General features: G+C 69.6%; 51 protein-coding genes (2 of these 51 only partly in view). 27 read left to right on the top strand and 24 right to left on the bottom strand.

Translation table 11 applies throughout. The annotated features are described in order from the left end of the window. Window positions 1-1,245 carry the 3' portion of a sugar porter family MFS transporter gene (locus AMYBE_RS0125375; protein WP_020662203.1) on the top strand. The gene continues 147 nt to the left of window position 1, outside the view, so 1,245 of the gene's 1,392 nt are visible here — the last part of the coding sequence; the start codon falls outside the window, past its left edge; its stop codon occupies window positions 1,243-1,245. Window positions 1,246-1,495: 250 nt separating this feature from the next. Here AMYBE_RS0125375 and AMYBE_RS0125380 read toward each other — a convergent pair whose 3' ends face one another. The 3 genes from AMYBE_RS0125380 to dinB form a co-directional block, all read right to left on the bottom strand. Next, window positions 1,496-2,038, bottom strand: a complete 543-nt coding sequence (locus tag AMYBE_RS0125380; protein ID WP_020662204.1) for a dihydrofolate reductase family protein — start codon at window positions 2,036-2,038, stop codon at window positions 1,496-1,498. Between the two features lie 68 nt (window positions 2,039-2,106). Then, window positions 2,107-2,967 (bottom strand): RNA polymerase subunit sigma-70, encoded by an 861-nt coding sequence (locus AMYBE_RS0125385; RefSeq protein WP_020662205.1) that lies wholly within the window; start codon window positions 2,965-2,967, stop codon window positions 2,107-2,109. A 166-nt stretch (window positions 2,968-3,133) separates the two neighbouring features. After that, entirely contained in the window at window positions 3,134-4,351 is a 1,218-nt protein-coding gene (gene dinB, locus AMYBE_RS0125390) for a DNA polymerase IV (RefSeq protein ID WP_020662206.1), read from the bottom strand. A gap of 97 nt (window positions 4,352-4,448) precedes the next feature. Between dinB and AMYBE_RS0125395 the strand changes: the two genes are divergently transcribed. After that, window positions 4,449-5,162, top strand: coding sequence for an HAD family hydrolase (locus AMYBE_RS0125395; RefSeq protein WP_020662207.1), 714 nt, complete (start codon window positions 4,449-4,451; stop codon window positions 5,160-5,162). Window positions 5,163-5,168: 6 nt separating this feature from the next. Here AMYBE_RS0125395 and AMYBE_RS0125400 read toward each other — a convergent pair whose 3' ends face one another. Further along, a complete protein-coding gene (locus AMYBE_RS0125400; RefSeq protein WP_027927996.1) occupies window positions 5,169-6,647 on the bottom strand; it encodes a serine/threonine-protein kinase in 1,479 nt (492 codons plus the stop codon). A 136-nt stretch (window positions 6,648-6,783) separates the two neighbouring features. On the opposite strand from AMYBE_RS0125400, the gene AMYBE_RS0125405 reads away from it, so the two are divergent. Together AMYBE_RS0125405 and AMYBE_RS0125410 are read left to right on the top strand one after the other, a co-directional pair. After that, window positions 6,784-8,034: an MFS transporter gene (locus AMYBE_RS0125405; protein ID WP_020662209.1), complete on the top strand. Its 1,251-nt coding sequence runs from the start codon at window positions 6,784-6,786 to the stop codon at window positions 8,032-8,034. Window positions 8,035-9,106: 1,072 nt separating this feature from the next. Beyond that, entirely contained in the window at window positions 9,107-10,396 is a 1,290-nt protein-coding gene (locus tag AMYBE_RS0125410; protein WP_020662210.1) for a GGDEF domain-containing protein, read from the top strand. Window positions 10,397-10,418: 22 nt separating this feature from the next. Here AMYBE_RS0125410 and AMYBE_RS0125415 read toward each other — a convergent pair whose 3' ends face one another. The 5 genes from AMYBE_RS0125415 to AMYBE_RS0125435 all read right to left on the bottom strand — a co-directional run bounded on the left by AMYBE_RS0125415 (window position 10,419) and on the right by AMYBE_RS0125435 (window position 14,762). Further along, window positions 10,419-11,174, bottom strand: a complete 756-nt coding sequence (locus AMYBE_RS0125415) for an SDR family NAD(P)-dependent oxidoreductase (RefSeq protein ID WP_027927998.1) — start codon at window positions 11,172-11,174, stop codon at window positions 10,419-10,421. Between the two features lie 89 nt (window positions 11,175-11,263). Continuing rightward, window positions 11,264-12,100 carry an SCO6745 family protein gene (locus AMYBE_RS0125420; protein ID WP_020662212.1) on the bottom strand — a complete coding sequence of 279 codons (837 nt, stop codon included), beginning with the start codon at window positions 12,098-12,100 and terminating at the stop codon, window positions 11,264-11,266. Between the two features lie 85 nt (window positions 12,101-12,185). Further along, on the bottom strand, window positions 12,186-13,202 hold the full coding sequence (locus AMYBE_RS0125425) for a S1 family peptidase (RefSeq protein WP_020662213.1): 1,017 nt from the start codon (window positions 13,200-13,202) through the stop codon (window positions 12,186-12,188). 175 nt (window positions 13,203-13,377) lie between these two features. Continuing rightward, on the bottom strand, window positions 13,378-13,680 hold the full coding sequence (locus tag AMYBE_RS0125430; protein WP_020662214.1) for a GNAT family N-acetyltransferase: 303 nt from the start codon (window positions 13,678-13,680) through the stop codon (window positions 13,378-13,380). 32 nt (window positions 13,681-13,712) lie between these two features. Continuing rightward, entirely contained in the window at window positions 13,713-14,762 is a 1,050-nt protein-coding gene (locus tag AMYBE_RS0125435; RefSeq protein WP_245573250.1) for a LacI family DNA-binding transcriptional regulator, read from the bottom strand. Window positions 14,763-14,874: 112 nt separating this feature from the next. Between AMYBE_RS0125435 and AMYBE_RS0125440 the strand changes: the two genes are divergently transcribed. The 4 genes from AMYBE_RS0125440 to AMYBE_RS0125455 are packed head-to-tail and all read left to right on the top strand — an operon-like array spanning window position 14,875 to window position 20,151. Beyond that, a complete protein-coding gene (locus AMYBE_RS0125440; protein ID WP_020662216.1) occupies window positions 14,875-16,260 on the top strand; it encodes an ABC transporter substrate-binding protein in 1,386 nt (461 codons plus the stop codon). Further along, complete coding sequence (locus tag AMYBE_RS0125445) at window positions 16,257-17,213, top strand: carbohydrate ABC transporter permease (RefSeq protein ID WP_020662217.1); 957 nt, start codon at window positions 16,257-16,259, stop codon at window positions 17,211-17,213. Before AMYBE_RS0125440 ends, AMYBE_RS0125445 begins: the two co-directional genes overlap by 4 nt. A 1-nt stretch (window position 17,214) precedes the next feature. Then, complete coding sequence (locus tag AMYBE_RS0125450) at window positions 17,215-18,090, top strand: carbohydrate ABC transporter permease (RefSeq protein ID WP_020662218.1); 876 nt, start codon at window positions 17,215-17,217, stop codon at window positions 18,088-18,090. Between the two features lie 6 nt (window positions 18,091-18,096). Continuing rightward, window positions 18,097-20,151 carry a glycoside hydrolase family 2 protein gene (locus tag AMYBE_RS0125455; RefSeq protein WP_020662219.1) on the top strand — a complete coding sequence of 685 codons (2,055 nt, stop codon included), beginning with the start codon at window positions 18,097-18,099 and terminating at the stop codon, window positions 20,149-20,151. A 45-nt stretch (window positions 20,152-20,196) separates the two neighbouring features. On the opposite strand, the gene AMYBE_RS0125460 is transcribed toward AMYBE_RS0125455, so the two are convergent. Further along, window positions 20,197-21,780, bottom strand: coding sequence for a sialidase family protein (locus AMYBE_RS0125460; RefSeq protein WP_154676299.1), 1,584 nt, complete (start codon window positions 21,778-21,780; stop codon window positions 20,197-20,199). Window positions 21,781-22,371: 591 nt separating this feature from the next. Here AMYBE_RS0125460 and AMYBE_RS0125465 point away from each other — a divergent pair. The 6 genes from AMYBE_RS0125465 to AMYBE_RS0125490 all read left to right on the top strand — a co-directional run bounded on the left by AMYBE_RS0125465 (window position 22,372) and on the right by AMYBE_RS0125490 (window position 27,146). Beyond that, on the top strand, window positions 22,372-23,163 hold the full coding sequence (locus AMYBE_RS0125465) for an MBL fold metallo-hydrolase (protein ID WP_020662221.1): 792 nt from the start codon (window positions 22,372-22,374) through the stop codon (window positions 23,161-23,163). Beyond that, window positions 23,160-23,747 (top strand): DedA family protein, encoded by a 588-nt coding sequence (locus AMYBE_RS0125470; protein WP_020662222.1) that lies wholly within the window; start codon window positions 23,160-23,162, stop codon window positions 23,745-23,747. The genes AMYBE_RS0125465 and AMYBE_RS0125470 overlap by 4 nt, the downstream gene beginning before the upstream one ends. Next, window positions 23,744-25,864, top strand: coding sequence for a phage holin family protein (locus AMYBE_RS0125475; RefSeq protein ID WP_020662223.1), 2,121 nt, complete (start codon window positions 23,744-23,746; stop codon window positions 25,862-25,864). Before AMYBE_RS0125470 ends, AMYBE_RS0125475 begins: the two co-directional genes overlap by 4 nt. After that, entirely contained in the window at window positions 25,861-26,100 is a 240-nt protein-coding gene (locus AMYBE_RS0125480; protein WP_020662224.1) for a glutaredoxin family protein, read from the top strand. The genes AMYBE_RS0125475 and AMYBE_RS0125480 overlap by 4 nt, the downstream gene beginning before the upstream one ends. Beyond that, the gene (locus tag AMYBE_RS0125485; RefSeq protein ID WP_020662225.1) at window positions 26,097-26,312 is read left to right on the top strand and encodes a putative acetyltransferase; all 216 of its coding nucleotides are present in this window, start codon (window positions 26,097-26,099) and stop codon (window positions 26,310-26,312) included. The genes AMYBE_RS0125480 and AMYBE_RS0125485 overlap by 4 nt, the downstream gene beginning before the upstream one ends. A gap of 78 nt (window positions 26,313-26,390) precedes the next feature. Continuing rightward, entirely contained in the window at window positions 26,391-27,146 is a 756-nt protein-coding gene (locus AMYBE_RS0125490; RefSeq protein ID WP_020662226.1) for a methyltransferase domain-containing protein, read from the top strand. Window positions 27,147-27,179: 33 nt separating this feature from the next. On the opposite strand, the gene AMYBE_RS0125495 is transcribed toward AMYBE_RS0125490, so the two are convergent. The 4 genes from AMYBE_RS0125495 to AMYBE_RS0125515 form a co-directional block, all read right to left on the bottom strand. After that, window positions 27,180-27,965, bottom strand: a complete 786-nt coding sequence (locus AMYBE_RS0125495) for a TetR/AcrR family transcriptional regulator (protein WP_020662227.1) — start codon at window positions 27,963-27,965, stop codon at window positions 27,180-27,182. A 49-nt stretch (window positions 27,966-28,014) separates the two neighbouring features. Next, on the bottom strand, window positions 28,015-28,209 hold the full coding sequence (locus tag AMYBE_RS0125500) for a ferredoxin (protein ID WP_020662228.1): 195 nt from the start codon (window positions 28,207-28,209) through the stop codon (window positions 28,015-28,017). A 13-nt stretch (window positions 28,210-28,222) separates the two neighbouring features. Then, a complete protein-coding gene (locus tag AMYBE_RS0125505) occupies window positions 28,223-29,425 on the bottom strand; it encodes a cytochrome P450 (RefSeq protein WP_020662229.1) in 1,203 nt (400 codons plus the stop codon). Between the two features lie 461 nt (window positions 29,426-29,886). Continuing rightward, entirely contained in the window at window positions 29,887-30,504 is a 618-nt protein-coding gene (locus tag AMYBE_RS0125515) for a TetR/AcrR family transcriptional regulator (protein WP_020662231.1), read from the bottom strand. A 125-nt stretch (window positions 30,505-30,629) separates the two neighbouring features. On the opposite strand from AMYBE_RS0125515, the gene AMYBE_RS0125520 reads away from it, so the two are divergent. From AMYBE_RS0125520 to AMYBE_RS0125530, 3 genes are all read left to right on the top strand, one after another. After that, window positions 30,630-31,247 (top strand): YbaB/EbfC family nucleoid-associated protein, encoded by a 618-nt coding sequence (locus AMYBE_RS0125520; protein WP_027927999.1) that lies wholly within the window; start codon window positions 30,630-30,632, stop codon window positions 31,245-31,247. Between the two features lie 146 nt (window positions 31,248-31,393). Next, window positions 31,394-31,966 carry a snapalysin family zinc-dependent metalloprotease gene (locus AMYBE_RS0125525; protein WP_020662233.1) on the top strand — a complete coding sequence of 191 codons (573 nt, stop codon included), beginning with the start codon at window positions 31,394-31,396 and terminating at the stop codon, window positions 31,964-31,966. Window positions 31,967-32,166: 200 nt separating this feature from the next. Then, the gene (locus AMYBE_RS0125530) at window positions 32,167-32,760 is read left to right on the top strand and encodes a LysE family transporter (RefSeq protein ID WP_020662234.1); all 594 of its coding nucleotides are present in this window, start codon (window positions 32,167-32,169) and stop codon (window positions 32,758-32,760) included. Here the strand turns inward: AMYBE_RS0125530 and AMYBE_RS0125535 are convergent. Next, on the bottom strand, window positions 32,729-33,754 hold the full coding sequence (locus AMYBE_RS0125535; RefSeq protein WP_020662235.1) for a LacI family DNA-binding transcriptional regulator: 1,026 nt from the start codon (window positions 33,752-33,754) through the stop codon (window positions 32,729-32,731). The two genes, AMYBE_RS0125530 and AMYBE_RS0125535, sit on opposite strands and share 32 nt — an antisense overlap. Window positions 33,755-33,956: 202 nt before the next feature. Here AMYBE_RS0125535 and AMYBE_RS0125540 point away from each other — a divergent pair, with 202 nt between their 5' ends. From AMYBE_RS0125540 to AMYBE_RS0125560, 5 genes are read left to right on the top strand one after another with little or no spacing between them, the layout of a single operon-like run. After that, window positions 33,957-35,033, top strand: coding sequence for an ABC transporter substrate-binding protein (locus tag AMYBE_RS0125540; RefSeq protein ID WP_020662236.1), 1,077 nt, complete (start codon window positions 33,957-33,959; stop codon window positions 35,031-35,033). Beyond that, entirely contained in the window at window positions 35,033-36,610 is a 1,578-nt protein-coding gene (locus AMYBE_RS0125545; protein WP_020662237.1) for a sugar ABC transporter ATP-binding protein, read from the top strand. The genes AMYBE_RS0125540 and AMYBE_RS0125545 overlap by 1 nt, the downstream gene beginning before the upstream one ends. Next, window positions 36,582-37,541 (top strand): ABC transporter permease, encoded by a 960-nt coding sequence (locus AMYBE_RS0125550; protein ID WP_020662238.1) that lies wholly within the window; start codon window positions 36,582-36,584, stop codon window positions 37,539-37,541. The genes AMYBE_RS0125545 and AMYBE_RS0125550 overlap by 29 nt, the downstream gene beginning before the upstream one ends. Next, window positions 37,538-38,521: an ABC transporter permease gene (locus AMYBE_RS0125555; protein WP_020662239.1), complete on the top strand. Its 984-nt coding sequence runs from the start codon at window positions 37,538-37,540 to the stop codon at window positions 38,519-38,521. Before AMYBE_RS0125550 ends, AMYBE_RS0125555 begins: the two co-directional genes overlap by 4 nt. A gap of 41 nt (window positions 38,522-38,562) precedes the next feature. Next, entirely contained in the window at window positions 38,563-41,058 is a 2,496-nt protein-coding gene (locus AMYBE_RS0125560) for a glycoside hydrolase family 2 (protein ID WP_020662240.1), read from the top strand. A gap of 50 nt (window positions 41,059-41,108) precedes the next feature. On the opposite strand, the gene AMYBE_RS0125565 is transcribed toward AMYBE_RS0125560, so the two are convergent. From AMYBE_RS0125565 to AMYBE_RS0125575, 3 genes are all read right to left on the bottom strand, one after another. Further along, window positions 41,109-41,507 (bottom strand): PGPGW domain-containing protein, encoded by a 399-nt coding sequence (locus tag AMYBE_RS0125565; protein WP_027928001.1) that lies wholly within the window; start codon window positions 41,505-41,507, stop codon window positions 41,109-41,111. Between the two features lie 188 nt (window positions 41,508-41,695). Continuing rightward, window positions 41,696-42,301: an FMN reductase gene (locus tag AMYBE_RS0125570; RefSeq protein ID WP_027928002.1), complete on the bottom strand. Its 606-nt coding sequence runs from the start codon at window positions 42,299-42,301 to the stop codon at window positions 41,696-41,698. A 15-nt stretch (window positions 42,302-42,316) separates the two neighbouring features. After that, entirely contained in the window at window positions 42,317-43,417 is a 1,101-nt protein-coding gene (locus AMYBE_RS0125575) for an LLM class flavin-dependent oxidoreductase (RefSeq protein ID WP_020662243.1), read from the bottom strand. A 242-nt stretch (window positions 43,418-43,659) separates the two neighbouring features. Between AMYBE_RS0125575 and AMYBE_RS0125580 the strand changes: the two genes are divergently transcribed. Next, window positions 43,660-45,711 carry a DNA gyrase/topoisomerase IV subunit B gene (locus AMYBE_RS0125580; protein WP_027928003.1) on the top strand — a complete coding sequence of 684 codons (2,052 nt, stop codon included), beginning with the start codon at window positions 43,660-43,662 and terminating at the stop codon, window positions 45,709-45,711. 32 nt (window positions 45,712-45,743) lie between these two features. Then, window positions 45,744-49,538 carry a DNA topoisomerase (ATP-hydrolyzing) gene (locus tag AMYBE_RS42340; protein ID WP_027928004.1) on the top strand — a complete coding sequence of 1,265 codons (3,795 nt, stop codon included), beginning with the start codon at window positions 45,744-45,746 and terminating at the stop codon, window positions 49,536-49,538. An 86-nt stretch (window positions 49,539-49,624) separates the two neighbouring features. Here AMYBE_RS42340 and AMYBE_RS0125590 read toward each other — a convergent pair whose 3' ends face one another. The 6 genes from AMYBE_RS0125590 to AMYBE_RS0125615 form a co-directional block, all read right to left on the bottom strand. Beyond that, the gene (locus AMYBE_RS0125590; protein ID WP_020662246.1) at window positions 49,625-50,131 is read right to left on the bottom strand and encodes a YbaB/EbfC family nucleoid-associated protein; all 507 of its coding nucleotides are present in this window, start codon (window positions 50,129-50,131) and stop codon (window positions 49,625-49,627) included. Then, a complete protein-coding gene (locus AMYBE_RS0125595) occupies window positions 50,128-50,505 on the bottom strand; it encodes a hypothetical protein (protein ID WP_027928005.1) in 378 nt (125 codons plus the stop codon). Before AMYBE_RS0125595 ends, AMYBE_RS0125590 begins: the two co-directional genes overlap by 4 nt. Window positions 50,506-50,508: 3 nt before the next feature. Next, window positions 50,509-51,627 carry a C40 family peptidase gene (locus tag AMYBE_RS0125600; protein WP_020662248.1) on the bottom strand — a complete coding sequence of 373 codons (1,119 nt, stop codon included), beginning with the start codon at window positions 51,625-51,627 and terminating at the stop codon, window positions 50,509-50,511. Next, window positions 51,624-51,938 carry a hypothetical protein gene (locus AMYBE_RS0125605; protein WP_020662249.1) on the bottom strand — a complete coding sequence of 105 codons (315 nt, stop codon included), beginning with the start codon at window positions 51,936-51,938 and terminating at the stop codon, window positions 51,624-51,626. Before AMYBE_RS0125605 ends, AMYBE_RS0125600 begins: the two co-directional genes overlap by 4 nt. 73 nt (window positions 51,939-52,011) lie before the next feature. Continuing rightward, entirely contained in the window at window positions 52,012-52,815 is an 804-nt protein-coding gene (locus AMYBE_RS0125610) for a DsbA family protein (protein WP_020662250.1), read from the bottom strand. A 5-nt stretch (window positions 52,816-52,820) separates the two neighbouring features. Then, window positions 52,821-53,363 carry a MauE/DoxX family redox-associated membrane protein gene (locus AMYBE_RS0125615; protein ID WP_020662251.1) on the bottom strand — a complete coding sequence of 181 codons (543 nt, stop codon included), beginning with the start codon at window positions 53,361-53,363 and terminating at the stop codon, window positions 52,821-52,823. A gap of 66 nt (window positions 53,364-53,429) precedes the next feature. Here AMYBE_RS0125615 and AMYBE_RS0125620 point away from each other — a divergent pair, with 66 nt between their 5' ends. From AMYBE_RS0125620 to AMYBE_RS0125630, 3 genes are all read left to right on the top strand, one after another. Then, window positions 53,430-54,260 (top strand): glutamate ABC transporter substrate-binding protein, encoded by an 831-nt coding sequence (locus AMYBE_RS0125620; protein ID WP_020662252.1) that lies wholly within the window; start codon window positions 53,430-53,432, stop codon window positions 54,258-54,260. Beyond that, on the top strand, window positions 54,257-56,680 hold the full coding sequence (hrpB, locus tag AMYBE_RS0125625; protein WP_020662253.1) for an ATP-dependent helicase HrpB: 2,424 nt from the start codon (window positions 54,257-54,259) through the stop codon (window positions 56,678-56,680). The genes AMYBE_RS0125620 and hrpB overlap by 4 nt, the downstream gene beginning before the upstream one ends. A gap of 116 nt (window positions 56,681-56,796) precedes the next feature. Beyond that, a protein-coding gene (locus tag AMYBE_RS0125630; RefSeq protein WP_020662254.1) for an ATP-binding cassette domain-containing protein crosses the window boundary here: on the top strand, window positions 56,797-57,155 show its 5' portion. 556 nt of this gene lie beyond the right edge of the window; only the first 359 of its 915 coding nucleotides appear in the window; it begins with the start codon at window positions 56,797-56,799; its stop codon lies beyond the right edge, outside the window.

A 57,155-nucleotide genomic window follows, 5' to 3' on the forward strand; every position in this document is an offset into this window, starting at 1 on the left:
TGGGACAAGGGCGTCATCACCGCGAGCATCTCGGTCGGCGCGATCGTCGGCGCGCTGTTCTCCTCGCGACTCAACGAAAAGCTCGGCCGCCGCCGCACGATCATGGTGGCCGCGGTCATCGTCATCGTCGGCACGATCGCGGCGACCGCGTCGCCGAACTTCGCCCTGCTGATCGTGTCCCGGCTGGTGATCGGCGTGGGCATCGGCCTGTCGTCCTCGACCGTCCCGACCTACCTGTCCGAACTCGCCCCGGCGCGGCTGCGCGGCGCGATGGGCGCGCTCAACCAGATCTTCATCGTGCTCGGCATCCTGATCGCCTTCCTGGTCAGCTACGGCCTCGGCACGTCGGGCAACTGGCGGCTGATGTTCGCCGGCGCGATCGTGCCCGCGGTGATCCTGCTGGCCGGGCTGGTGTTCCTGCCGGAGACCCCGCGCTGGCTGATCGCGAACGGCCACGAGGAGCAGGCCCGCTCGGTGCTGCAGAGCTCGCACGGCTCGGGCGTCGACGTGGACAAGGAAATCGGCACTATCCGCGAGGTCATCCAGCTCGACTCGGAATCGGCGAAGACCCGCTTCCGCGACCTGCTGGCCCCGACCGTGCGGCCGATGCTGGTGGTCGCCCTGCTGCTCGCGATCGGCCAGCAGTTCAGCGGCGTGAACGCGGTCAACGCGTACTTCCCGACCATGCTGATCGGCCTCGGCTTCGCCACCCAGGCGGCGCTGCTGTCCGGCGTGCTGCTGGGCGTCACGAAGTTCCTGTTCACCGCGTGGGTGGTGTTCGTGGTGGACCGCTGGGGCCGCAAGCCGCTGCTGCTGATCGGCAACGTGCTGATGGTGATCACCCTGGTCGCGGCCGGGTTCATCGTGCTGGAAGTGCACGACACGACCACCAAGGGCATTCTGATGCTCATCGCGATGGTGCTGTATCTGGTCGGCTACGAACTCGGCTGGGGCGCGGTGGTCTGGGTGATGATGGCCGAGGTGTTCCCGCTGAAGACCCGCGCCGCGGGCATGGGCGTGAGCAGCGTCGTGCTGTGGGCCGCGACCGGCATCGTCAGCGCCGTGTTCCCGATCATTTCCGACCCGGGAGCGCTCGGCCTCGGCGGTTCGATGTTCCTGTTCGCCGGCGTCAACGTGGTCCTGTTCGCTCTCACCAAGTGGCTGGTGCCGGAGACGAAGGGCCGCACGCTGGAAGAGATCGAGCTCGACCTGCGCGGCCGGACGCACTCGAAGGCGCGCGTCTGACGGTCTCCCCGAGCGGCTGGGCGGTGAGGGATTTCCCTTGCCGCCCAGCCGCTCTGCGGCGTTTCGCAGGCGGCTGGATTCCGTTTCAAAGCATGTCTCACGTGGTGCTGTCGTGATGCCTGGGCAGCCCGGAGCCAGTGTGATGGCCCGTCCGTGAAGGGCCCCTTGCGGGACTTGGGTTCCCGCAAGGAGCCCTTCACGGAAGTCCGGCGCCGCTTGGCGCGCACCACGTCAGACCAGGTTTTGGCGGTCAGCGCCGGTAGACGGCCGAGACCACCGCACCGCTCTGCTCCGCGGACACGCATTCCAGATGCAGCGGCCCGTCGCGGAACAATCGCTCGCCTTCCCCGAGGACAGTGGGGAAGGTCAGCAGCCGGTACTCGTCGACCAGGTCGGCGGCCTGCAGCGCACGGACGACGCTCAGACTGCCGATGACCACGACGTCTCGTTCCGCGCGTTTGACGGTGTCGGCCAGGTCTCCGCGCAGCAGATGCGAATTGCCCCACGCGGAAAGGTCGGTCCGGGTCCGCGACGCGACGAGCTTCTCGGCAGCGTTCATCCGGGTCGAGAACGGGTCGTCGCGATGCGGCCACAGCCCCGAGAACTGCTCCCAGGTGCGGCGGCCCAGCAGCAGGATCCCGTCGTCCAGTGCTGCGCCGAGGCGGAACTTGTCGCCCGCTACGGTCTCCGGGCCGTGGCGGAACGCCCAGCCGCCGTGCGGGGTGCCGGCGGATCCGTCCGGATCGGACACGATGCCGTCGAGGGTGGTGAATCCGGTGACGATGACACTCACGGGGAGTCTCCTTTCGGTCGGTGTTCGCCAGTACGTACCGGCGAGCACCGCCCGACTCATCGCGCCGCTCAGGAAAATTTCTGCGGCAGCCCGAACAGCTCGAACACGACCGGGTCGGCGAACACGACGTTGCGCGCGATCCGCCCGCCGACCACGGTGAAGACCTGCACCGTGTGCAGCCTCCGCACCCCCGCGTCGTCCGGCGCGTAAGCGGCGAGCGCGGGCTGGCCGTTGGCGGTCAGCGGAGTCATCCGCCAGCCCGGTCCGCGCAGCGCGAACACCCGGTCCAGGAAGCGGCCGTAGTTCTCGCGGCCTTGGTACCAGAGCGGAACCGGCGGCATCTCGAGAATCGCGTCGTCGGTGAGGAGCGTGACGAGCGCCGGAACGTCCGCCGCCTCGAAGGCTTCGACATACCGGCTTATCGCCGCGTGCGTCGCCGCATCGTCCGGCTCGGCGACGGTGTCCGCACCGTCGATCCGCCCCACCGCGGTGCGCGCCCGCTGCAACGCGCTGTTCACCGCCGCGACGCTGGTGTCGAGCTGCTCAGCGACCTCGGCCGCGCTGAACTCGAGCACTTCGCGCAGGACGAGCACGGCCCGCTGCCGCGCCGGCAAGACCTGCAACGCGGCGACGAGCGCGAGCCGGAGGTCGGTCCGCACTTCGACGCGGCTGTCCGGGAACGGCTGCAGCCACGGAATGTCCGCCGAAGGCTGGAGCGGTGCGCCCGGATCGTCGCTGGCCGCGCCCAGCCCGGACGGCAGCGGCCGTCGCGCCCGCCCTTCGAGAGCCGTCAGGGAGACGTTGGCGGCGATGCGGTAGAGCCAGGTCCGGACAGAGGCGCGGCCCGGGTCGTAGCGGTCGCGGGCTCGCCAGGCACGCAGCATCGTCTCCTGGACGAGGTCCTCGGCGTCGTGGAATGACCCCGCCATGCGGTAACAAAAAGCGACGAGTTCGCCCCGATAGGGCTCAAGGTCGAGGACCGGCACAGGTTCATCATGACGGAGAGACCCGTGCCGCGGAGGTCATTTCACCGGACAGCTGGTTCGTCCGTCGCCTCGTCCCTTCCGGCTCGCCCAGTCGATCCGGCTTGCCCGGTCAATCCGGCAGCATAGGCATCTCCGCTCCCGCGTCATGCCGCAACAACGCCGCCCGGGTGAGTGCCGACGAGCCGAACCGGTCGCGCAACGCGTCGACGGCCGAGTCCAGCGCGGTCGCTTCCGGAGTCATCGCCGGACTCGCCGGCTGGCCGAACGGCAGCGCGAGCTGCACCGAACCCTGCTGGTCGAGGTTCATGAACGACAGGCCCAGCAACGTCAAGCCCCGGTCGTACACCAGCGGATGCGCCGCGGCCAGCAGTCTCCGGGCCGCGGACAACAGAGCGTCCGTGTGGTCGGTGCTCTCGCCGAGGGTGTGCGAACGCGTCGCGCGGGTGAAGTCCGCGAAGCGCAGCCGCAGCACCACCGTTCTGCACACGCGCGACGCCGAGCGCAGCCGGCGCGCCAACCGGTCCACAATGGACACCAGGATCTCGTCCAGCTCGGCCGGCGAGCGGGTGTGCCTGCCCAGCGCGCGTTGCGAACCGATCGAGCGCCGGCGGCGGCCGGACTGCACCGAGCGCGGGTCACGCCCGTGCGCGAGGGCATGCAGGTGGCGTCCGGTGCCCGGGCCCAGCATCGACACCAGCGCGGCTTCCGGCAGCTGCGCGACGTCGTGCACGGTGCGGACGCCGCGTTCCCGCAGCTTGCCCGACGTCACCTTGCCCACTCCCCACAGCCGCTCGACCGGCAGCGGGTGCAGGAATTCCAGCTCCCGGTCCGGCGGCACCACCAGCAGCCCGTCCGGTTTCGCGACGCCGCTGGCCACCTTCGCGAGAAACTTCGTCCGCGCCACGCCCACCGTGATCGGCAACCCGACCTGCGCCAAGACCTCCGCGCGCAGCCGCACGGCGATCTCCGACGGGCGGCCGGCTATCCGGCGCAGGCCGCCGACATCGAGGAACGCCTCGTCGATCGACACTCCTTCCACCACCGGCGTGGTCCGCCGGAACACCTCGAACACCGCCTTGCTCGCCGCGCTGTAGACCGCCATCCGCGGCGGCACCACCACGGCGTGCGGGCACAACCGCCTGGCCTGCGCGCCGCCCATCGCGGTGCGCACGCCCAACGCCTTGGCCTCGTAGCTCGCGGCCAGCACCACGCCACCGCCCACGATCACCGGCCGGCCGCGCAGCCGGGGATCGTCGCGCTGCTCGACCGAGGCGTAGAACGCGTCGAGGTCGGCGTGCAGGATCGACCCTTCGTTCGTCACGAACATATGTTCGCATCGAACACCGACAAAAACCGGGATCCGTTCACCCTAATGGCCCAATAAGGCCTCCCGGTGCCCGCGCCGGAGGCGCTAATCTTTTCCGGTGCGGCTCGTCTTGTTCGACCTCGGCACCACCCTCGTCGATCGCGCCGAGGGGTTCCGCCGGTGGGCGTGGGAGTTCTGCGCGGAACACCGGCTCGGCCCGGACGCCGCCGCCTGGCTCGTCACCGCGGACGACGCTGGACGCACTGGCCGGCCGGAGTTCTTCCGGAACGTCCGCACCCGGTTCGGACTGGCCGCCAGCGAGCAAGCCCTGGCCGAGGCGTACCTCGAACGATGCCCGGCGCTCGTGCCGCCGGTACCCGGCGTGCTGGCCGGGCTGCCCCGGTTGCGCGCGGCCGGCTGGCGGATCGGCGTGGTCGGCGAGGGCGATCATCAGCTGGCGGCACTGTTGTGCACCGGCATCTCCGGACTCGTCGACGGCTGGGCGATCGCCGGGCCGTCCGGACCGTCCACATCGGACGCCGGGCGGTTCGCCCTCGCGGCGCGGCGCTGCGAGACCGGGCTGGACGGCGGATGGCTGGTCAGCGCGGACGTCTCGGCGGGCATCGCCGCGGGCCTGTGCACGGTGCGGGTGTCGCCGAAGCGGGGCGAAGCACAGCTGTCCGGTTCAGCTGCCGCAGAAGAACAAGTTCAGCCCGAGCGCGAAGCCGGACGGTTGCAGCCGGATCGCGCGGCTCCCGGTGCCGCCGCCGAACCGGCCCAGCACCGCACCGTCCCCGACACCGCCGCCGCGATCGCGCTGCTGCTCGGCTGAACCGCCCTACTTGTTGCTCTCCACGTCGATCTGCCACTGCCCGTTGGCCTGCACCATCGTGTAGTAGTGCAGCTCCGTCTCGCTCTTGCCGTTCGCGTAGTGGTAGGTGATCGACGCACGGAGGCGGTTGTCGCCGAGGACCGTCAAGTCGGCCACGGTCACCGAGCTGAACCGGGTCCACCAGGACTTGTAGCGGTCGAAAGTCTGGTTGTTCCGGCTCTTGAAGCCGTCGGTGAGCATCGCCCAGCCGTGTTCCAGGTTGCCCGGCAGGGAACCGAAGTACTCGCGCAGCGCGGCCTGCATCGCTTCCGGCGAGTTCGCCGCCGAACTGGGCGACGCGGAGGACGACCGCGGCGATGCCGGAGGAGCCACCGACTGGGCGGCCGAATAGCTCGGAGTGGCGTTGGGAGCCGGAGTTCCGGTGGAGGAAGCCGCCACGGGCTGAGTCGGCTGGCCAGAATTCCGGGTGAGCACGACAGTCAGGATGACCGCGATCACGACGAGCAGCGCGCCCGCGCCGGCGAGGATCATCCCGCGCCGTCTTCGGTCCACCGGAGCGGCCGCGGTCGCCGCGGCCGGGGCCGGCTCGGCGGCGGACGCGGCGAGCACCGGCGGCTTCGCGCCCGGCAGGGTCGGCGGTTCCGGGACGGTCGCGACCGGCGTGACGCCGCCGTCCAGCTTGCGCAGTTCGGCGGCGACCTCTTCCATCGACGGCCGGTTCTCCGGCTTGAGCTCCAGCAGCTTCAGCAGCAGCGGCTCCAGCTTCCCGGCCTGCTTCGGCGGGCTGATCGAACCGCTGGAAACCCGGTACAGCAAGGCGATCGCGTTGTCCGCGGTGCCGAACGGCGGCGCGCCCTCGACCGCCATGTACAGCGTGGCGCCGAGCGCGAAGACGTCGGAGGCGAACGTCGCGTCCTCGCCGCGGGCGACCTCCGGCGCGAGAAACGCGGGCGTGCCGGAGATTTCGCCGGTCGCGGTGAGCGTGACGTCGCCGACCGCGCGCGAAATGCCGAAATCGGTCACCTTGACCGTGCCGTCGTCGCCGAGCAGGACGTTGCCCGGCTTGACGTCGCGGTGCACGATGCCCGCCCGGTGCGCGGCGGCGAGCACGCCGGCCAGCTGCACCGCGAACGGGATCGCCTCGTCGACGGTCAGCGGACCGTCCTCGCGCAGTTTCACCGCGAGGCTGCGCGAGGGCAGGTACTCCATGATCAGCCACGGCCGGTCCTCGTGCTCGACCACGTTGAACACCGAAATGGCGTTCGGATGCTGCAGCCGGGCGGCGATGCGGGCCTCGCGCATGGCGCGGTTGCGCGCTTCCTCGACCTTGTCCTCGCCCTGGTTCACCGGCATGAGGAGTTCCTTGACGGCGACGACGCGGCCCAGGATCTTGTCCTGTCCGCGCCACACCATCCCCATCGCGCCGCTGCCGATCAGTTCGACGAGTTCGTAGCGACCGGCGACCTGCCGGCTCTCCTCGGTCAACGGAAAACCCTTCGGTGCGACATCATCCACGGACGGCGATCACCCAGTTTTCCACGGACGGCCCGGACCGGGTGCGCGACCCACCCGGGCCGGGCCGGGGTTGCTCCGGGTGGCCGAGTCGCGACAGGGTGAGCAGATGACCACGACGGCGCCGACTTTCCGGAGCGTGTTCGGCGTGGCCGAATTCCGCGCACTCTGGCTCGCTCACGTCCTGTCAGTGGCCGGTGACCAACTGGCACGTGTCGCGTTGACCGTGTTGGTGTTCAACCGCACCGAATCCGCCGGTTGGGCCGCCGGCGCCTACGCGCTGACCTATCTGCCCGACCTTCTGGGCGGCGCGCTCGGCGGCCTGGCGGACCGGTTTCCGCGACGTACCGTGCTCGTCGTCGCGGACGTCGTCCGTGCGCTGCTCGTGGCGTTGATGGCGATCCCGGGCATGCCGTGGCCGGTCGCGGCGGGCCTGCTCGTGGTGGTCCAGCTGGCGGCCGGGCCGTTCCAGTCCGCGCGGCAGGCGGTGCTGCCGGACCTGCTCGGCGAGGAACGGCTCGCGACCGGCCAAGCGCTGCTTTCCTCGACGTATCAGGCCGCACTGGTGATCGGCTTCGGTGCGGGAGCCGCGGTCGTCGCGTGGCTCGGGGTTTCGGGCGCACTGTGGGCGGACGCGGTGACGTTCGCGGTCTCGGCGGCGGCGTTGCGGCTGGGGTTACGGCGGTATCCGGTCTCGCACGTGACGGAACGCGCTCCGCAGTGGGCGTCGCTCAAGGCCGGCTGCCGATTGGTGGTGCGGGACCGGAAGCTGCGATCGCTGCTCGCGGTCGCCTGCTGCTGCGGGTTCTACGTGGTTCCGGAGGGGCTGGCGGTGCCGGTCGCCGCGCAGGTCGGCGGGACCGGGGTACTGGGCTGGCTGCTGATCGCGAATCCGATCGGGACGCTGCTCGGAGCGTTGCTGATCAGCCGGCTGCCCCGGGCGCGGCAAGTGCGATGGCTGGGGCCGCTCGCCGTGGCGAGCAGTCTGGTGCTGCTGCCCACCGGCTGGACCCTTTCGGTGCCGGTGCTCGTCGCGCTGTGGACGGTGTCCGGGATGTTCTCCGCACATGACTTGATCACGCAGGTGCAGTACAGCCTTTCCTCGCCGCCGGAACAGCGCGGACAGGTGATCGGAGTCGCGATCGCGGCGCTGCGGGCGGCACAGGGCCTGACCATCGCGGGCGCGGGCGCGCTGGCGCAAGCGTTCGCGCCGACGACGGTGGTCGCGATCGCCGCGGTCGCCGGGACCGGCTGCGCGGCGGCAGCCGGGATCGCGTGGACGCGGGCGGTGCGGGCGGACGGTGCGGCGCAGCCCCGCCGATCTCCCCTCGACGGGGCCGCCCCACCACCCGCGCAGTAGTCCGCGGGACCGGCGCGCCGCGGGGCTGGTACGGGTCAGCTCCAGTTGTTGTCACGCATGCCCTCTCACCTCCTTGGAGACGGGGTTTCGGGACGCGGATCAGCGGGTCCAGTTGTTGTCACGCATGGCGAGGGGCTCCTTTCGTGGTCGAAGGGCGGATTCGGGATCAGCGGGTCCAGTTGTTGTCACGCACCACACGACCTCCTTCCATCGGTCAGACAGCGGATTCCTGCTCAGCGAGTCCAGTTGTTGTCACGCATCGCGATCGGTCACCTCCTTCTCGAACCGGTTGCCAGGCAGCGGTCAGCGGGTCCAGTTGTTGTCACGCACCACACGACCTCCTTCCATCGGTCAGACAGCGGATTCCTGCTCAGCGAGTCCAGTTGTTGTCACGCACCGCACGGACCTCCTTCCCTGCTCAGCCAGCACCGTTTCGCTCCCTTAACGAGCCCAGTTGTTGTCACGCATCGCTGGCACCTCCTTTCTTGGTCGCCGATCGCGGTCCTCAGCGAGTCCAGTTGTTGTCGCGCATCACGCACCTCCCTCCGAAACCCGGCATTTCCGCCACTCCTTGTCACCAGTTGTTGTCGCGCACCGCGCGTCTCCCTCCGCTCGACCTGGCCGCCACCGCCGCCAGGTGTTCTCACCGCTCGAAATCACCAGTTGTTGTCCCGCACTGTGGGCACCTCCTCCCGCCGGAAAAGACCGAACCCTCGACCTCGGCTCGAGACCCCGAGACCGGCCGAGGTCACCGCTGGGCGGTCCAGTTGTTGTCGCGCACGGTCGTCACCTCCCCTCCGGGTTCCCGCTCGCGGCGGTTTCCGCACGTCATCGCGGGTCTGGCGGTCACCGAACGTGCCCGCGGGCAACCCCGCGGCCGTCCGGTGGTTTCCCTGCTCCGCCGCGGATTCGGCGCAGTACGCCGCTACTCGCAGTGGTCACCTCCCCTCGCCGGCCGTCCGGCGCTGGGCTGACCGGGCGAAATCGCCACCGCATTCCCAGAGTCCGGACGACGGGCGGCACCCGACGCGCCTCGTCGTTTACCGTAGAAGCCAACCGGGTGAGGTGAAGAGTGCGCGGACAGGTCGGCAACTGGTTCACGGGGTGGCGCCTGTGGAGGTTGCCTTCTCCCGTCCGCACCTACGTGCTGCTGGTAAACGTCATCGCGATCGCCTCCACTTTCGCTACCGCGTGGCTCGCCCCGGTCCACCGCGTCGACCTGATCCGCTTCGGCGTGCTCGCCGTGTGCGCGGCGCTGGCGATCGAGGCGACGCGGCACATCGAGCGGCAACGCGAGTACAGCCGCGCGCCCGCCGTCGCGTACGTCGACACCAAAGCGGTCTGGAGCATTGCCGCGGTGGTGGCGCTGCCGGCGGTGCTGGCGTCGGCGATGGTGGTGTTCACCTACGCCGTCGCCTGGTGGCGGATCTGGCCGCGCGAACGGCCGGTCCTGCCGCACCGGTGGATCTTCTCCTCCGCCACGGTGCTGTGCGGCACGCAGGCGGCAGTCGCCGTGCTCGCGCTCGGGATGCACGCGTACCCGGGCGGCTTGGCCACCGGGTTCGGGCCCGGGCTGCTGGATCTCCTCGTCTTCGTCCTCGCCGCCGGGCTGCGCTGGGCGATCAACACCGCGCTGGTGATGGCGGCCATCGCGCTGTCGAACCCGCCGCGGTCGTTCTCCGACCTGTTCTCCGGTTTCGGCGACCAGTTGCTGGAAGCCGGCGCGATCGGGCTCGGCCTGGTCACCGCGGCACTCCTGATTCTGGCGAACCCGCTGGTCCTGGTCGGTGTGGTGGTCGCGCTCGTCGCGTTGCACCGGGGGCTGCTGCTGACCCAGTTCCAGCGCGACGCGCGCACCGACGTCACCACCGGCCTCGCCACCAAACGCTGGTGGCGCACCGTCGCCGAGCGCTACCTCGAACGCGCGCGAGCCAGCCAGGACAACGTCGGCGTTCTGCTCCTGGACCTCGACCACTTCAAAGCGATCAACGACACCTACGGCCATCCGACCGGCGATCTGGTGCTGCGCGAGATCGCGCTGTCGCTGCGGTCGGAAGTGCGCGACCAGGACGTCTGCGGTCGCTGGGGCGGCGAGGAGTTCGCGATCGCGCTGCCGGACATCCCGAGCGCCGAACACCTGGGCCACATCGCCGACCGCATCCGGCGGCGGATCCCGCAGGTGGTCGTCGCGCTGCCGGACCGCGACGACGTGATCAGCGACCTGACCGTGTCGATCGGCTGCGCGCTCTACCCGGCGGAACACCTCGCAACGGTCGACGACGTGCTGGTGGCCGCCGACGCGGCGCTGTACCGGGCGAAACAGGCCGGGCGGAACCGGGTCGAGCTGGCGGCCAGCGCCTGACGGTCGCGGCGCGTTCGCCGCGCTAGTCCACCAGCGCTCCGCAGCTGACGTTCACCGTTGCCGCCGTCATCGTGCGGGCTCGGTCCGATGCGGCGAACGCGGCCACCGCGCCGACGTCCGCCAGGGTCGCGGTCCGGCCGAGCATCGTCGGTTCCGCCAGTTCCGCCGCCAGCTCCCGCGCGCCCGGGAAATCCGCCGGGATGGTTTCCGGGACTCCGCCGGTCCGCAGCGTCACCGTGCGCACCCCGTACCGGCCGAGCTCGGCAGCCAGCTGCCGGCGCATCGCCTCCAACGCCGCGAACCCCGCCTGCAGACCGCCGACCGCGTGGTTGCGCACCGGGTCTCCGTCTCCGCCGAAGAGCAGGACTACGCCGCCGTCCTGCCGCTTCATGTGGCGGCCCGCGGCGCGCATGGTGAGGAACGTCGTCCGCACCCCGGTGACCACCGGTTGTTCGTAATCAGCCAGCGACATCTCGATCATCGGGGTGCCCTGGACGTCGCCGTGGCTGATCACGTTCACCGAGATGTCCAGGCTGCCAGCAGCCGCGACCACGGCGTCCGCGTGCGCGTCGACGGACTGCTCGTCCAGCGCATCGACCACTGCGACGTCGGCTGTCCCGCCCGCCGCGCGGATCTCGTCCGCGACTCGCTCCAGCTTCGACCGGGTGCGTCCGGCCAGGAACACCCGCGCGCCTTCGCCGGCGAACGCTCGTGCGAACGCGCCACCGATCCCGCCGCCGGCACCGTAAACGACTGCGTTCTTGCCTTCGAGCAACATCAGGTCGGCTCCCTTCGAAGTGGCATTCACCAGTGCGTCGAACGGGGAACCAGGGAATCGACATCCGGGCGAGGCGAGCCGCGAAAAGCTCAGGGCCGCGGCATGCCCATCGGATTCGGAATCGGCACCCCGCCCGCGTCCACGACCGCCCGGCTCAACGGCGTCGCCAGCTCCAGCACCCGCTCGACCCCGGCCGGGCCCAGCGCGGCCAACGGATCCGCGGCGAGCCGGTCCGTTGTCTCCTCGACCGTCCGCCGGACGTCGGCACCAGCCGAGGTCAACCCGTCGCGGTCCAGCAAACCCCGCTCGGCCAGGCGTTCCGTCGCCGCCGTCCACTCCTCGTCGGTCCAGCCGCGGGCGCGCTGCAGCTGCTCGCGCGTAGTCGCGCCGGTGGCGATGTGCGTCAGTGACGCCTCCAGCCCGGACAGCCCGGACGCCACCGCCGCCAGCACATGACCGTCCCCACGGTGTTCGCGCAGCGCGGCCGTCGCCAGCCACAACCGGGCCAGCGGCCGGTCCGGCCGCGACGCCGCGGCCCAGGCCGCACCGAGTGGCCGGCCGTCGAACCGACAGCCGGCCACCGCCGTTTCCAGCAGCGCGACCAGTTCGTCGACCGAGACTGGGCCGAGCAGCCGCGCCAACGCTGCCTCGACTGCTTCGACACGGGTGCGCAGCACCTCGTCCGCCGAGGCGAACGTCCACGCGTCCGGCAGCGCCCGCTCGACCATTCGCGGCGCGAAGCCGTAGAACATGGCCGTGACCGGGGCTGGGCCGACCGCACCGAGCGGTGCCGCCCGCCCGGCGAAGTAGCCCATCCACCAACCGCGCAAGCCGGCTTCCTTCGCCGCGTCCGCCGGTTCCGGAGCGAAGTAGACGACCGCGTGCAGCGGTTCGAGGGCCGACCACAGACTCCGTGCTGAGTTCATGCCCCGAACCTTAAGCCGGGGATAGGACAAGAAACGGCCCGTCGTCCGGTGTTTCACCGGACGACGGGCCGCGGAAGCGAAAACGTCAGGCGAGCTCGAGGCCGTAGGACTGCAGCTCCAGGGTCAGCGGGTAGAAGTAGCTGGTCTGGGTGTCGCCACCGGAAAGCGTGCCCAGCCCCTTCGACCCGTCGTACGCGGGGCCGCCGGAGTCGCCGTGGTCGGTGTGCGCCGTGGTGCCGAACTCGTGGTTCAGCACGCCGACGTCGAAGTTCACCGACTCGTCGACCGAGGTGACCTGGCCGCTGCCGCCGCCGGTGGTCTGGCCCATCTTCTGCATCTGCTCGCCGACGGTCGGGGTGCCGGCGCTGCTGATCTTCTGGCCGGTGTTGATCGCGCCGTCGCCGGTGCCGTTCGGCCGGGTCAGCAGGCCGGAGTCGGCGCCGGGGCAGTCGCTCTTCACGACCTGCGCGCCGGACACGTCGCCGCCGGACCAGGTGCCGCCTTCGTTGGTGCAGTGGCCCGCGGTCAGCATGTACGGCTGGCCGCCCTTGGTCACGTTGAAGCCCAGCGAGCAGGTGAACTGGCCGTTGTTGATCGAGTCGCCGTCGGCGATGTAGGTGGCCAGCTTGCCGCTTCGATGCTCGACGCGCGCCGCGTCGCCCAGCTTCGCCGCCGCGGCGGCGACCTTGTCCTTCGCGGCCTGCGACGCGGAGTCGTAGATCTTCACGACGACCTGGTTGTTCTTGGTGTCGATGCCCCACGAGGTCTGGGGCACGTTCTTGACCGCGTCCATCTGGTTCTTCGCGTTGGTGAGCGCGGTGAAGCTGTACTTGACCTGCTTGGTCATGAAGCCGGCCGCCTTGGCCTTCTCCTGCGCGACGGCGTCGGTGACGTTCACGACGGCCTTGCCGTTCTCCAGGTAGATGCCGCCGTTGCCGGCGCCGAGCGAGTCGGCGACCTGCGTCGCCTGCGTGATGGCCTGTGCCTGCATCTGGGCGAACGCCAACGGGCTGGCCGAGGCGGCGTTCACGCACATGCCCGCGGTCAACGCCGCGGCGGACAGCGTCGTGATCCCTGCGACGAGCGTCTTCCGGGAAGTCATGGATCTTCCTCCAGGTGGGGTGAACCGACCGGTGGGACGCCCCACACTGTTGTTGCCCGGCAACCAACGCGAAACCGACGAAGGTTGGTTAATCACCAAACGATGCCGACAAATCGGGTTTCGCTGCGCCGTTCGGCCCACCCGGATCGGCCGAACAGCGCCCTCCCACGCGGATTCAGTGTTCGCCGGGCCACCGCACGTGGTCGGCGTACCCGTCGTTCTTGCGCAGGTACCCGGCGATGAACGGGCACACCGGCACGATCACGTCGCCGCGCGCCACGACGTCGTCGAGCGCTGCCTTCGCCAGCACCTTGCCGAGCCCGCGGCCGCCGAACTCGTCGCCGATCTCGGTGTGCGTGAAGACGGCCAGCGTGCCTTTCTGCGTGAATTCGGCGAATCCGGCCAGCTTGCCGTCCGCGTGCACCTCGTAGCGGCTCTCACTGTCGTTGCGGGAGACACGGGGTTCTTCTTCGCTCATCCCCGCATCCTCACACACAGCTGCCGCCCAGCTCACTCTCCGCCCGGGCGCGCTCCGGTGCTTTCCCTGGCGAGCACCGTGTGCGGCGCGACGAACTCCTCCGCAGGCAGGCCTGGATCCTGGATGCGGGCGGCGAGGCGGGACACCGCGGTACGGGCGATGAACGGAGTGTCCAGCGAAACGGTGCTCAACGACGGCCGGGAATAGCGGCCTTCCTCGATGTCGTCGATGCCGATGACCGCCACGTCTTCCGGCACGCGCAGGCCGGCGTCGAACACCGCGCGGATCGCGCCCATCGCGAGCAGGTCGGAGTAGCAGAAAACGGCGTCCGGGCGAGGAGACTCGCGAAGCAGCGACGCCATCGCGCTGTATCCGGCTGCCCGGCCGTAGTGGGCAGCCGGGGCCTGCAGCGCGTTCACCGGCTCCAGACCGCGCTCGTCGAGCGCCTTGCGGAATCCCTCCGTGCGCTGCAACGGCGTCGAGTACATCTCCTTCGGCTGGGCGCCGATCGCCGCGATCCGGGTGCGGCCGCGGTCGAGCAGATGCGTCGTCGCATCGTGGGCCGCGACGACATTGTCGATCGCCACGTGGTCGAAGCGGTGATCGAAGACGTGCTCGCCGAGCAGGATCAGCGGCGACGAACGCGCCGGATCCACGTCGCGCAGCTCGTCGCCGGTCGCGAGCGGCGCGAACAGCATGCCGTCGAACAGATTGCGCCTGCCCCCTCCGCGCAACAGCTGGCGCTCCCGATCGTGGTCGTGCCCGGTCTGGTCGATCATCACCTGGAAACCGAGGCTCGCGGCGGCGTCGATGACCTCGCGGGCGAGCTGGCTGAAGTAGGGCACGTCGATCTCCGGCACCACCAGCGAGAGCAGCCCGGTCTTGCCGGTGCGCAGCGTGCGGGCGACCGGGTTCGGGATGTAGCCGAGCTCTTCGATGGCCCGCAGCACACGCAGGCGCATCTTCTCGCTGACGTGCTCGTAGCCGCTGACGACGTTCGACACCGTGCGCACCGAAACCTGCGCCCGATCCGCCACGTCCCGCAACGTCGCCGCCATGAAGCTCCCTTCTCCGGAAGTCATCCTACCTTTTGCAACGTGTGCAAGCATGTCGTACAGTTTGCCTACGTTGGCAAATCCACGGCGTGCCGCTCCCCGCCCGCCGCCTTGCCGCCGTCCCGCACAAAGGAGTGCCATGAAATCCACTCTCGGACGGAGCGGCCGGTCAGCCCGTCTCCTCGCCGGCCGCACCGGTGCCGTCGCCGCCGCGGCTCTGCTCGTCGCCGGGCTGAGCGCCTGCGGCCCGGACATCAGCTCCGACAGCACCGCCGCGGACAACGCCGTGCTGCAGGCCCCGGCGGACGATGCGCCGAAGGGCGAGATCACGATCTGGGACCGCTCCGGCGACCTGTACAAGGTCTTCGACTCCGCGATCAAGAAGTTCACCGCGAAATATCCCGGCGTCACGGTCAAGCACGAGGCCGTCGACATCGCCGGCAAGCTCCAGAACACGCTGATCACCGGCACCGACGTGCCCGACGGCGTCTTCCTCGACGACGCGAAGGTCGGCGGCTACGTCAGCCACCTGTGGAATCTCAAGGACGTGCTCGCGCCCTATCTCAAGGACATCGCCAAGCAGAAGGTCGACGTCAACACCGTCAACGGCGGCATTTACGGCGTGCCCTTCGACCTCGACCCCGGGCTGCTGTTCTACAACGCGAAGGCGCTCAGCGCGGCCGGGATCGACCCGAACGCCGTCAAGACCTATGACGACTTGCTCGCCGCGGCGAAGAAATACCAGCAGTTCAAGCCCGGCGCGAAGCCGATCCATCTGGAACAGGACGCCTTCAACAGCCAGCTCCAGCTCGAGATGTTCGCCAGCCAGTTCGGCACCAGCCTCGCCGGCCCGGACGGCGCGCTGCGACTGAATTCCGCGCCGTACCAGCAGATCCTGACCTGGCTGGACACCGTGCGCAAAGACGGGCTCGGCACCCGCGCGGAGTACCTGAAGCCCACCGACGTCAGCGCGCTGGAGTCGGCCGACGAGGTCTTCTACCCGTGGGCGATCTGGTTCGACTTCGCCCCGCAGCAGCAATTGACCGCCACCAAGGGCGACTGGCGAGCGATGCCGTTGCCGGCGTGGACCCCAGGCGGCGCGCGCAGCGGTGCGATGGGCGGCTCGTCGTTCGTCATTCCCAAGGACGCCAAGAACCCGAAGCTGGCCTGGCTGTTCTACCGCTTCCTGATGTTCGACCAGGCCGGCTACACCGGCGTCTACGGACCGAACGCGGTCTATCCGGGCGGCCTGAACACCTCGGTCCCGGCTTACCGGCCCGCCGCCGACCCGGCGAAGCCGCTGTTCCGGCCGATCGACGCGATGGGCGGGCAGGACCTCTGGAAGACCGCCGTCGAAGCCGGCCGGGAAATCCCCGGCGGCGCGCCGATCCCGGCCTGGTGGTCCGGCGCGGTCGACTACCTCGGCACTGACCTGCAGAAGATGCTGGACGGCGCGCTGACCCCGCGACAGGTGATCGACAAGGCGAGCCAGGACATCCAGACCAACCTGGTCAACCGCAAATGACCACCCGTTCCGTTTTCGCCGCGGCGAAGGTGTTCCGGGAACCGCCACCGGCCGTCGAGCCGCGCGCCCGGGCACCGCGCCGCCGGCGGCGCACCCTGCCGTGGCGTCGTCTCCTCGCGCCGTATGTGTTCGTGCTGCCGTTCGTGGTGGTGTTCCTGGCTTTCAGCGTCTACCCGCTGTTCTTCACGCTGCGCCTGAGCTTCACCGACTGGCACGGATCCGGTGCAGCGCACTGGATCGGTCTCGACAACTACCGCTATCTGCTGACCAGCAGCGGGTTCTGGTCGTCGCTCGGCAACTCCGGCGTGTTGTGGCTGCTGATCGTCCCGGCACAGATGGTGCTGGCGGTCGTCGTGGCGGTGCTGCTCAACGCGATCAAGCGGCTGCGCGGGTTCTACCGGGTGGCGTTCGTCGTGCCGTTCGTGACGCCGCTGGTCGCGGTCGCGCAGATCTGGATCGTGCTGTTCGACCAGGACAACGGCGCGGTGAACGCGATGCTCGGCGCGGTCGGCCTTCCGCCGGTCGGCTGGCTCGTCACGAGCGGGTGGGCGAAGCCGACGCTCGCGCTGCTGTTTCTCTGGAAGACCACCGGGTTCGTGGTGCTGATCGTCCTTTCCGGACTCCAGCAGATCGACCGCGGGCTGTACGAGGCGGCCGCGCTGGACGGGGCCGGACGGATGCGGCAACTGCGGTCGATCACCGTTCCGCTGCTGCGCCGGTCGCTGATGTTCAGCCTGGTTCTGCAGACGCTGGCGGTGTTCCAGATGTTCGCCGAGCCGTACGTGGCGACGAAAGGCGGGCCGTACAACTCGACCACCACGGCCGGGCTCTATCTCTACAACCACATCACCCGGGCGGATCTCGGCACCGGGGCGGCGAACTCGTTCCTGCTGGTGATCGTCGTGATGGCGGTGTCTCTGCTGTTCGTCCGGCTGCTCCGAGCGGAGGACTGACATGACTGCCCTCGGCGTCCGCGAACGGCGGACCGCACCCCGGCCGCTGCTCGGCTCGCACGCGTTCCTGATCGTGCTGACCGTCGCCCTGCTCGCGCCGGTGGCGTGGGCGATCCTTTCGTCGTTCAAACCGGCGGGCGAAATCATCCGGAACCCGCTCGGGTTCGATCCGGCGACCTTCACCCTCGCCAATTTCCGCGGGATGTTCCAGGACGTCCCGATCGGCAGCGGGTTTCTCAACACCGCCGTCGTGCTCGCGGCGAAGGGCGCGATCACGATGTTCTGCGCGCCGCTGGCGGCCTACGCGTTCGCGAAGTACCGCTTCGCGGGCCGGAACCTGATCTTCGGCGCCGTGCTGCTCACCTTGATGCTGCCGACCATCGTGCTGGTCATCCCGCTGCTGCTGGAGATGAAGGAACTCGGCTGGGTCAACACCTATCAGGCGCTGATCCTGCCCGGTTCGGTCGACGCGTTCGCGATTTTCTGGATGCGCCAGGTGATCGCGGCGGTGCCGGACGAGCTGCTCGACGCCGCCCGGGTCGACGGCTGCGGCGAGTTCGGCATCTTCCGGCGAGTGGTCCTCCCGGCGATCCGGCCGGGTCTCGCCGGGCTCGGCGTGCTGACCATCATGAACATCTACAACGATTTCGTCTGGCCGGTCGTCGCGGCCAGTTCCAGCCGGATGGCCACCCTCCAGGTGGTCCTCTCGACCCTCGCCCAGAACATCTCGGGCAACCGGGTGGGATCCGACTACGCGACCATCACCGGCGAACTGCTCGCCGCCGCGTCGCTCGCGCTCGTCCCGCTCCTGATCCTGTTCATCGTGCTGCAGAAGCACTTCATCAACGGCATTCTCGCCGGAAGCGTAAAGGGCTGACACACCATGACGATTGCCGAGAACGCCGCCGATCCGATCGCCGCGGAGGCGCTCCCCCGGCCCGGCTATCCGCGTCCGGACCGGGATCGGTCCGCGCGGTGGCTGAGTCTCAACGGCCGCTGGCGGTTCACCGCGGACGACGGGGCTCCCGAGTCGATCATCGTCCCGTTCGCTTGGGAGACCCCGGCTTCCGGTGTGCACCGGACCTGGCTGCCGCGCGCGGTCTACGCCCGCACGGTCACGGTCCCCCCGGAGTGGACTGGCCGCCGCGTAGTGCTGTGCTTCGGCGCGGTGCATCACCGGGCGGTCGTGTCGATCGACGGCGTGCCGGTCGGTTCGCACGTCGGCGGGCACAGCTCGTTCGAGTTCGACGTCACCGAGGTGCTGAAGCCGGGCCGGCCCGCCGAGCTGACGGTCGAGGTCGAGGCACCGGCGGACAAGCGCGAAATCCCGCACGGCAAACAGCGTTCGATTCCCCGCGACGACTACGACGGCGTTTCGTTCACCCCGACGTCCGGGATCTGGCAGAGCGTCTGGCTCGAAGCGCGCGGACGTACCTACGCGGCCGAGGTCTCCGTGCGCGGGGATTCGCTGACCGGCTTCGACATCGCCGGAGAACTCGCCGGGGACGCTCCGGGCAGCGCTGCGGTGGTCGCTCTTCTGGACGGCCGCGAGACCGTCCTGCCGGTGCGCGACGGGCGGTTCTCCGGTCGGCTGGAAGTTCCGTCGCCACGGCTGTGGAGCCCCGAATCACCGCACCTCTACTCCATCGCACTGACCGTGGGCGACGGCGACGACGCCGACCGGCTGACGGTCACCGGCGGGTTGCGCCGGATCGAAACGCGCGGCGAAGCGTTGTATCTCAACGGGGAACAGCTGTACGTAAGAGGAGTGCTCGACCAAGGCTACTGGCCGGAGTCCGGGCTCACCGCACCGGACGACGAAGCCTTGGTCCGCGACCTCGAACTGGCACGGGAACTCGGGTTTTCGCTGGTGCGCAAGCATCTCAAGGCCGAAGAACCGCGGTGGCTCGACCACGCGGACCGGATCGGGATGCTGGTCTGGGCCGAACCGCCGGGCCCGAGCCGGTTCAGCCCGGCCGCGGCGGCCGCGTTCGAGGCGCAACTGCCCGACCTCGTGCGGCGCGACGGGAACCATCCCTCGATCGTGATCTGGGGGCTGTACAACGAAGAATGGGGTCTGGACTGGGACATCCCGGGCAGCCCGGAGCGCGCCGCCGCGGCCGAGCGCGCCTACGACCTCATGCGCTCGCTCGACGACACGCGCCCGATCGTGGAGAACTCCGGCTGGGCGCACGTCAAGACAGACCTGGTCGATTGGCACTACTACGACGAAAACCCGCGCAACTGGGCCGAAAACCTCGCCGCGCTCGCGTCCGGGGAGCGGGAGTCGTTCGAGGTCAGGCTCCGGCCGGACTTCCTGGTCGACAAATCGTTCTATGGTTCGGCCGGCTTCCCGCGCTCCGGCCTGCCGGTGCTGAACAGCGAGTACGGCGCCGGGTTCACCAGCCTGGAACGGGCGTGGCACGTGCGCTGGCAGACCCAGGAGATCCGCAGGCACGACCGGTTCTCCGGATACATCTACACCGAGCTGACCGATGTGGAACACGAAATGGCCGGCCTGCTGGACGCGCACCGGCGGCCGAAGGACTGGGGCGGGCTGGACCCGGCGGACGCGTTCGCGGAGACGACCCTGGTAGTCGACCTCGTTCCGGCGCACGCCGGGGCCGACCTGCCGGTCCCGGTCGAGCCGTTAACGCTGGACGTGCACGTATCGCACACCGGACGCGAGCCGATCGCGGGAACGCTGCACGCGGCGTGGGGCACGTCGGGTTCGCGCGGGCTCCCGGAGGCCACCGCCTCCATCGCGGCGCAAGCGAAACCGTTCCAGCTCAGCGACGCGTTCCCGCTGACGGTCCCGGCACCCGGCGGTCCGGCGCGGCTGCACCTGTGGCTGGAGACGGACGGCAAGGTGGCCGCGCGGACCTTCGTGGACGCGGCAGTCGTGGAGGAGCTCAACCGGCGGGGCGCGCGGGACTGATCGTTCGAGGAAAGGGCGGCCAGCCGAGCCGGCCGCCCTTTCCGATCAGGCGGGAACGTGCCAGACCTGGGTGAACAAGCCGTTGCAGTCATAGATCTGCAACTGCGTGCCGTCCGCGGTCTGCGCCTGCGGATCGTCGAGACAGCGACCCGACTGCGGGTTGTAGATCGACCCGTCGGCGCGGGCCTGCCACTGCTGCGCGGGCGTACCGAGGCAGTCGCGAAGCTCTACTTTGGACGAATTCGCGGTGCCGCCGCCGACGATGTTGAGGCACTTGTCGAAGGCGCGGACAGTGCCGTCGGTTTCCAGCGACCACTGCTGCCCCGTCGCGATACCGCAGGTGTAGAGCTGCACCGCGTTGCCGTTGACCGACGTGTTGGTGTTCACGTCGACACATTTGCCGGTGGTGCCGGGACCGGTGATCTGCCCCTGCGCGTTCGGCAGCGTCGCCGTGCCGAAGTCCGTTTCGCATTTGCCGGTGGACAAATGCGTGCCCGCGAGCATCAGGAAGGTGTTGCCCGAGGGCGCGCCGAGCAACGGCGAGCTGTACCCGGCACAGGCGGTCTCGCCCGCGTCATAGCCGCCGGTCGGCGCGGTGGTCACCGGAGTGGTGATCTCCTGCCAGGCACCGGATCCGAGGTTCCGGTTCACGAACAGCACGTGTCCGTCCTCCGGCTGGATCGCCAGCGCCCCGTCAGCGCCCGCGACGACCCGCTGTCCGGACGCGATGAGGGTCCCGTTCGCACCGCCCGCCGGCGACCAGGTCAGGTACGGCGTGTGCAGCAGGAACCGGTGGTCGGCGGTCTCGATCCGGGTGCCGAGGCTGCCGGGATTCCACGCTTCGGCGTCCGGAGACGTTTTGAAGTAGACGTCGCATGCCTGGTCCGGGTCAGCACCGGCTTTGCAGTCCTCGTAGGTCATCGCGTAAGTGCCGTTGGGCAACGGCACGACGGTCGCCATTCCTGGCCGGTCGACTCCGTTCTGCAGAGCGACGTCGTAAACCTCGCTGCCCCACGTCAGGCCGCCGTCGGTAGAGACGGCGTGCGCGAGAACCTGGGCGTAGTTGTTCACCGACGGGCGCTCGTCGGAGAAGTAGCAGATGAGCCCGTGGTCGGTGGTGGCGAACTCCGGCTCCCAGATGCCGTGGCCGATCGTGTTCGCCATCCCGGACTCGGCCGCGCACGAACTGCGATACGTCCAGCTCGCGCCCTGGTCGGTGGACGCGAATACCTCGACGGCCTGCTGCGTGTAGTCGCCGTGGTTCCAGGCGGTCCCGGCGGCGAGCAGGGTGCCGGCCGGCAGCGCTCCTTCGGCGCGCGGCAGTTCGTAGAGCGTCGGGCCGTCGAGATCCCAGCCGTGCTGAGTGTCGGTGACAGTGCCGATCGGCGAGGACGTCCAGGTGACGCCGTTGTCGGTCGAGCGGTAGACCGGAAAGTTCGCCTTTCCGACACCGGTGCCGGAGTGCGAGAACGTGGCCAGCAGCGTGCCGTTCGCACTGCCGTTGTGCGCCAGGCGGACGACGCGCGGATAGCTCGCGTCCTCAGTAGAACCACTGGCGGTGCTGGGCCGGTAAAGCACCCCGCCAGAGGTGGTAGCCGCGGCAGCGGGGCTCGCCGGAATCGCGGCCATGACGGCAGCGCCGAGCACGACCGCGGCGACCAGTGGGCCGCGCCGTCTCGGGCCAGAGCGAGAACGGAAAGTCTGGGGACCAGGCGACATGAGCGTCACTCCTAGGACGGGACGGCGCCACAGCCGCTCGGCTGCTCCCCTTCCCGGGCACCACGACTCGCGGCCGCAGTGCGCCGAAGCTTCTCGAAGAGGAGGCCGCCACAGGGGTCCAGGCCGCTTTGCCATCGTGTGAAAAACTGAGGGTACTCCGATTTGCACACGTTGCAAGGAAATCTCGCGGCGGACTGCTTCGGCGCCGATTGCCGCGCGCGCAGCCTTGATTCCGTGAAGGACCCCTTGAGGGAATCCAAGTCCCGCAAGGGGCCCTTTACGGCGCTCAAGTCCCGCAAGGGGCCCTTCACGGCGCTCAAGTCCCTCAAGGACCCCTTCACGGCACCCAGTTCCGCAACGGAACCCCTCACGACACCCACCTCCCGCAAGGGGCCCTTCACGGACTATCCGGCCAAGCGCTGCCGCGGGCTCGTCGCCCAGCAGGGTGTGCGCTGCCACTCCGCCGAGCGTTCGCGCCGGCCCAGGGCAATACTCGACACTGTGCAGACCCCCGCCCTCCACTTCCTCGGTCACGCGACTACGCGCGTCGAGCTAGGCGGGCGAGTCGCGCTCACCGACCCAGTCCTCACCCAGTGGATCGGCCCGCTCGCCCGAGTCGCGCCGAAACCGGACGTCGGCGCCTGGACCGGCGTGGACGTCGTCCTCATCTCCCATCTCCACGGCGACCACTTGCACCTGCCGTCCCTCAAGCTGCTCGGCGCTGGCATGCCGATCGTCGTCCCGAGAGGCGCTGGCTCCTGGCTGGCGAAGCACGGCTTCACCGCGGTGGAAGAAATCTCCCCCGGCGAAACGATCGTCGACGGCGACCTCGCCATCACCGCCACCGAAGCCGTGCATTCCGGCCACCGCTGGGGTCCGCGGCTCACCCACGGCCCGCAAAGCCCGGCTCTCGGCCACCTTCTCGAAGCCGACGGCTACCGGATCTATTCGGCCGGCGACACCGACCTCTTCCCCGGCATGGCGGCGCTAGGTCCGGTCGACGTGGCTCTGCTCCCGGTCTGGGGCTGGGGCCCGAATCTCGGCCCCGGCCACCTCACCCCGGAACGCGCCGCCGAAGCCGCGGCGCTTCTGCAGGCCCGTGCGGCGGTCCCGGTCCACTGGGGCACGCTCGCTGTCCCCGGCCTCCACCGCACCGCGAAGATGCGCCGGCTGCTGGTCGAACCGCCGCGGACGTTCGCCCACCACGTCCGCTGCGCGGGCCTGTCCACCGAGGTCCTGCACACCCGGCCCGGCTCCGATGTCCTGCTGCCCGCCCGCCGGGAGCACGGGTGAGCTGGACCGACCCGTCGGCGATCGGTTACCCGGCCGTGTTCGGCGGAGTCCTGCTGGGCTCCGTCATTCCCGTCGTTCCCACCGGCGCGGTCGTCGGCGCGGCCGCCGCGGTCGCGATGACCACCGATCATCTGGCGCTCCCGCTGGTCATCCTGCTGGCCGTCGCGGGCGCGTATCTCGGCGACGTCATCACCTTCGCCGTCCCACGGTTCGGCAGCGAAGCTCTGCTCCGCTTCGTCGAGCGACGCCAGCAAGCCGACCGGCTCACCAAGGGCCGCGACCAGTTCGCCCGCCGGGGCTGGCAGCTGGTGGTGATTGGCCGCCTGGTCCCGGCCGGCCGGATCCCGGTCCTGCTGGCCGCCGGCACCCTCGGCTACCCGTGGCGCAAGTTCCTGCCGTCCGGGCTGCTGGCCTGCGTGCTCTGGGCGGTCGCGTACGCGCTGCTGGGCATCGTCAGCGGCGGCATCTTCGACTCGCCGCTGATCGCGACACTGCTGGCCACTGTCCTGGTGCTGGTGGTGACCGTCCTGACCACCGCGATTTCGAAATGGCGGGCAGCGCACCAGACGGGAGGATCCCGGTGACCGCACCCGCTCCGGCGAAGGGCCGGTTACTGCGCGGCGGCCGCGTCGTCGCCCGTGTCCTGCTGGTGTGGGCGGCGGTCACCGGCGCCCTCCGGCTCCTCGACGCGTGGCTGGACGGGTTCGCCCTGCATTCGTGGTGGCAGCCGACGGTGTGCGCGCTGATCCTCGGCCTGCTGATCTCGGTGGTGTGGCCGTTCGTGGTGCGAGTCGCCTGGCCCATCACGTATTTCACGCTCGGCGTCGGCACCTACCTCCTGCTCAGCGCCGCGACGCTGGGGATCCTGAAAGCCGTGCCCGGCGTCGAACTGCGCGGCTTCTCCACCGCGGTGCTCATCACCGTCTCGATGGCCGCCGTCGGCGCGGTGATCTCCAGCGTGCTGGCCGTCGACGAAGACGAGATCTTCTTCCGCCGCGCCGCCCGCCGGCACCGGAAGTCCGCGCACCGCACGGACTTCTCCGACGCCCCGCCCGGTGTCGTCTTCCTGCAGATCGACGGGCTCGGCTACGACACCGTCCGCCGCGCGATCCGCGACGGCGACATGCCGACCTTCGCCGCGTGGCTCTCCGAAGGCACCCATTCGCTCACCCGCTGGCACACCGACTGGAGTTCGCAGACCGGCGCGGCGGTCTGCGGCATCCTGCACGGTTCGAACCACGACATCCTCGGTTTCCGCTGGTACGAAAAGGATCGCGACCACGTCATGGCGTGCGCGCACCCGTCCGACGCGGCCGAGATCGAGCGGCGGCACAGCGACGGGCGCGGGCTGCTGTCGATCGGCGGCGCGAGCCACGGCAACCTGTTCTCCGGCGACGCCGCGCACGTCAGCCTCACCATGAGTTCCGTGCCGGTCCTCACTCCGCGCAAGCGTCGCCGGGGCCGGGTCGGCACCGGCTATCGCGCCTACTTCGCCAACCCGGTCAACGTGTTGCGCACCTTCGGCGTCGCCCTCGTGGACGTGGTCCGCGAGCTGTCCGCCGCGGCCCGGCAGCGCCGCGCCGGAGTGCTGCCGCGCATCCCGCGCGGCGGCGTGTACCCGCTCGCCCGGCCCGGCACGACGGTGATCGCTCGCGACGTCGTGGTGTCGGCGATCATCGGCGACATGCTCGCCGGCCGGCCGGTGGTGTACGCGGATTTCCTCGGCTACGACGAGGTCGCGCATCATTCCGGCATCGAACGGTTCGACACGCTGGCGGTGCTGCGCTCGATCGACCAGCAGTTCGCGCGGCTGCTGCGCGCCGGGCGGCTCGCGCCGCGCCGCTACCACCTCGTCGGGCTGTCGGATCACGGACAGACGCAAGGGCAGGCGTTCGTCGACCGGTTCGGCGAGACCGTCGAAGCGCTCATCGGCCGGCTGTGCGGCGGCGAACCAGTTGCGGAGCAAGGGAAGCGTCGGCAGGCGGAAAGCTGGCAGGTGAACGCCGCTCTCGCCGAGGCGACCGCGACCGGCGGGCTGATCGCGCGCCGGCTCCGCGCCCGGGTCGAGGACGCCGAATGCGCCGAGGACCGGCCGCGCACCGCGAGCGGCTCGCCGGGCCGGGTCACCCGGGTCGCGCCCGGTGTGGTCGCGGTCGTGTCCGGCCACCTCGCGATGGTGTCGTTCACCGAACACGAGGGCCGGGTCGAGCTGGAGACCATCGAACGCGAGCACCCGGACCTGCTGCCGTCGCTGGTCGACCACGACGGCATCGGGTTCTTGCTGGTCCGCAGCGGCGAATTCGGCCCGGTGGTGCTCGGGCGCGACGGACTGAAACGGCTGGCCACCGGCGTCGTGATCGGCGAGGACCCGCTGGCGGACTACGGACCGCACGCCGCCGAGCTGATCGCGCGCGTCGACACGTTCCCGCATTGCGCGGACATCATGATCAACAGCCGGTACGACGCGGATTCGGACCAGTCGTCGCCGTTCGAACGGCACGTCGGCTCGCATGGCGCGCTCGGCGGACCGCAGCAGCGCGGTTTCCTCTTGCACCCGAAGGAGTTCCCGACTCCCGGCGAACCCGTCGGCGCGGAAGCCGTGCACCGCGTGTTCCGCGACTGGCTCACTTTCCTCGGCCACCCGGAAGCCGGTGCGGCCGAAGACACAACCGCTGTCGTCCCCTCGGAGGTCGTTTCATGAGCAACCCGATCGTCTATGGCGCGAGCTGGTGCCCGGACGTCAAACGCAGCCGCGCGCTGCTCGACGCGAAAGGTGTCGAGTACGACTACGTGGACGTCGAGGCCGACGCTGCCGCCGAAGCTCGCGTGCGCGAGCTGCAGGACGGTGCCCGGCGCATCCCGACCATCGTCTTCGCGGACGGCAGCCACCTCGTGGAGCCGAGCGACGACGAGCTGAACGCGCACCTGGCACGATGATCGCCGATCTCCCGCTCGGCACCCGCGTCGTGGTGCGCTACCGGATCGAGGGCGGGTTCACCGACGCCCTCGGCCCGCTGCGTGCCCGCGACGAGGAAACCTGCACGGTCGAAACGAAACGCGGGCTGGTCGTAGTGCCGCTCGCCGCGATCGTCGCCGCCAAGCCGGTGCCGCCGGCACCGGTCCGGCGGCATGGCTCGGCAGGCGAGTAACAGAGTTCGAGGATCCCGGACGCCGGGAACGGCGAAAATCGAGTGGCTGTCCGCGACCGGACCTGTGACGATCACCGGATGCGCACCTTCGACGAACTGGTGGAAGAGGCCGCCGCCGCATCGGTGGACGGCTGGGACTTCTCCTGGCTCGACGGCCGAGCCAGCGAGCAGCGCCCGTCCTGGGGCTATCAGCGGCTGCTCGGCGAACGGCTGCGGACCGTCGGGTCCGTCGCGGACATCCAGACCGGTGGCGGCGAGGTGCTGGCCGGAGTACCGGTACTGCCGCCGCTGACCGTCGCCACCGAATCGTGGCCGCCGAATCTGGCCAAGGCCGCCGCGCTGCTCGAACCGCGCGGCGCGACGGTTGTCGAAGACTCCGACGAGCCACCGCTTCCGTTCCAGGACAACACGTTCGAGCTGGTCACCTCCCGGCATCCGGTCACCGTGTGGTGGGACGAGATCGCCCGGGTGCTCAAGCCGGGCGGCAGCTATCTGTCGCAGCAGGTCGGGCCGTGGAGTGTGTTCGAGCTGGTCGAATACTTCCTCGGCCCGCAGCCGCCGGACGTCCGCAACAGCCGGCATCCGGACCGGGCGCGGGCGGCGGCGGAAAACGCCGGACTGGAAGTGGTCGACTTGCGGTTCGAGGAGCTGCGCACCGAGTTCCACGACATCGGCGCGGTGATCTACTTCCTGCGCAAGGTGATCTGGATGGTGCCGGGGTTCACGGTCGAGGAGTACCTGCCGCGGCTGCGCGAACTGGACGGCGAACTGCGGAACGGACCGTTCGTGGCGACGACTACCCGGTTCCTGATCGAGGCCCGCAAGCCGGCGTGAGCGGCTAAGCCGGTTCTCACCGGCGGTATCCGCTCAGCAGGCATCGGCGACAGCGGCTTCGATGCCGTCCGCCAGCACCACAACGCCAGCCTCGAAGCTGAGCCGCGCTTCGTGCTCCAAATAGGACACCCCGGCAGGCGGCGGGGTCCCGCCGTCCTCGCCCAGCCGCGCGACGTGCGGGTACCGGTCAGCCAGATCCGGGGCCAGCTCGGCGAGCGCGGCGGACCGCGCCCGCCACCAGTCCTCATCGGACAGCCCGGTTTCCTTCGCCGCCTGTCGTGATTCGGCGGCGATCTGCACCGCGCCGCGAACCACGTTGAGCAGCGCGCTCACCAGCCGCCGCACCTGTCCGGCGGGCAGTCCGGTCGCGAACAGGACCCGCAGCACGGTCTCCTGCATCCGGAACTCGCCCGGGCCGAGTACCGGCCGCGCGTAAGAAACCTGCAGCAGCCACGGGTGGCGCAGGTGAAACTCCCACAGGTCCGCGGCCAGCTCGCCGAACGCGGACCGCCAGCCCGCGGACAGGTCGTGGTCGGCGCGCAGCTCGCCGAACACCCGGTCGCACATCAGGTCGATCAGGTCGGTCTTGCTCGGCACGTAGGTGTAGAGCGCCATCGCGGTGCGCCCCAGCCGTTCGCCGACCGCGCGCATCGACAGCGCCGACATGCCTTCGACGTCGGCGAGTTCGATCGCCGCGCGCACGATCAGATCCACGCTCAGCGCTGGTTTCGGCCCGGGTGCGCTGCGCGGCGACGGGCCAGCGCGCCACAGCAGTTCCATCGAACGACGGGCGTCGCCCTGCCCCGCGAACACGACCACCGGCGACCCCTTTCCCCTTACAGGATAAAGGACCGCCGGAGCCGCGGGTTCAGCCGTCGAGCTCGATCGCCAGCGCCGGGCACAGCTGCGCCGCCTCCTTGACCCGCGCGTGCAGCTCTTCGGCGGGATTCTCCTGCAGCAGCAGGACTATCCCGTCGTCCTCGCGCTGGTCGAACACCTCGGGAGCGACGAGCACGCACTGCCCGGCTCCGACACAGCGGGACTGGTCCACGACCACCTTCATCTCGCGACTCCTTTCACCAGGTCACGGGGAGTTCGTGCACCCCGTAGACGATCATGTCGTGCTTGAAGTTCAGCTCCTCCAGCGGCTTCGCCAGCCGGAGCGTCGGAATCCGCCGGTAAAGCGTCCGGTACACGACCTGCAGTTCGACCCGCGCGAGCGGCTGGCCGAGGCATTGGTGCACGCCGTAGCCGAACGCGACGTGGTGGCGCGCCTTGCGGGTGACGTCGAGCTTGTCCGGCTCCGGGAACTGTGTTTCGTCGCGGTTGGCGATGTCGGTGGCGGCGACCAGCCCGTCGCCCTTGCGCACCGGGCAGCCGCCGATCTCCAGGTCTTCCAGCGCGACCCGCCGCCGCCCGGAGTGGACGATGGTGAGGTAGCGCAGCAGTTCCTCGACCGCGTTGGCCAGCAACGCGTCGTCGGCGTCGCGGACCGCGGCGAGCTGGTCCGGGTGCTCCAGCAACGCGACGGTGCCGAGCGCGATCATGTTCGCCGTGGTCTCGTGCCCGGCGACCAGCAGCAACTGCCCCATCGCGGCCGCTTCCCCGACAGTCATCTCGCCGGTGGCGACCTGCCCGGTCGCGAGCCGGCTGAGCACGTCGTCGGCCGGGTCCGCGAGCTTCTTCTCGACCAGCCGCCCGAGATAGTCGAGCAGCTCCTGCCCGGCGGCGAGCGACTCGTCGGCGCTCGCGCCCCGGGAGACCAGGACCTTGCTGCAGCGGTGGAAGAAGTCCCGATCGGCGTAGGGCACGCCGAGCAGTTCGCAGATCACCAGCGAAGGCAACGGCAGCGCCAGCTCTTCCACCAGGTCGGCCGGTCGCGGACCGGCGAGCATCCGGTCGATCAGCTCATCGGCGACCTGCTGGATCCGCGGCCGCATCCGCTCGATCTTCTTCACCATGAAGTCCCCGGTGAGCAGCCGGCGCTGCGCGGCGTGCTCCGGATCGTCCATCCCGATGAACGACTTGAACCGGCTCCGCCGAGCTTTGATCCCCGGCGTCTGCGACGGATACCCGGGCAGATCCGTATCGGCGCTCACCCGGGGATCGGCGAGCATCGCGCGAACGTCTTCGTAGCGGGTGAACAGCCACGGTTCGCTGCCATCCCAGATCCGCGCCCGCGAAACCGGCTCGTCGCGCTGCCGGCGGCCCAGCTCGGGCGGCGGATCGAACGGGCAACGTCCCCGCGTCATGGGGAACTCGGTCGCGGCTTCGGTCATCACAGCCTCCTGCGGGCAAGTTGCCAAACGATCGTTCGGGTACTTACCGAACACATGTTAGGGAAGGTGGTGAAAGATTGCCCAGGAGCTACCGCGAAGATCACCGGGATGGCCGCGGCGAATGGCGGGAAAAGGGCGGAAACGCCCTCGCCGATGCGGCAGCGGCCGTTCCTGGCAGGTCCGTGAAGGGCCCCTTGAGGGAACCTAAGTCCGCGAACGGCCCCCTGAGGGAACCCGAGTCCGCGAAGGACCCCCTGAGGGAACCCCAGTCCGCGAACGGCCCCTTCAGGGAACCCGAGTCCGTGAAGGACCCCTTCAGGGAACCCAAGTCCGTGAAGGACCCCTTCAGGGAACCCAAGTCCGTGAAGGACCCCTTCAGGGAACCCAAGTCCGTGAAGGACCCCTTGAGGGAACCCAAGTCCGCGAACGGCCCCTTCACGGACCTGTCGCGAGCCGCCGACTCAGTCGAACACCAGCTCCAGCAGCTCGTCCGCGAAACTCACCACGAGCTCCACGCTCTGCCGCCGAGCCTGCGAATGGAACAGCGCCACCCGTCCGTGCATCCCGACGAACGCGATCACCCCGGCCCGCTCGGCCGGCACCCGGAGCGCGAACCCCGCCTCGGCACACTGGGAAAACGCCGCCGTGATCAGATCGACCACGTCCACCATCGGCCCCCGCGGCCGCACGTCCGGCGCGGATCGGCTGGCCCCGTTCGCGGTCATCAACCGGTAGTGACCGGGATTGGCCATCGCGAACCGGCAATACGCGTGCAGCAACGCCCGCACCCGCCCCACCGCGTCGCCGTCCGGCACTTCCGACGCGGCGGTCTCCATCGCCGTCCGCAGCCGGCCGAATTCGTGCTGGGTCAGTCCTGAAACGAGTGCTGCCCGGTCACTGAAATGCTGGTAGATGCTGGCCGGAGCGATACCGACCGCCCGGGCGACGCCGCGGATGGTCAGCGCGTCCTCGCCGTCGAGTTCCGACAGCAGCCTGCTGGCCGCGGCGAGGATCTCTCCGCGCAGCCGTTCGCCCTCGCCCCAGCGGTTGCGCGTGCGGGCCTGGACCTCTTCAGACACTCGCCCATTCTTACCGCTCTTGCCGCGGCCGGCAGCTTCGGCCCGCCGCGGATGTCGGTCGTTTCGTAGCCCGGCCGCCATCCGCGGTTCACCGGGCGGTGCCGGAGACTGGATAGCGTTCGTGGGTGCAAGATCAAGGGTGGCTGGACGACTTCCAGCGGCGAGTGGACGAGATGCAGGCGAAAAGCCTTGCGCTGCAGGAGACGCTGAGCACGGCCGAGGGCCGGGCCCGGTCGGCGGACGGACTGGTCACGGTCTCCGTCACGCCCGGCGGTGCGCTCAAAGAGCTGCAGATCGACGACCGCGCCCTGCGCCACGGCGGCAGCCGGCTCACCGCGCTGATCATGGAGACCTACGGCAAAGCCCAACGCCAGGTGTCGCGCGACGTGCTCGACGCGTTCGAACCGATCGCCGGCGGCAGCGAGGTGATGGACATGGTCAAGTCGTTCATGCCCGCGCCCGAAGAAGAACCGGAGCCGGAACCGCCCGCGGAGCCGCCGCGTGCCGAACCGCCGCGCGGAGCCGCGCCGCAGGCTGCCCCGCCCGCGCCGCCCGCGCCGCCCGCGCCGGACGCGCCGCCCGCGCCGGACGCGCCGCCGGGGCGGCCGGCTGGTGCGTCCGCGCCGAACATTCCGCCCGCCGCGACACCGCAGCCCGCGTCCCCGGAGCAACCCCGGCCGACATCGGGTCCGCACCGCCGGCGCGCGGCCGGCGAGGACGACGACGAGATGGATCCGTGGTGATCGGGATGTCAACCCGTCATTGGTGTTGGTAAATCACCATTAGCCGGACAGTACGAAAGAAGGGTCACAGTCCGGGATCTTCTGCCTACGTTGGGTCAAGCGCGCGCAAACCAGGCAAACTCCCCAACCCCGTCAGGAGCTTTCCGATGTCCAGGAAGTTCGTGCTGTCCGGCGCGGTCGCACTCGCCGTCGCCGCCCTGCCGCTCGCGGGTGCTGTCGCCACCGCGGCTCCGGCCGCGGCCCCGGCGCCGGCCACCGTCGCGGCGACCACGGTGTACTACTCGACGTCCGGCGCCCCGACGTTTCGCGCCGCCATCAACGCCGGTGCCGCGAACTGGAATCGCGCGGTGAGCAACGTGCGGCTGGTCGAGAGTTCGTCCGGAGCCTCGCTGAAGTACGTCGAGGGCAACTCGTCGCAAGGTTCCTACGCACAGACCGACGGCCACGGCAACGGCACCATCTTCATCGACTACACCCAGGCCCGCCAGTACGACAACACCCGGATCACCGCGCACGAGACCGGTCACGTGCTCGGCCTCCCGGACCACTACTCCGGTCCGTGCTCGGAACTGATGTCGGGCGGCGGTCCCGGCCCGTCCTGCACCAACGCCAACCCGAACTCGCAGGAAAGCTCGCGCGTGCAGCAGTTGTGGGCCAACGGCTTCCGCGCCGCGCCCGGACCTCAGCAGCGGATCTACGAGAACCTGCCGACGCGCTGATCGCGGTGCTCCGCTGACCCGGCGGCCGGGCGCTTCGCCCGGCCGCCGCTGTCTCGCGCGGGGAAGAAATTCAGTTGCCGAACCCGGCCCGCTACCCCGACGATCCATCGCATGACCATCACCCGCTGCCGACCGTCCCGTCTCTTCCCGACCGGCGGCAAGCAGCAGACGAGCCGGAAGGGCGCGAACCGGCCAAGCCGATGACCGCGCTCACCGCGGGTCTCGTCGCGGGCTACGGGATCGCCATTCCGGTCGGAGCGATCGGCGTCTACCTGGTCGACTTGACCGCCCGCACTTCCTGGCGAGTAGGCGCGGCCGCAGCTATGGGCGTAGCCACCGCGGACGGCGTCTACGCCGTCCTGGCCGCCACTGCCGGCAGCACCCTCACCCCGCTGCTGACCCCCGTCACCACGCCGCTCAAGTGGGCCTCCGCCGCGGCACTGCTGATGCTGGCCTGCTGGACCGCCGTCCGAGCCGTCCGCCACTACCGATCGGCGGATTCCCCGCTCCCCGCAACGGAACCAACCGCCGGCCGAGCGTATGCGACGTTGCTCGGACTGACCCTGCTCAATCCCGCGACGATCGTCTACTTCACGGCGCTGGTCCTGGGCGACCGTCCCGCGAACGGCACCGTCTACGCCGCCGCGGCCTTCGCCGCTTCGGCCAGCTGGCAACTGCTCCTCGCGGTGGGCGGCGCGTTGCTGGGCCGAACCCTGACCGGCCCGAGAGGAAGGCTGAGCACCGCACTGCTCTCCAGCACGGTCATCCTGGTACTGGCCGTCCGGATCCTCTGACCACGGTGCTTTCCCGCACCTGCAACGAAAACGGCGGCTGAACCGACCGGGGAGCCGCGCTCCCCGCCCCAGCGAGCCGGTCATGGACCAGATCGATCGCCGCCTCGGCAATCGCCGCCTTGTCCGGCGAAATCGTCGTCAACGCGGGCAGGCTGAACGCGCTTTCCTCGGTGTTGTCGAACCCGACGATCGCGACGTCCTCCGGCACCCGAAGCCCGTGTTCGGCCACCGACCGCAACGCCCCCACCGCGAGCAAGTCGTTGAAGCAGAACACCGCGTCCGGCGGCTCGGCATGCGCCAGCAATCGCTTCATCGCGGCCGCCCCTTCGGCCCGGTGGTACTTCGCCACCGGCTCCACAAAGGATTCGTCGACCGGCAGCCCGGCATCCGCCATCGCCGCCCGGTATCCGGCGAGCCGCAGGGACGACGTGCCGCGTTCCGGGTTCGCCCCGATCGCCGCGATCCGCTCGCGGCCCAGCGAAATCAGGTGCGACACCGCGACCCGCGCGGCCCGTACGTTGTCGATCGCCACCCGGTCCAGCGCGACGTCGACCGCGTGCTCACCCAGCAGCACCAACGGAATCTTTCCGTCAGCGGGGAAATCCGACGCCTCGAGCGCCTCCGGATGCACCAGCGCGCCGTCGACCAGATGCGGCCCCAGCGAGTCCACAGTGGCCCGTTCCCGATCCCGGGTCCCCTGCGTCTGCTCGATCAGCACGCTCCACCCGCGCCGCTGCGCCGCCGTGATCACCAGCCCGGCCATCTCGCCGAAGTACGGAATGCTCAGCTCCGGCACCATCAACGCCAGAAACCCGGTCCGCCCGCGACGCAGGTTGCGCGCGCCGACATTCGGCCGATAACCGGTCGCAGCAAGGGCTTCTTCGACGCGTCGCCGGTTTTCGGGCTTCACGAACGCGTAGCCGTTCACCACGTTCGAGACGGTCTTCACCGAAACGCCCGCCAGCGTCGCGACGTCCTTCAGGGTCACGGCCACGCTGACTCCTCTTCTGTCGGCCCAGAGCCCATCACGAGCCCGCGAGGCGCACGGCGGCAACCCCGACGACCACGTAGTGTAGCGACGTTTTGCCTGTTTACAACGTTGTTCCAACGATGTAAAAATAGCCGCAGCCCGGCGGAGTGACTGCGGTCACGTCGCCGGGCGGGTTACCCCAGTCGCCGGCTGTGAGGAGTCCACCGTGTCCCCGTCCGTCCCCGCCCGCGCCGCTCTGGCAGTCGGCGCCGCCGCGGCCCTCGCGCTCGCCGGGTGCACCAGCCGCGAGGAGACTCCGGCCGCACAGAGCAACGGCGCAGGTCCGGCCGCTTCGGCCGCGTCCGCCGCACCGGCCGCCGACGGCTGCACGATCGGCAAGACCGGCTACCCGAAGGTCGACCCGAAGACCGCGATCGTCGGGTTCTCCCAGTCGGAGAAGGAAGCGAACCCGTTCCGGATCGCCGAGACCCAGTCCATCCGCACCGAGGCGGGCAAGCTCGGCATCCCGGCCGAGCATCTGCTCACCACCAACGCGCAGAGTGACCTCAACAAGCAGATCTCGGACATCAAATCGCTGCTGGACCGGGGCGCGCAGCTGCTCATCGTCGCGCCGCTGAACTCCGACGGGCTGCAGCCCGCGCTCGACGCGGCGAAGGCGAAGAAGGTCCCGGTCGTCACGATCGACCGGCAGGTGACCTCCAAGCCGTGCACCGACTACCTGACCTTCATCGGGTCCAATTTCGACGAACAGGGCCACCGCGCCGCCGCCGCACTGGCCAAGTCCACCGGCGGCAACGGCAAGGTCGCGATCCTGCTCGGCTCGTCCGGCAACAACGTGACCACCGACCGCACCAAGGGATTCAAGGACGAGCTGGCCAAGACGCCCGGGCTGACCGTGGTCGCCGAGCAGACCGGCGAGTTCGACCGGTCCAAGGGCCAGTCGGTGATGGAGCAGCTGATCCAGAGCCACCCGGACCTCACCGCGGTGTACGCGGAGAACGACGAGATGGGCATCGGCGCGGTCAACGCGCTCAAGACCGCGGGCAAGAACCCGGGCAAGGACGTGAAGGTGGTGTCGGTGGACGGCACCCGCAACGCGGTGCAGCTGATCGCCGACGGCAGCTACAACGCGGTGATCGAGTCCAACCCGCGGTTCGGCCAGCTGGCCTTCCAGACGCTGCAGCAGTTCGAGGACGGCAAGCCGATCCCGCCGAGCGTCGTGATCACCGACGACGCCTACGACGAATCGAACGCGGCCCAGAAGGTCGGGAACGCGTACTGATGACGAGCACGGCCGGCCCCGAGGCGTCGACCATGACCGCGCCAGTGCTCGAGGTGACCGGGGTGACCAAGCGGTTCCCCGGCACCGTCGCGCTCGCCGACGTCGGCTTCACGCTCCGCCGCGGCGAGGTCCATGCGCTGGTAGGGGAAAACGGCGCCGGGAAGTCCACCTTGATCAAGGTCCTCACCGGCGTCTACCGGCCGGACGAGGGCGAGGTCCGTCACCTCGGCCGGCCGGTCGAGTTCCGCCGTCCGATCGACGCGCAGCGCGCCGGAATCTCCACCATCTACCAGGAAGTCAACCTGGTGCCGCTGATGAGCGTGGCCGGCAACGTCTTCCTCGGCCGGGAGCCGCGCACCCGCGGCGGGCTGGTGAACTGGTCGGCGATGAACGAGCAGGCGCGCGAACTGCTCCGCGGCTACGGCATCGACACCGACGTCCGGCGTCCGCTGCACACGCTCGCGGTCGGCGCGCAGCAAATGGTCGCGCTCGCCCGCGCGGTCTCCGCAAAAGCCGGTGTGGTCGTGATGGACGAGCCGACCTCGTCGCTCGAACCCCGCGAAGTGGACACGCTGTTCGAAGTGCTCGCCCGGCTGCGCGCCGAGGACATCTCGGTGATCTACGTGAGCCACCGGATGGACGAGTTGTACCGGGTGTGCGACAGCGTCACGGTGCTGCGCGACGGCCGCGTGGTCCACAGCGGACCGCTCAAGCCGTTGCCGCGCATCGAACTGGTGTCGATGATGCTGGGCAGGGAGATCCGGCAGATCCGCGCCGAGGGCGTCACCGCGTTCGGCGAGGAGCACCATGCCGGGAAGGAACCGTTGCTGCGAGCGGAGAATCTGTCCGGCGGGCACAAGCTGCACGACGTGTCGGTCAGCGTCCGGCCGGGTGAGGTCGTCGGACTCGCCGGGCTGCTCGGCTCCGGCCGCAGCGAGACCGCGCGAGCGGTGATCGGGGCCTTCCCGCTCGACGGCGGCACCGTTCTGCTGGCCGGAAAACCGGTGAAGCGCGGCAAGATCGCCGCCGCCATGCGGGCCGGGATCGCGCTGCTGGCCGAGGACCGCAAGGCCGACGGCATCATCCCGAACCTCTCGGTGCGGGAGAACATCGTGCTCGCCGCACTGCCGAGGCTGTCCACGTTCGGCTTCGTCAGCCGGTCCAAACAGGACCGGGTGGTGAAGACGTTCATGGACCGCCTGCGGATCAAGGCGGCCGGTCCGGAACAGAAAGTGGCCGAGCTGTCCGGCGGCAACCAGCAGAAAGTGCTGCTCGCCCGCTGGCTGGCCACCGGGCCGAAGATCCTGCTGCTGGACGAGCCGACCCGCGGCATCGACGTCGGGGCCAAGGCGGAGGTCCAGGCGCTCATCGACGAACTGGCGAAAGACGGCCTCGGCGTCCTGCTGATCTCGTCCGAGCTGGAGGAGCTGCTCGACGGCGCGGACCGGGTCGTGGTGCTGCGCGAGGGCGCCGTCGCCGGTGAGCTGACCGGTGCCGCGATCACCGAGGACAACGTGCTGGCGGCGATCGCCGCAGGGGGTGACAACGATGTCGACCGCGACACTGACGAGACCTGACCGCGTCCGCGTCACGAGCTGGCTGCAGGACTACGGCGTGTACCTGGCCGTGGTCGTGCTGCTGCTGTTCAACATCGCGTTCACGGAGAACTTCTTCTCCGCCGCGAACTTCCGCACCCAGCTGGTGCAAGCCGCGCCGGTGTGCATCGTCGCGCTCGGCATGGCGCTGGTGATCGGCACCGAAGGCATCGACCTGTCGGTCGGGTCCATCATGTCGGTCGCCGCCGCGCTCGTTCCGCTGTATCTCGGCGCGGGACCGTTCACCGCGATCCTGGTCGCGCTCATCGCCGGCGTGGTTTCCGGCCTGTTCAGCGGGTTCCTGGTGGCACAGCTGGGCATCCAGCCGATCATCGCCACCCTCGCCCTGCTGGTCGGCGGCCGGGGCCTGGCGCTGGTGATCGCGCACGGACAGCTGACCGAGCTGCACAACCAGGACTTCCTGGCGCTCGGCACCGGCGACGTGCTCGGCGTGCCGATCATGGTGCTGGTCGCCGCGGTCGTTTCGGTACTCGCCGGTTTGCTGGTGCGCCGCACCACCTTCGGCCGGCATCTGGTCGCGGTCGGCGGCAACCGTCCCGCGGCGACGCTTGCCGGGCTGCCGGTGAAACGGGTGCTGATCGGCGTGTACGCCATCTCCGGCGCGCTGGCCGCGATCGCCGGCGTGCTGGCCACCGCCCGGCTCGGCGCGAGCGATCCCAACGATCTCGGTCTGCTGATGGAACTGTCCGCGATCACCGCGGTGGTGGTCGGCGGGACCCCGCTCACCGGCGGCCGGGTCCGCGTGCTCGGCACCGTGTTCGGCGCTCTGCTGATGCAGTTGGTGCACGCCACGCTGATCAAGCACAACCTGCCCGATTCCGCCGCGCAGATGGTGCAGGCCGCCATCATCGTCGCCGCGGTGTACGTCGCCCGGGAACGGAGCACCCGATGATCGCGACCACCGCCGCCCCGCCGTCGGAACGCGGTGCGGCGTTCGCCGCCGTCCTGCAACGCCAAGGCGCGGCTGTCGTGCTCGTACTCGGCATCGCCGCCGCGTGGTTCGCCTTCCCGCGCTTCGGGTCGGCCGACAATCTGCGCGATCTCGCGCTGCAAAGTTCGTTTCTGGCGGTCATCGCGCTCGGCATGACGTTCGTGATCATTTCCGGCGGCATCGATCTTTCCGTCGGCTCGGTGTACGCGCTCGGCGGCGTGCTGGCCGCGTACGGCTCCCGCTACGGCCTGGTCGTCGCGATCCTGCTGCCGCTGGTCGTCTGCGGACTGATCGGCTTGATCAACGGCCTGCTCATCGCCCGCACCCGGATGGCCCCGTTCATCGTCACGCTGGCCTCGCTGCTGTTCGCCCGCGGACTTCTGCTCGCGCTCACCAACGAAGGAGCCACCACGTACAAAGTGGCGGCCGGTTCGGCGCTGCTGTGGCTGGGGCAAGGCAAGATCTTCGGCATCGGGGTACCGGTCTATCTCGCCTTGGTCCTTTTCGGACTTGGCGGCGTGCTGCTCCGCCGGACGCGCTTCGGCCAGTCCGTCTTCGCGCTCGGCGGCGCGGAACAATCCGCGCTGCTGATGGGACTTCCGGTCGCCCGCACCAAGGTCACCCTCTACGCGCTCAGCGGCACGCTCGCCGGATTCGCCGGCGTGCTCACCGCCGCCTACCTGCAGTCCGGCGTGACCGTGCTCGGCGTCGGCACCGAACTGGACGCGATTTCCGTCGTGGTCATCGGCGGGACGCTGCTCACCGGAGGTGCCGGGACGGTCCTCGGCACGCTCGTCGGCGTGCTGCTCAAGACGCTCATCCAGAACGTCATCAACCAGGTCGGCACGCTCGATTCCAACTACCAGACCGTGGTCAGCGGGGCGTTCCTGCTGGTCGTCGTCGTGATCCAGCGGCTGCTGGCGCGGTCTCGCCGTTCGTGATTCCGCCGTAGGAGATCCACCTGCAACGAGGAGGTTCGACGATGGTCCGTCCTGCCCGCAGACCCGGCCGCCTGGCCACCCTGGCCGCCGCGCTCGCGGTGGCGGTGTCCGGGTTGTCCACCGCCACCGCCGCGGCAGCCGATCCGCCGCAATGGCATCGGCTCAGCCCGCCGCTGAGCACCCCGTGGACCAGCCAGGTGTCCCCGGACAACGCCCTTCCCGAATACCCCCGCCCGCAACTGACCCGCGACAAGTGGCAGAACCTCAACGGCGTCTGGGAATTCTCCTCCGCCAAGGCCGGTGATTCGCCGCCGTTCGACCGAGGTCTCGGCGAACGGATCCTCGTCCCGTACCCGGTCGAATCGGCGCTGTCCGGGATCATGCGGCACGAAACCTCGATGTGGTACCGGCGGTCCTTCCAGGTGCCGAAGAACTGGCACGTCGGCGGCCGGGACCAGCGGCTGATCCTGCACTTCCAGGCGGTCGACTACGACACCACGGTTTGGGTCAACGGCCACCAGGTGGTGCACCACACCGGCGGCTACGACTCGTTCTCCGCGGACGTCACCAACGCGCTGACCACCGCGAAGGACCAGGAGATCGTGGTCGGCGTCAACGACCCGAACGACGCCGGCGGCCAGCCGCTGGGCAAACAGCGCAAGCCCGGCGACGGGATCTTCTACACGCCGACCTCCGGCATCTGGCAGACCGTCTGGATGGAACCGGTCACGCCGTCCTACATCTCCAAAGTGGACACCACGCCGGATGTCGCGAACGGCTCGGTGACCGTCAACGCCGTCGTCGGCGGCCCGGTGAAGCAGCGGGTGGAAGCGACTGCCTACGACCACGGCCGCGTTGTCGGCCACGTGTCCGGCCCAGCCAACACTCCGCTGCAGCTCAAGCTGAACCAGCCGCATCTGTGGACACCGAACGATCCGTTCCTCTACGACCTGAAGGTGTCGCTGTCCTCCGGGGACAGCGTGAGCTCGTACTTCGGCCTGCGGTCGGTGTCGATCGGCAAGACCGCCGACGGCAAGCAGCGGATGCTGCTCAACGGCAAGTTCGTCATGCAACTCGGCCCGCTCGACCAGGGCTTCTGGCCGGACGGCATCTACACCGCGCCGACCGACGCCGCGCTCAAGTTCGATCTGGAACAGGAGAAGGCGCTCGGATTCAACATGGTGCGCAAGCACATCAAGGTCGAACCGGACCGCTGGTACTACTACGCCGACAAGCTCGGCCTGCTGGTGTGGCAGGACATGCCGGCGATGAAGGACGACGTCGAGGCGACCCCGGCGGCGCAGGCGAACTTCGAGTCCGAACTGCACCGGATGATCGACCAGCACCGCAGCTTCCCGTCGATCGTCACCTGGGTGCCGTTCAACGAGGGCTGGGGCGACTACGCGGTCGGCCGGATCGCCGACCAGGTCAAAGCCTGGGACCCGACCCGGCTGGTGGACGCCGAATCCGGCGTGAACTGCTGCCGCTCCGAACCGGACAGCGGCCGCGGCGACCTCTACGACGACCACACCTACACCGGCCCGGGCACCCCCGCGCCGGACGCCACCCGCGCTGCGGTGGACGGCGAGTACGGCGGCCTCGGCCTCAAGGTCGACGGCCACCAGTTCGACCCGTCCGGCAGCTTCGCGTACGAGATGGAGCCGGACAGCGCGACGCTCACGCGTCGGTACGGCGAACTGCAGCAGCGGCTGCTTCTCGCCGGACGGCAATGCGGCGTGTCGGCGGGTGTGTACACGCAGACCACTGACGTGGAGAAGGAGGTCAACGGCTTCTTCACCTACGACCGTCAGGTGAAGAAGATGGACTTCGCGGCGGTACGCGCGGCGAACCTGTCGGTGATCAACGGCGTCGACGGCTCGCCGCAGCAGGGCCCGGTAATCCCGCCTGGCACCCCAGGGATCGACGGCATCGCCGCATACCCGTTCGACGAGAACACCGGCACCACCGCGGCGGACACCGTGGGCCACCACAACGCCACGCTGGTCGGCGGCGCTTCGTGGACCGCCGGGCACCAGGGCTCCGCGCTGGCGGTCAACGGTTCCGGCCAGTACGCCGACACCGGTGCGCCGCTGGTCAAGACCGACTTGAGCTACAGCGTGTCAGCGTGGGTGAAGTTCAACGCGGTCGGCGACGGGTTCCAGACCGTCGTGAGCCAGGACGGCAACGACCACAGCGCGTTCTTCCTGCAGTACTCGGGCGCGGACCACAAGCTGGCGTTCAGCTTCGTCGGCACCCGGGCGCTCGCGCCGATGACGCCGGAAGCCGGCCGGTGGTACCACCTGGTGGGCGTCCGCGACGCCGCGAGCGGGCAGCTGGCTCTGTACGTGGACGGGCAGCTGGCCGCTTCGCGGAATGTCTGTCTCGGCGAAGCGTCGACCGGTAACACGGTGATCGGCCGCGGCAAGTTCGGCGGCAATCCGGTGGACTTCCTGAACGGGGCGGTCGACCAGGTACGCCTCTACGACCGGGCGCTGTCGGCCGCGGAGGTGAGCAAGCTCTACACCTCGGGCGGCTGACCTGTCCGTGAAGGGAACATTGAGGGACTCTGAGTCCCTCAATGTTCCCTTCACGGCTTCACGTGCACCCGTCGGTAACTCCAGACCAGCAACGCGAACAGAATCAGCCCGGAGAGGATCAGGCTGGACCCGGTGCTCCAGCCGCCGAACGGAAGTCCCGGCACCAGCCCCCACGCCACGCCCGCGCCCAGCAGCGCGAGCCCGGTGAGCACCGAACCGGCGACCCGCAACGGCGTCGCCACGCTGTCCTCGGCGGCCTTCATCGCCCGAATCCGCACCGGGCCGACGTAGCGTTGCAGCGCGGGGAATTCCGAAGCCAGCACGAGCAGCCCGGCGAGCACCAGCAGCAGACCCGGGCCGGGCAGCACGAGCAGCGCCGCGCCGACGGCCACGAGGACTCCGCCGACGACGGAGAAGACCATCCTGCGGACCGGTTTGCCCCATCCCATCGGGACAGTGTGCCGGTGAGCGCGCTGCGCAGCCAGCCCGCCGAAACGACACAGCAGGGCGACCGCGCAGCCAGCCGGGCTCCCTGCCCGCTGAAAAGTCCGCGAGGGGCCCTTGCCGGAATCTGATTCCGGCAAGGGGCCCCTCGCGGACGTCAGCACGGCGACGCCGCACCGGCCACCGAGAAGGCTCAGTTTCCGCCGAGCAACTGCTCGAACGACACCGAACTGAATTCGTCGTCCGGCTTGGCCTCCGGAGCAGCCGCGACCAGCTGCGCCAACTCCCGGCCAGCCCGCTCAACGCGCTGCTGCAGCGCGCCGTTCGCCTCGACGCTGCCCCAGTCCGACGAAGCCGCGTACACGCCTGTCGGAACCACAGTCGCGCGAAGGTACGCGAAGAGCGGACGCAACGCGAAGTCAAGCGCGAGCGAATGCCGTTCCGTGCCACCCGTCGCGGCAAGCAGCACCGGCTTACCGTCGAGCGCTTCCTTGTCCAGTACGTCGAAGAACGACTTGAACAAACCGCTGTACGAAGCAGTGAACACCGGCGTCACAGCGATCAAGCCATCCGCGCGCGTCACCGTGTCGATCGCTTCGCGCAGCTGCGGGCTGGGGAACCCGGTGAGCATGTTGTTGGTGACGTCCACCGCGACGTCGCGGAGTTCGATGACCTTCACGGTCACCTCGTCGTCCACCAGCACCGCGCGGGTGGCCTCGGCCAGCCGGTCGGCCAGCAGCCGCGTCGACGACGGCTGGCTCAACCCAGCGGTGACCACGGCAATAGTGCGTGCAGTCATGACTTGGAGCCCCAATCAGGCAGTAACGGTCTCGGCGTCCGCGGCGGCGGCTGCCACCAGCGATGCGTGCGTCGGCGCGTCCGGAACGTGCGCCGGGCGCTTCGCTTCCAGTTCCTTGCGCAGCACCGGCACGACCTCTTCGCCGAGCAGGTCGAGCTGCTCCAGCACGGTCTTCAGCGGCAGGCCGGCGTGGTCCATCAGGAACAGCTGGCGCTGGTAGTCGCCGAAGTGCTCGCGGAAGGTCAGCGTCTTCTCGATGACCTCCTGCGGGCTGCCGACGGTCAGCGGCGTCTGCTCGGTGAAGTCCTCCAGCGACGGGCCGTGCCCGTACACCGGGGCGCGGTCGAAGTACGGCCGGAACTCGTTCCACGCGTCCTGCGACTTCGGCCGGATGAACGCCTGCCCGCCGAGCCCGACGATGGCCTGGTCGGCCTTGCCGTGCCCGTAGTGCTCGTAGCGCTGCCGGTAGAACGCGATCAGCTGCTGGAAGTGCGACGTCGGCCAGAAGATGTGGTTCGCGAAGAACCCGTCGCCGTAGTAGGCGGCCTGCTCGGCGATCTCCGGGCTGCGGATCGAGCCGTGCCAGACGAACGGCGGGACGCCGTCGAGCGGGCGCGGGGTCGAGGTGAAGCCCTGCAGCGGGGTGCGGAACTTGCCCTGCCAGTCGACCACCTCTTCGCGCCACAGCTTGTGCAGCAGGGCGTAGTTCTCGATCGCCAGCGGGATGCCCTGGCGGATGTCCTTGCCGAACCACGGGTAGACCGGACCGGTGTTGCCGCGGCCCATCATCAGGTCGAGCCGGCCGTCGGACAGGTGCTGGAGCATGGCGTAGTCCTCGGCCAGCCGCACCGGGTCGTTGGTGGTGATCAGGGTCGTCGAGGTGGAGAGGGTGATCTTCTGGGTCTGCGCGGCGATGTTCGACAGCAGCACGGTCGGGTTGGCGGGCGCGGCGAACGGCGGGTTGTGGTGCTCACCGATCGCGAAGACGTCCAAGCCGACTTCCTCGGCCTTGAGCGCGATCCGCACCATCGCCTTGATGCGCTCGTGCTCCGTGGGCGTGACGCCCGTGGTGGGATCCGTCGTCAGGTCGCCCACCGAGAAGATTCCGAACTGCATGACCGCTCCCTAGCCGGTTGGTTCGTGCCCTTGCTTGTCGGCACAACTACTCGCGCGCAAGATGTATTCCTACGGGACTATACCGGTGACCTGGGACACGCTGCCGGACCGCAGCCGGGCTCGGCCGACCGGTTCTTGTCGGAGGGTGCGGATATCCTGCAGTACGGTGACGGCCCGGGGCCCCCGCTCCGGCCGCCTGTTTGCCCACCGAACAGCTCGCCTCGATCCGGGAGAACGACCTCGTGACCGCTGAGACTCTGTACGGGGCCGATGACCTGACCCACCTCGAGGGACTCGAGGCGGTCCGCAAGCGCCCCGGGATGTACATCGGCTCCACCGACAGCCGAGGCATCAACCACCTGTTTTCCGAGGTCGTCGACAACTCCACCGACGAGGGCGTGGCCGGCCACGCCAGCCGCATCGTCGTCACGCTGCACGCGGACGGCAGCGTCCAGGTGGACGACGACGGCCGCGGCATCCCCACCGGCGTGCACGCCAAGTCCGGATTGTCCGGCGTGGAACTGGTGCTTACCCGGCTGCACGCGGGCGGCAAGTTCGGCGGCTCCGGCTACAAGACCTCCGGCGGCCTGCACGGCGTCGGCGCGTCCGCGGTCAACGCGCTGTCGCACCGCTTCGACGTCACCGTGAAGCAGGACGGCAAGGTGCACCAGATGTCGTTCGCGCACGGCGTGCCCGGCGTGTTCGACGGCCCCGGCCCGAAAGCGAAGTTCACCCGCCGCTCCGGGCTCAGCCTGACCGGCAAGATGAAGCGCGGCGAGCGCAGCGGCACGTCCATCCGCTACTGGTACGACGCGCGGTACTTCGAAACCGGCGCGGCCCTGGACGTGGAAGGCGTGCGCACGAAGCTGCGCAACACCGCGTTCCTCGTGCCGGGCGTCACCTACGTGCTGCGCACCACGTTCGAGGACACCATCAACGAAGAGACCTTCCACTACCCGAACGGGCTGGCGGACATGGTCGATTTCCTCGCCCCGTCCAGCGAAAAGCCGGTGTGCGGCACGCTGATGATCACCGGCGAGGGCACGTACAAGGAGAACGCGGCGGACGCCAACGGCGTCATGCAGTCCAATGTGGAGCGACACGCCGAGGTCGAGGTCGCGCTGCGCTGGGGCACCGGCTACGAGCGCACCGTCGAATGCTTCACCAACACCATCCGCAACATGCACGGCGGCACCCACCGGCGCGGGTTCGACCGCGCGGTCACCCGCGCGCTGCAGGACGTGATCGGCAAAACGCGCGGGCTGCTCAAGGCGAAGGAGGACCCGCCGACCACCGAGGACATGCTGGAAGGCATGACCGCGGTGATCCACGTCCGGCTGCCGGAACCGCAGTTCACCTCGCAGACCAAGGACGAGCTGTCCACCGCGGGCATCACGCGCGTCATCCAGGGCATCGTGGACAAGCAGGTGCGCGCCTGGACCGAGGACCGCAAAACCAAGTCCGAGGCCAAGATCGTGCTGCAGAAGGTGGTCGACGCGGCACGCGTGCGGCTCACCCAGAAACAGCAGAAGGACGCTGCCCGGCGCAAAACCGCGCTGGAGGGCGCGGCGATGCCGCCGAAGCTGGTCGACTGCCGCACCACCGGCGTCTCGCGCAGTGAGCTGTTCCTGGTGGAGGGCGACAGCGCGCTCGGCTCGGCGCGAATGGCGCGGGTGTCGGAATACCAGGCGCTGCTGCCGTTGCGCGGCAAGATCCTCAACGTGCAGAAGGCGTCGCTGGGCGACACTTTGAAGAACGCCGAGATCGCGTCGATCGTGCAGGTGCTCGGCGCGGGCACCGGCCGCACGTTCGATCTGTCGACGATGCGCTACGGCCGGGTGATCCTGATGGCCGACGCGGACGTCGACGGTTCGCACATCCGCACGTTGCTGATCACGCTGTTCGCGAAGTACATGCGCCCGGTCATCGAGGACGGCAGGCTGTACGCGGCCATGCCGCCGCTGCACAAGATCACCACGAAGGGCCGCGGTTCGGAGACCGTCTTCACCTTCACCCAGCGCGAGATGGAGCAGAAGGTCGCCGAGCTCCACGCGGCGGGCAAGACGGTCGTCACGCCGGTACCGCGGTTCAAGGGCCTCGGCGAGATGGACGCCGACGAGCTGTGGGAAACCACGATGAACCCGGCGACGCGCTCGGTCCGGCGGATCACGCTCGACGACGTCGAGGCCGCGGAGCTGGCGCTGGAACTGCTGATGGGCGAAAAAGTCGAGCCGAGGCGCAACTGGCTGGTCGAATCGTCCGACCGCGTCGACCGCGACGCCATCGACGTCTGAGTTTTCCGTTCGTTCCCAAGGAGTTGTGAGCCATGGCTCGCCGTAGCAAGACCCCGGTGACCCGGGTCGACCCGAGCGCGTTCGACTCGCCGGGCGCACAGGTCTTCGACAACCCGCTGAAGACGGAGATCGAAGACTCGTACCTGGACTACGCGTACTCGGTGATCCACTCGCGCGCCCTCCCGGACGCGCGAGACGGCCTTAAGCCGGTACACCGCCGGATCCTGTTCTCGATGAACGAGAACGGCTACCGCCCGACGCACGCGTACGTGAAGTCGTCGCGCGTGGTCGGCGATTGCTTCGTGCGCGGTGCGCTGGTGTCAACGCCGGACGGACTGCGGCCGATCGAGTCGATCGAAGTCGGCGACGAAGTACTCGACAGCCTCGGCAACGCCGTGCCGGTCGCCGAGGTCTACGAGAATCCGCCGGCGGAACTGGTGCGCGTCACCTGGTCGAACGGGCACACCATGACCGTCACCCCGGGACAGCGGTTCCGGACGGTCGCCGACGACTCGACATTGACCTGGACAGCGGCGCGCGACCTGACGAGCAGGCTGACGGTCGCTTACGGAAGCCAGCGCCGGGAGAGCATGCCGCTGGGCGGAGACCGCTACCCGTACCTGCTCGGCCTGATCGCCGCCGAAGGGTTCGCCGTCGACCGGAACCGGCCCGCGGACGGGCGGGTCCGGATCCACATGTGCGATCTCGAGCCGCTCGACGCGGTGTACGACTGGGCGAACGCCAACGGGGTGCAGGCGACCCGAGGCGTCCGCGCCGCGGCGAAGCCGGAATGGCGAGACCAGCACACCCTGACGTTCGCCCGGCACGACGGGCTGCTCGCGGCCGGCCGGCCGCTCAGCGATCAGAAGCACGTGCCTGCGCAAGTTCTCGCCGACCGGTCCGCGTGGGCACCGTTCCTCGCCGGTCTTTTCGACGGCGACGGCTACGTCCGGAAGGAACGCCGCGAAATCGTCTATGTCAGCACGAGCGAGCGGCTCGTCCGGCAGGTCTACTCGATGCTCGCGGACCTGGGCGTCCACGGCCACCACTGGAGCAACCCGAAGCAAGACGGCCACAAGACCCTGCTGGGTTTGTCGGTCAGCGGATCGGACGCGGCAGTGCTCGCCCGGTTCCTGCGGCCGTGGACCACGATCGGCTACAAGAAGGACAGTCTCGAAAAGCTCGCCGAAATCGCTTACGAATACGGCGGCAAGCAGGGAAACGACCGGCTGCCCAACAAGGCGGTCATGGCCGAGTTCTCCGCCGCGCATCTGGGCGGCGGCTGGTTCCGGGACACCGAAGGAACCGCGTTCCGTGCTTCGCTTTCGCCCGTGACCGGAGCCCAAGTCCGCTACGGCAAGGACCAGCACGGCACGGCGCTGGCCGACCGCTCGTTCCCGCTTTCCCGGGCGCACCAAGACGGTTGGATCGAGAAGCTGCGCCGCATCGGCTCACCGCTGGCCGACCGGCTCGACGCGCTGAACGGGTTCTCGTTCCTCGAAGTGGTCGCGGTGGAACCGGTCGCTCCAGACGTCACCTATGACATCCAGGTCGGCAGTGCGGAACACGAGTTCGCTGCCGAGGGTTTCGTCGTCCACAACTGCATGGGCAAGTACCACCCGCACGGCGACGTTGCGATCTACGACGCCATGGTGCGGCTGGCCCAGGACTTCTCCTTGAACGTGCCGCTGGTCGACGGGCACGGAAACTTCGGTTCCCCAGACGATGGACCGGCAGCGAGCCGTTATACCGAGGCACGGATGTCCAACGAGGCGATGCTGCTGGTCGGCGAGCTCGGCGAGGACACCGTCGACTTCCGCCCGAACTACGACGGCTCGCTCGAAGAACCGTCGGTGCTGCCTGCCGCGTACCCGAACCTGCTGGTCAACGGCACGTCCGGGATCGCGGTCGGGATGGCGACGAACATGATCCCGCACAACCTGGGCGAGGTCATCGGCGCCGCGCGGTGGCTGATCAACCATCCGACCGCCACGCTCGACAAGCTGATGGAATACGTCCCGGGGCCCGATCTGCCCACCGGTGGCAGCCTGCTGGGACTGGACGAGGTCCGCAAGGCGTACGAAACCGGCCGAGGCGTGGTCCGGATGCGCGCGAACGTCGAAACCGGCCCGTTGGAAGGCAGCCGCGGCCGACAGGCGATCACGGTGACCGAACTGCCCTACGGGGTCGGCCCGGAGAAGGTGATCGAGAAGATCACCGACGAGGTCAACAAATCCAAGCGGCTCACCGGCATCGCGGACGTCAAGGACCTCACCGACCGGGAGAACGGCACCCGGCTGGTCATCGAGTGCAAGGTGGGCGTCAACCCGCAGGCGCTGCTGGCGGACCTGTACCGGCTGACCCCGCTGGAGCAGTCGTTCGGCATCAACAACTTGGTGCTGGTCGACGGGCAGCCGCAGACGCTGGGCCTCAAGGCGCTGCTGGAGGTCTTCCTGCGGCACCGCTACGAGGTCGTCACCCGGCGCACCCGGTACCGCCGCCGCAAGCGCGAGGAACGGCTGCACCTGGTCGACGGTCTGCTGATCGCACTGCTGAACATCGACAAGGTCATCCGGCTGATCCGCGAAAGCGAGAACGCGGCCGCCGCGAAGGACGGCCTGATGACGAAGTTCAAGCTGTCCGAAATCCAGGCGACCTACATCCTCGACACGCCGCTGCGCCGCCTGACGAAGTACGACCGGCTGGAGCTGGAGAGCGAGCAGGAAAAGCTGCGCGCGGAGATCGCCGAGCTGACCACGATTCTCGAGGACGAGTCGGTGCTGAAGAAGCTGGTGTCGACGGAGCTGGCGAAGATCGCCAAGGACTTCCCGACCGAGCGGCGCACCCGCCTCATCGACGGCGATCTGAAGGAAGTGCTGGCCGCGTCGAAGCCGTCCGGCCCGCTGGAGGTCACGGACGACCCGTGCCAGGTGATCCTGTCCGCCACCGGTTTGGTGGCCCGCACCGCGGCCGAGTCCGAGGAGTCCTCGGAAGTGCGCCGCCGCAACGGCCGCGTCAAACACGACGCCGTGTCGGCGGTCGTGCACACCACCGCACGCGGCCAGGTTCTGCTGGTCACCAGCCGGGGCCGGGCCTTCAAGACGGATGTGCTCCCGTTGCCGGTGCTGCCCGACCAAGCCGGCACCGTGTCGCTGCGCGGCGGCATGGCCGCGAAAGAGCTGGTACCGCTGGAAAAGGGCGAGACTGTCGTAGGCATCGCCCCGCTGGGCGAGCAGGCCGCCGGGTCCCCCGGGTTGGCGATCGGCACCCGGATGGGCGTGGTGAAGATCTGCGCGCCGGACTGGCCGGTGCGGTCGGACGAGTTCGAGATCATCGCGCTGAAACCGGGCGACGAGGTCATCGGCGCGACCTGGCTGACCGACGGCAACGAGTCGCTGGCTTTCGTTTCGTCGGATTCGTCGATGCTCCGCTACGCGGCGAGCCTGGTCCGTCCGCAAGGCATCAAGAGCGGCGGCATGGCAGGCATCAACCTGCTGAAGGACGCGAAGGCAGTGTTCTTCGGCGCGATCCGCACCGACGACGAGGAACACGGCGAACCGATGGTGGTCACGGCGACCGGCCAGAGCGTGAAGGTCACGCCGTTCAGCGAATACCCGGCGAAGGGCCGCGCCACCGGCGGCGTGCGCGCACATCGATTCCTCAAGGGAGAAACGGCAGTCCAGGTCGCCTGGATCGGTCCGCGGCCAGCGGCCTCGGCGCGGAACGGCGACCCGGTGGAACTCCCGGAAGTCGACCTGCGCCGTGACGGTTCCGGCCATGCCCACCCCGGTCCGGACGTAGTAGGACACGTAATCGAACGAGACTGAACCAGATCCGGGAAAGGCTCCTCGCGGGAATCAGATTCCCGCGAGGAGCCCTTCCCGGATTTACCGCGACCTCCGGAGCGGACCCGTCACCGATCCGACCGCAACGAGGCCGGATCGAAGTCGGCCCAATACTGGTCCTCGTCTTCCTCAGGCACAGAAGCCACCGGCGGAGGAGCAGCCGGAAACCGCCGCTCCCCCAGTCGCTCCGCCCGCAACCGCTGGAACTCCTCCACCGTCATGCCCGGGTCGTCGTCCACTGCCCGGGCCGGCGCCGGCACGCCCGACATCTCCTCCACCAGCCTCGCCGCGTCCTCGCCCAGCAGCAGCCCCACCCGGTTGAAGCAATCCTGCGCGGCCTCTGTCATCGCCACCCGTACGACGTCGAGCACGAGCGCCGACACCCTGCCCGGATCCGCGTCGGCCAGTCCAGGCGCGAGCCACAGCCGCTTCAACGAGCCCAAGGCGTCCACGGTCACCTCGACCGACCTGTCCAGCGCATGGGCCGACCCGCGAGCCTGCGCCATCAGCTCGGAAACCCGCGAAACCGCCTCCGAGCGTTCCCGGGCCTGCGCGATGATCTCCGAAGTCTTCACGGCATCTCCGGCTCGTCGTCGTAGTAGTCCGGATCGTCTTCCGCCAGCGCGACGTAGCCGAGCGAAGTCAGCTGCTCGGGCGAAAGCACCGGAGAAAGCACCGAATGCACCCGGTCCCCGGCCCGCCGTTCCGCGCGTCGCGACAACTGGACGATCTGTGCTGCCAGCGATTCCGTACCGCCGCGCAGCGCGGCGCGCGTCACGGTCAGCCCGGTCAGCAGTCCGCCCGGCGCGACCTCCACCGACACTCCGCCGGCCTCGGCCTTGCCGACCACCGGGCCGGACCGGGCGAACCGGGCGTCCGCCTCGGCACCTGCCCGGGCGGCCTGCTCTCGCACCCGGGCGACCGCGAGGTCCACGTCAATCTCCGCCACCACTCACCCCGTCGGCCGGTAGAACCCGATGAACTGCTGCCCGATGTTGGTCGTGCGGATCTTGCTGATCTGCACCGGATCCCCGGCCTCGACCATCTGCCCGTCGCCGATCACCATCGCGACGTGGCCCGACCACACCACCAGGTCCCCGGGCAGCAGCTGGTCGATCGAGGGCACCTCGGCCCCGACGGTCTGCTGCTTGGCGGTGCGCGGCAGCTGCAGCCCGGCCTCCTGGTACGAGGTCATGGTCAGCCCGCTGCAGTCCAGCCCCTTGTCCCGGGCCGTGCCGCCCCACACGTACGGCAGGCCCAGCTGCGACAGCGCAGCGCGGACCGCCTTGGCGGCCGTCTCGTTCGGCGCCATCACCGTCTTCCCGCCGGGCAGGTTGATCCCGACTCCGCTGCCCGGCTGCGGCGGCACCGCGACCGGCAGCCGCGGCTTCCCGGCGAACCCGCCGCCTCCGCCGCCGCCGCCGCTGTCGCCACCTCCCCCGCCGCCTCCGTGGCTGATGTGCGCGCCGTTGCTGTTGAACGACTGCGGCACCGTCGACGCGCTGCTGGCCGTGGTCGAATCCGGCGAACCGCCGAGCTGCTGCCCGAGCGACGTCAGCTTTCCCAGCGTTTCCTCGGTGAAGTCCGCGGCCTGTCCGGTCAGCTGCCCGATCTTCTGCTGCAGCTGCAGCAGGATCTGCCGGGACGCGGCCGCCCGGCTTTCCGGCGGCTGGATCCCGTTGACGGCGGAAAGCGCCTTCATCGACGACGCGATCTCCCGGATGATCTGATCCCGGACCTGATCGTTGCGGATCTCCCCGAGATGCAGCGTTTCCGCCGCCTCCGCGACCGCCTTCTCGATCTCGGCGCTCTCGTCGAGCAGGTCCTGGACTTGCTTCTCCAGTCCCTTCGACGTTTCGACCGCGCGGTCGGTCGTCGCCCCGGAACTGGCACTGGCCAGATTCGACCGCTGGCTGCCTGCCGTCGCGTGCACGTTCCCGACGGATTTCTGCAGTGCCGCATGGCCGTCGCGGGCACCGCTGATGGCGGCCGGGTCGTGCTTGAGCTTGGCGGCGAACTGGTTCGTGGTATCCAACCCGTTGCGCACCAAGTGGTCGACCGGAGCGCTCACCCGAGCCTGCGCAAGGCGTCGCCGTGTTCCTGTTCGACGGCCGCGTAGTTGCCCTGAGTGCGTCGTGCGGCCTCGCCGACCTGGTGCCAGCCGCCGCCGAGCGCGTGCATGCGCTCCTGCAGCGCTCGCATCCGTGCTCCGTAGGCGCCGGCGAACCCGGACTCGTCGCCGATCGCGGCGAACCCGTCGCCCGCCAACGTCACGTGCGGGCCGACGTGTGCCTTCGCCGCGGCGCGCACCTCGTCGCCAAGTGGATCGACCTGTCGCGCGTAGCTCTCGTACGCGCCTTCGTCGACATGAAAACCGGACACAACCCGTCCCTCCCCTGGACCGTGAAGCCCAGATTAGCGGACGGGTTGTGCCCGGACAGGCGAATTGCCCGGATCAGGTGCCGCTCAGCACCTTCGTCAGCCAGTCGCCGGAAGCCGGGATGGCCTTGCCGTTGACCGCGACGGTGGGAGTGCCGAAGCCGACCTGGCCGTTGCCGAAGTCTTGCGCGAGGTTCGGGTCCTTCTCGGTCGCCGCGAAGGCGGTGTGCAGCTGCTGGTTGTAGGTGCCCGCGTTGACGGTCTGCGCGAACTTCGGGTCGGTGATGCCGAGCTTCTGGCCGAGCTGGATCAGCTGGGCCTTGTCGTAGCCCCGGCTGCCTTCGGCCGGCTGGGCCTTGTACAGCGCGTCGTGGAACGCGGTGAACTTCTGCGAGTCCGCGGCGGCGAGCGCGGCGTTGGCCGAGTCCGTGGAGTAGCCCGCCGGGTCGGAGTTGTTGTCCAGCAGCGTCACCATGTGATAACGCACGGTGAGCTTTCCGTCGTTGACGGCCTTCTCCATCGCCGGGCCGTACTGCTCCTGCAGCTTCGCGCAGTACGGGCACAGGAAGTCGGCGTACAGGTCGATTGTCTTCGGCGCGCCCGGCTTGCCGACCGACACCACGACCCCGTCGCGTTTCTCCACCACTCCCGGCCCGAGCGTCGCGGTCGTGTTCGGCGCGATCGCGGTGTCCTGTGTGGCGTTCTTGCTCGAGTTGATCCAGAGCACGCCGCCGACGACCAGCGCCGCGATCACGACGACGGCCACGACCACCGCGATGACCTTGTTCCGGTCGCCGCTCGCGCCACGCGCCTGTGCGACCGACTTCGCGGCCGCCGCCTGCTGCCGGCTCTTCCGCGCGTTGCGCGCAGCTCCACCCACTGTCCTTAATTCCCTTCCGCGTTACTGCCGGAGTAATCGGCCGGAATCCGGTCCGAGTCCTCGATGCTCTTTCCCCTGCCCCACCCGAGCCAGCGGTCGAGCGAAAACCACGTGCGCGGCCGCGCCAGCAGCCATATCGCGAGCAGCGCGAAACCGGTGTCCCGCAAGATCTCCTGCGGATACTCGGTCTGCCCGGCGGCCACCCGGCCGCCGCCGCCGAAGCAGCCGCAGTCGATGCTCAGCCCGCGCGCCCAGGACTGCGCGATGCCGGCGACCAGCACGGCGAGCAACACCACCGAGGCGCCCGCGATCCAGCGCGTGGCCAGCCCGGCCAGCAACAGCACTCCGAGCACCATCTCGAGCAGCGGCAGCCCGGTCGCGACCGGCCGGACCAATACCTGCGGCAGGACGTCGTAAGCCTGCACGGCGATGTACGTCTGCCCTGGATCGGCCATCTTCACGCCGCCGGAAACGAGCCAGACGGCAGCCAGCCCGAGGCGGGCGAAAGTACCGATGGTGTCGAGTACGGGTTGGGGCAGTCGGCGCACACGCTTAGGCTAGCCGTCTGACCTGAGAACTCTGTGAGTACTCCTACCGGCGGAACGGGGGCGGCGATGCGGCTGCGCGCACTGCTCGCTGCAGTGTTTCTGCTGGTCACGTGCGTGTCCTGCGGGTCGGGCCAGGTGTCGAAGGATGATCCGCTTCCCACCCGGGCGCGTGACGGCGACCACCTGACCATCGGCGTCCGGTTCGACGTGCCAGGGCTTTCCCAGCGGACTCTCGACGGCCGGCTAGCCGGATTCGACGTCGATGTCGCCACGTACATCGCGCACGAACTGGGCGTCGACGCCGACCGCATCACCTGGCACGAGACCACTCCGGCGCACCGCGAGACCGACCTGGCCTCGGGTGCGGTGGACCTGGTGGTGGCCACCTACTCGATCACGGACAAGCGCAAGCAGCAGGTGAGCTTCGCCGGCCCGTACTTCGTCACCGGACAGGACCTGCTGGTGCGGCTCACCTCACCGGACATCACCGGCCCGGAAAGCCTCAACGGGCGCCGGCTGTGCTCGGTGCCCGGCACGACTTCCGCGCAGATGGTGAAGGACAAGTTCGCGCAGGCGGTGCAGCTGGTCGAGTACCCGCGTTATACCGATTGCGTCACCGCGCTGCTGGCGAACCAGGTCGACGCGGTCACCACGGACGCGGTGATCCTGGCCGGGTACGCCGCGCAGAATCCCGAGCTGCTGAGGGTGGCCGGGCGGCCGTTCTCCACCGAGCGGTACGGCGTCGGCCTTCGCAAGGGCGACACCGAGGGGCAGCGCGCGGTCGACGACGCCATCCGGAAGATGGTGTCGTCCGGTGCCTGGGCGAAGTCGCTGGCGGCCAACATCGGGCCGTCGAACTACCCGCTGCCGAAGCCACCGGAGATCACCGAGCAGTGACCGACCTCGCCTCGCTGCCGGACCTGCCCGTCCGTGCGGTGCTGCCGTCCGTGCTGAGCGCGCTCGACGACCACGGCACCGCGGTGCTCGTCGCCCCGCCCGGCACCGGCAAGACCACTCTCGTGCCGCTCGCCTTGAATCGCAGCGACGGCCGGGTCGTGGTCGCCGAACCGCGCCGGCTCGCCGCTCGGGCAGCGGCCGGGCGGATGGCCGCGCTGCTGGGCGAGCCGGTCGGCGAGACGGTCGGGTACGCGGTGCGCGGCGACCGGAAAGTCTCGTCGCGCACGCGGATCGAGGTGGTCACGTCGGGGCTGCTGGTGCGGCGGGTGCAGCACGATCCGGAGCTGCCCGGGGTGGCCACGGTGCTGCTGGACGAATGCCATGAACGTCATCTCGACGCCGATCTGCTGCTCGCGCTGCTGCTCGACGTTCGCGCGGGCCTGCGCGACGACCTGCGGCTGCTCGCGACGTCAGCGACCGTCGCGGCCGGACGGCTGGCCGAACTGCTCGGCGAGGCACCGGTGATCACTGCCCACGCGCGCACGTATCCGGTCGCGTTGAGCTATCGCGCGCCGGTCCGCGGGGAACGTCCGGAAGCGGCAGTGGCCTCCGCCGTCCGGACCGCGCTGTCCGAAGGGGACGGTGATGTGCTGGCGTTTCTCCCGGGTGCCGGGGAAATCGCGCGCACCGCTGCGTTGCTGAATTCACTGGACGCGGATGTGCTGCCGCTGCACGGACGGCTCTCCGCCGCCAGGCAGGACGAGGCGTTGCGTCCGCGCGACCGCCGGCGAGTGGTGTTGGCGACCGCCGTCGCGGAGTCGAGCCTGACGGTGCCGGGCGTCCGCGCCGTGGTGGATTCGGGCCTCGCGCGCGTTCCCCGGGTCGACCATCGGCGCGGTCTCGCCGGACTGGCCACCGTGCGGGTTTCCGCCGCGGTCGCGGAGCAACGCGCCGGCCGCGCCGGCCGGGAGGGACCGGGCCGCGCCTACCGCTGCTGGCCGGAGTACGAGCAGGCGACCCTGCCCGCGTATCCGGAACCGGAAATCCGCACCGCCGAACTCGCCCGGTTCGCGCTGGAACTCGCCTGCTGGTCCACTCCGGACGGGAGCGGGCTCGCCTGGTGGGATCCGCCTGGCGAAGGCGCGCTCGCTGCCGCGCGGAGCCTGCTCCGCACCTTGGGCGCCACCACTGCGGACGGCGCCGTCACTCCGCGCGGGCAGAAGATGGCAGACCTGGGCCTGCATCCCCGGTTAGCGCGTGCCCTGCTCGACGGCGCGGCGGCCGTGGGCACTCGTGCCGCCGCGGAGGTCGTTGCCCTGCTGGACGTCGGTGCGACTCTCGCCGACGTCGAAGGCGAGCTTCGCCGGCTCCGGTCCGCGCAGGACGATGCGGCTCGCCGCTGGCGACGGGAAGCGAAGCGGCTGGCGTCCCTTGTCGACTCTCCAGGCGGCGGCACCTCCGCCGACGCCGCCCTGGTCGTCGCACTCGCCCACCCGGAACGGCTGGCGCGCCGACGGTCCGGCTCCGCCCCGGTCTACCTGATGGCCAGCGGCACCGCCGCCGAGCTGCCAAGCGGCAGCGGCTTGGCCGACGCGGAGTGGCTGGCGGTCGCCGAAGCCACCCGCGACCCGGGCCGCGCGCACGGGACCATCCGGCTCGCCGCGGCCGCCGACGAATCCGTGGCGACCCGAGCCGCGCCGGCCCTGGTGTCCGAAATGAACGAGGTGCGGTGGGACGGCGACGTGGTCGCCCGGCACGTGCGCCGCCTCGGCGCGATCGTGCTGTCGTCGAAGCCGTTGCGCGAACCGGATCCGCAGCTGGTGCACGACGCGCTGGTGACCGGTCTGCGCGCCGAAGGGCTGGGCTTGCTGCGCTGGACCAAGGACGGCACCCGGCTCCGGGAGCGCCTGGACTTCCTGCACCGCGTCCTGGGCGAGCCATGGCCGTCGACAACCGACGAAGCCCTGCTGTCCACTGTGGACGAATGGTTGGATCTCTCCCGCGCCCGCCGCCAAGCCGACCTGGCGAACATCGACGCCGGGGCCGCCCTGCGCGGCCTGCTTCCCTGGCCGGAAGCGGCCCGGCTCGACGAACTGGCCCCGGACCGGCTGGAAGTCCCGTCCGGCTCGCACTATCGCGTGGACTACCACGGTGACCAGCCGGTGCTGGCCGTGAAGCTGCAGGAAACGTTCGGCTGGACCGAAACGCCCGCACTGGCCGACGGCCGCGTCCCGGTGGTGTTGCACCTGCTGTCCCCCGCCGGCCGCCCTGCGGCCGTCACCGCGGACCTGGAATCCTTCTGGCGCAACGGCTATCCGGCGGTCCGGGCTGATCTGCGCGGCCGCTACCCGAAACACCCGTGGCCGGAGGATCCGGCGAGCGCCAAGCCAACCCGGCACCCGACGCGCCGCTCGGGCTGACCCTTCGTCAGTGGCCGCCGGTTCTCCCGCGCACGACCACCCTTGTCTAAAGTCAGGGGTCGCCCCGGCCGGTCGACCGATGCCCGCGCCGCTGCCCCGGGCGCAGACTTCGCCCTATGATCACGTTTCGCGGATTGACGAAGCGCTACGGCGGGAAAACCGTTGTCAAGAATCTCACCTCGGTCGTCGGGGCAGGGGCGGTGACCGGGTTCCTCGGCCCCAACGGCGCGGGCAAGTCCACCACCATGCGGATGACAGTCGGGCTGGACCGGCCGGACTCCGGCAGCGTCCTGATCCGCGGCAAGCCGTACGCGGAGCTGCGGTTTCCGCTGCGCGAGGTCGGCACGCTGCTGGACGCGAAGGCCGTCCATCCCGGCCGTAGCGCGGGCAAACACCTGCTGGCGATGGCGCGCAGCAACGGCATCGCCGCCAGCCGGGTCGAGGAAGTCCTGGCCACCGTCGGGCTGAGCGACGT

The sequence above is a fragment of the Amycolatopsis benzoatilytica AK 16/65 genome, from assembly GCF_000383915.1.
Lineage (GTDB): Bacteria > Actinomycetota > Actinomycetes > Mycobacteriales > Pseudonocardiaceae > Amycolatopsis > Amycolatopsis benzoatilytica.

What these genes read in the sequence shown, in the direction of transcription:
- AMYBE_RS0125405 (WP_020662209.1), top strand. Translation starts at nt 6,784, where the DNA reads ATGACCACGACGGCGCCGACTTTCCGGAGCGTGTTCGGCGTGGCCGAA.
- AMYBE_RS0125425 (WP_020662213.1), bottom strand. Translation starts at nt 13,202, where the DNA reads ATGACTTCCCGGAAGACGCTCGTCGCAGGGATCACGACGCTGTCCGCC.
- AMYBE_RS0125555 (WP_020662239.1), top strand. Translation starts at nt 37,538, where the DNA reads ATGATCGCGACCACCGCCGCCCCGCCGTCGGAACGCGGTGCGGCGTTC.
- AMYBE_RS42340 (WP_027928004.1), top strand. Translation starts at nt 45,744, where the DNA reads ATGGCTCGCCGTAGCAAGACCCCGGTGACCCGGGTCGACCCGAGCGCG.
- AMYBE_RS0125525 (WP_020662233.1), top strand. Translation starts at nt 31,394, where the DNA reads ATGTCCAGGAAGTTCGTGCTGTCCGGCGCGGTCGCACTCGCCGTCGCC.
- AMYBE_RS0125420 (WP_020662212.1), bottom strand. Translation starts at nt 12,100, where the DNA reads ATGAACTCAGCACGGAGTCTGTGGTCGGCCCTCGAACCGCTGCACGCG.
- AMYBE_RS0125450 (WP_020662218.1), top strand. Translation starts at nt 17,215, where the DNA reads ATGACTGCCCTCGGCGTCCGCGAACGGCGGACCGCACCCCGGCCGCTG.
- AMYBE_RS0125460 (WP_154676299.1), bottom strand. Translation starts at nt 21,780, where the DNA reads ATGGCCGCGATTCCGGCGAGCCCCGCTGCCGCGGCTACCACCTCTGGC.
- AMYBE_RS0125570 (WP_027928002.1), bottom strand. Translation starts at nt 42,301, where the DNA reads ATGACTGCACGCACTATTGCCGTGGTCACCGCTGGGTTGAGCCAGCCG.
- dinB (WP_020662206.1), bottom strand. Translation starts at nt 4,351, where the DNA reads ATGTTCGTGACGAACGAAGGGTCGATCCTGCACGCCGACCTCGACGCG.
- AMYBE_RS0125575 (WP_020662243.1), bottom strand. Translation starts at nt 43,417, where the DNA reads ATGCAGTTCGGAATCTTCTCGGTGGGCGACCTGACGACGGATCCCACC.
- AMYBE_RS0125485 (WP_020662225.1), top strand. Translation starts at nt 26,097, where the DNA reads ATGATCGCCGATCTCCCGCTCGGCACCCGCGTCGTGGTGCGCTACCGG.
- AMYBE_RS0125415 (WP_027927998.1), bottom strand. Translation starts at nt 11,174, where the DNA reads ATGTTGCTCGAAGGCAAGAACGCAGTCGTTTACGGTGCCGGCGGCGGG.
- AMYBE_RS0125550 (WP_020662238.1), top strand. Translation starts at nt 36,582, where the DNA reads ATGTCGACCGCGACACTGACGAGACCTGACCGCGTCCGCGTCACGAGC.
- AMYBE_RS0125505 (WP_020662229.1), bottom strand. Translation starts at nt 29,425, where the DNA reads ATGACCGAAGCCGCGACCGAGTTCCCCATGACGCGGGGACGTTGCCCG.
- AMYBE_RS0125545 (WP_020662237.1), top strand. Translation starts at nt 35,033, where the DNA reads ATGACGAGCACGGCCGGCCCCGAGGCGTCGACCATGACCGCGCCAGTG.
- AMYBE_RS0125480 (WP_020662224.1), top strand. Translation starts at nt 25,861, where the DNA reads ATGAGCAACCCGATCGTCTATGGCGCGAGCTGGTGCCCGGACGTCAAA.
- AMYBE_RS0125385 (WP_020662205.1), bottom strand. Translation starts at nt 2,967, where the DNA reads ATGGCGGGGTCATTCCACGACGCCGAGGACCTCGTCCAGGAGACGATG.
- AMYBE_RS0125445 (WP_020662217.1), top strand. Translation starts at nt 16,257, where the DNA reads ATGACCACCCGTTCCGTTTTCGCCGCGGCGAAGGTGTTCCGGGAACCG.
- AMYBE_RS0125435 (WP_245573250.1), bottom strand. Translation starts at nt 14,762, where the DNA reads ATGACTTCCGGAGAAGGGAGCTTCATGGCGGCGACGTTGCGGGACGTG.
- AMYBE_RS0125560 (WP_020662240.1), top strand. Translation starts at nt 38,563, where the DNA reads ATGGTCCGTCCTGCCCGCAGACCCGGCCGCCTGGCCACCCTGGCCGCC.
- AMYBE_RS0125440 (WP_020662216.1), top strand. Translation starts at nt 14,875, where the DNA reads ATGAAATCCACTCTCGGACGGAGCGGCCGGTCAGCCCGTCTCCTCGCC.
- AMYBE_RS0125455 (WP_020662219.1), top strand. Translation starts at nt 18,097, where the DNA reads ATGACGATTGCCGAGAACGCCGCCGATCCGATCGCCGCGGAGGCGCTC.
- AMYBE_RS0125620 (WP_020662252.1), top strand. Translation starts at nt 53,430, where the DNA reads ATGCGGCTGCGCGCACTGCTCGCTGCAGTGTTTCTGCTGGTCACGTGC.
- AMYBE_RS0125530 (WP_020662234.1), top strand. Translation starts at nt 32,167, where the DNA reads ATGACCGCGCTCACCGCGGGTCTCGTCGCGGGCTACGGGATCGCCATT.
- AMYBE_RS0125430 (WP_020662214.1), bottom strand. Translation starts at nt 13,680, where the DNA reads ATGAGCGAAGAAGAACCCCGTGTCTCCCGCAACGACAGTGAGAGCCGC.
- AMYBE_RS0125565 (WP_027928001.1), bottom strand. Translation starts at nt 41,507, where the DNA reads ATGGGATGGGGCAAACCGGTCCGCAGGATGGTCTTCTCCGTCGTCGGC.
- AMYBE_RS0125490 (WP_020662226.1), top strand. Translation starts at nt 26,391, where the DNA reads ATGCGCACCTTCGACGAACTGGTGGAAGAGGCCGCCGCCGCATCGGTG.
- AMYBE_RS0125500 (WP_020662228.1), bottom strand. Translation starts at nt 28,209, where the DNA reads ATGAAGGTGGTCGTGGACCAGTCCCGCTGTGTCGGAGCCGGGCAGTGC.